Source organism: Stutzerimonas sp. C6.4V (assembly GCF_058536345.1).
In genome coordinates this window covers 2,986,009-3,042,168 of sequence record NZ_JBZUBM010000001.1, presented here as the reverse complement: position 1 = coordinate 3,042,168, position 56,160 = coordinate 2,986,009, and the positions used below count along the sequence as shown (strand labels likewise).

48 protein-coding genes and 9 pseudogenes (2 of these 57 cut by a window edge) are annotated in these 56,160 nt (G+C 59.5%); 34 read left to right on the top strand and 23 right to left on the bottom strand.

Annotated elements, in window-relative coordinates; translation table 11 throughout:
* The 3 genes in view from ubiU to ubiT are tightly spaced (at most 11 nt apart) and all read left to right on the top strand, a layout consistent with a single transcriptional unit that may run on beyond the window.
* Positions 1–814, top strand: partial view of a ubiquinone anaerobic biosynthesis protein UbiU gene (gene ubiU / locus AC4LFW_RS14310; RefSeq protein ID WP_491819741.1) — the 3' portion only. 182 nt of this gene lie to the left of the window's left edge; 814 of the gene's 996 nt are visible here — the last part of the coding sequence; its start codon lies off the left edge, out of view; the stop codon is at positions 812–814.
* 11 nt (positions 815–825) lie between these two features.
* On the top strand, positions 826–1,716 hold the full coding sequence (locus AC4LFW_RS14305; RefSeq protein WP_491819740.1) for a U32 family peptidase: 891 nt from the start codon (positions 826–828) through the stop codon (positions 1,714–1,716).
* Positions 1,710–2,204, top strand: a complete 495-nt coding sequence (gene ubiT, locus AC4LFW_RS14300; RefSeq protein ID WP_491819738.1) for a ubiquinone anaerobic biosynthesis accessory factor UbiT — start codon at positions 1,710–1,712, stop codon at positions 2,202–2,204. The genes AC4LFW_RS14305 and ubiT overlap by 7 nt, the downstream gene beginning before the upstream one ends.
* On the opposite strand, the gene AC4LFW_RS14295 is transcribed toward ubiT, so the two are convergent.
* Both AC4LFW_RS14295 and AC4LFW_RS14290 read right to left on the bottom strand, forming a co-directional pair.
* Positions 2,205–2,603: a putative zinc-binding protein gene (locus AC4LFW_RS14295; RefSeq protein ID WP_491819736.1), complete on the bottom strand. Its 399-nt coding sequence runs from the start codon at positions 2,601–2,603 to the stop codon at positions 2,205–2,207.
* Between the two features lie 51 nt (positions 2,604–2,654).
* Positions 2,655–3,332 carry a Crp/Fnr family transcriptional regulator gene (locus tag AC4LFW_RS14290; protein ID WP_491819735.1) on the bottom strand — a complete coding sequence of 226 codons (678 nt, stop codon included), beginning with the start codon at positions 3,330–3,332 and terminating at the stop codon, positions 2,655–2,657.
* A gap of 240 nt (positions 3,333–3,572) precedes the next feature.
* On the opposite strand from AC4LFW_RS14290, the gene AC4LFW_RS14285 reads away from it, so the two are divergent.
* From AC4LFW_RS14285 to AC4LFW_RS14275, 3 genes are read left to right on the top strand one after another with little or no spacing between them, the layout of a single operon-like run.
* Complete coding sequence (locus AC4LFW_RS14285) at positions 3,573–5,585, top strand: ribonucleoside triphosphate reductase (protein WP_491819734.1); 2,013 nt, start codon at positions 3,573–3,575, stop codon at positions 5,583–5,585.
* A gap of 40 nt (positions 5,586–5,625) precedes the next feature.
* On the top strand, positions 5,626–5,790 hold the full coding sequence (gene nrdD / locus AC4LFW_RS14280) for an anaerobic ribonucleoside-triphosphate reductase (RefSeq protein ID WP_491819733.1): 165 nt from the start codon (positions 5,626–5,628) through the stop codon (positions 5,788–5,790).
* A gap of 2 nt (positions 5,791–5,792) precedes the next feature.
* Positions 5,793–6,488, top strand: a complete 696-nt coding sequence (locus tag AC4LFW_RS14275; protein ID WP_491819732.1) for an anaerobic ribonucleoside-triphosphate reductase activating protein — start codon at positions 5,793–5,795, stop codon at positions 6,486–6,488.
* Positions 6,489–6,679: 191 nt separating this feature from the next.
* Here the strand turns inward: AC4LFW_RS14275 and AC4LFW_RS14270 are convergent, their stop codons facing one another.
* Genes AC4LFW_RS14270 through AC4LFW_RS14255 form a run of 4 tightly spaced genes read right to left on the bottom strand, consistent with a single transcriptional unit; the run spans position 6,680 to position 9,813 of the window.
* Positions 6,680–8,056: a 4Fe-4S binding protein gene (locus AC4LFW_RS14270; protein WP_491819731.1), complete on the bottom strand. Its 1,377-nt coding sequence runs from the start codon at positions 8,054–8,056 to the stop codon at positions 6,680–6,682.
* Positions 8,053–8,910, bottom strand: a complete 858-nt coding sequence (locus tag AC4LFW_RS14265) for an FTR1 family iron permease (RefSeq protein WP_491819729.1) — start codon at positions 8,908–8,910, stop codon at positions 8,053–8,055. Before AC4LFW_RS14265 ends, AC4LFW_RS14270 begins: the two co-directional genes overlap by 4 nt.
* A 23-nt stretch (positions 8,911–8,933) precedes the next feature.
* Positions 8,934–9,266, bottom strand: coding sequence for a cupredoxin domain-containing protein (locus tag AC4LFW_RS14260; RefSeq protein WP_491819728.1), 333 nt, complete (start codon positions 9,264–9,266; stop codon positions 8,934–8,936).
* 13 nt (positions 9,267–9,279) lie between these two features.
* Positions 9,280–9,813, bottom strand: coding sequence for an iron transporter (locus AC4LFW_RS14255; protein ID WP_491819727.1), 534 nt, complete (start codon positions 9,811–9,813; stop codon positions 9,280–9,282).
* A gap of 329 nt (positions 9,814–10,142) precedes the next feature.
* Here AC4LFW_RS14255 and mdtD point away from each other — a divergent pair, with 329 nt between their 5' ends.
* Entirely contained in the window at positions 10,143–11,552 is a 1,410-nt protein-coding gene (mdtD, locus tag AC4LFW_RS14250) for a multidrug transporter subunit MdtD (protein WP_491819726.1), read from the top strand.
* A 35-nt stretch (positions 11,553–11,587) separates the two neighbouring features.
* On the opposite strand, the gene AC4LFW_RS14245 is transcribed toward mdtD, so the two are convergent.
* Complete coding sequence (locus AC4LFW_RS14245) at positions 11,588–11,806, bottom strand: hypothetical protein (protein ID WP_491819725.1); 219 nt, start codon at positions 11,804–11,806, stop codon at positions 11,588–11,590.
* A 413-nt stretch (positions 11,807–12,219) separates the two neighbouring features.
* Between AC4LFW_RS14245 and AC4LFW_RS14240 the strand changes: the two genes are divergently transcribed.
* The 9 genes from AC4LFW_RS14240 (at position 12,220) to AC4LFW_RS14200 (ending at position 23,356) form a co-directional block, all read left to right on the top strand.
* Complete coding sequence (locus tag AC4LFW_RS14240) at positions 12,220–12,468, top strand: hypothetical protein (RefSeq protein WP_491819724.1); 249 nt, start codon at positions 12,220–12,222, stop codon at positions 12,466–12,468.
* A gap of 380 nt (positions 12,469–12,848) precedes the next feature.
* Positions 12,849–14,102 carry a serine hydroxymethyltransferase gene (gene glyA, locus AC4LFW_RS14235; RefSeq protein ID WP_491819723.1) on the top strand — a complete coding sequence of 418 codons (1,254 nt, stop codon included), beginning with the start codon at positions 12,849–12,851 and terminating at the stop codon, positions 14,100–14,102.
* 123 nt (positions 14,103–14,225) lie between these two features.
* Positions 14,226–15,476 (top strand): sarcosine oxidase subunit beta family protein, encoded by a 1,251-nt coding sequence (locus tag AC4LFW_RS14230; RefSeq protein ID WP_491819722.1) that lies wholly within the window; start codon positions 14,226–14,228, stop codon positions 15,474–15,476.
* A 55-nt stretch (positions 15,477–15,531) separates the two neighbouring features.
* Entirely contained in the window at positions 15,532–15,837 is a 306-nt protein-coding gene (locus AC4LFW_RS14225) for a sarcosine oxidase subunit delta (protein WP_491819721.1), read from the top strand.
* On the top strand, positions 15,834–18,866 hold the full coding sequence (locus tag AC4LFW_RS14220) for a sarcosine oxidase subunit alpha (RefSeq protein ID WP_491819720.1): 3,033 nt from the start codon (positions 15,834–15,836) through the stop codon (positions 18,864–18,866). Before AC4LFW_RS14225 ends, AC4LFW_RS14220 begins: the two co-directional genes overlap by 4 nt.
* A gap of 82 nt (positions 18,867–18,948) precedes the next feature.
* Positions 18,949–19,578, top strand: a complete 630-nt coding sequence (locus tag AC4LFW_RS14215) for a sarcosine oxidase subunit gamma (RefSeq protein ID WP_491819719.1) — start codon at positions 18,949–18,951, stop codon at positions 19,576–19,578.
* Between the two features lie 160 nt (positions 19,579–19,738).
* Positions 19,739–20,596 (top strand): formyltetrahydrofolate deformylase, encoded by an 858-nt coding sequence (purU, locus tag AC4LFW_RS14210; protein WP_491819718.1) that lies wholly within the window; start codon positions 19,739–19,741, stop codon positions 20,594–20,596.
* Between the two features lie 86 nt (positions 20,597–20,682).
* The gene (fdhA, locus tag AC4LFW_RS14205) at positions 20,683–21,882 is read left to right on the top strand and encodes a formaldehyde dehydrogenase, glutathione-independent (protein WP_491819717.1); all 1,200 of its coding nucleotides are present in this window, start codon (positions 20,683–20,685) and stop codon (positions 21,880–21,882) included.
* 385 nt (positions 21,883–22,267) lie between these two features.
* Complete coding sequence (locus tag AC4LFW_RS14200) at positions 22,268–23,356, top strand: GlxA family transcriptional regulator (RefSeq protein WP_491819715.1); 1,089 nt, start codon at positions 22,268–22,270, stop codon at positions 23,354–23,356.
* 225 nt (positions 23,357–23,581) lie between these two features.
* Here the strand turns inward: AC4LFW_RS14200 and AC4LFW_RS14195 are convergent.
* Positions 23,582–23,815: pseudogene (locus AC4LFW_RS14195) on the bottom strand (chemotaxis protein); the annotation flags it as partial.
* Positions 23,816–23,984: 169 nt separating this feature from the next.
* Positions 23,985–25,439: an MBL fold metallo-hydrolase RNA specificity domain-containing protein gene (locus AC4LFW_RS14190; protein ID WP_491819713.1), complete on the bottom strand. Its 1,455-nt coding sequence runs from the start codon at positions 25,437–25,439 to the stop codon at positions 23,985–23,987.
* 254 nt (positions 25,440–25,693) lie between these two features.
* Between AC4LFW_RS14190 and AC4LFW_RS14185 the strand changes: the two are divergent.
* Together AC4LFW_RS14185 and AC4LFW_RS14180 are read left to right on the top strand one after the other, a co-directional pair.
* A pseudogene (locus AC4LFW_RS14185) lies at positions 25,694–26,388 on the top strand (IS3 family transposase); the annotation flags it as partial.
* Between the two features lie 535 nt (positions 26,389–26,923).
* Entirely contained in the window at positions 26,924–27,478 is a 555-nt protein-coding gene (locus AC4LFW_RS14180; protein ID WP_491819711.1) for a hypothetical protein, read from the top strand.
* Between the two features lie 207 nt (positions 27,479–27,685).
* On the opposite strand, the gene AC4LFW_RS14175 is transcribed toward AC4LFW_RS14180, so the two are convergent.
* The 5 genes from AC4LFW_RS14175 to AC4LFW_RS14155 all read right to left on the bottom strand — a co-directional run bounded on the left by AC4LFW_RS14175 (position 27,686) and on the right by AC4LFW_RS14155 (position 31,277).
* The gene (locus tag AC4LFW_RS14175) at positions 27,686–28,111 is read right to left on the bottom strand and encodes a hypothetical protein (RefSeq protein ID WP_491819709.1); all 426 of its coding nucleotides are present in this window, start codon (positions 28,109–28,111) and stop codon (positions 27,686–27,688) included.
* A gap of 86 nt (positions 28,112–28,197) precedes the next feature.
* Positions 28,198–28,644 (bottom strand): hypothetical protein, encoded by a 447-nt coding sequence (locus tag AC4LFW_RS14170; protein WP_491820238.1) that lies wholly within the window; start codon positions 28,642–28,644, stop codon positions 28,198–28,200.
* Between the two features lie 123 nt (positions 28,645–28,767).
* Positions 28,768–29,805 (bottom strand): YqaJ viral recombinase family nuclease, encoded by a 1,038-nt coding sequence (locus AC4LFW_RS14165; protein WP_491819708.1) that lies wholly within the window; start codon positions 29,803–29,805, stop codon positions 28,768–28,770.
* Between the two features lie 75 nt (positions 29,806–29,880).
* Entirely contained in the window at positions 29,881–30,849 is a 969-nt protein-coding gene (locus AC4LFW_RS14160) for a DUF932 domain-containing protein (protein ID WP_491819707.1), read from the bottom strand.
* Positions 30,850–30,947: 98 nt separating this feature from the next.
* Complete coding sequence (locus AC4LFW_RS14155) at positions 30,948–31,277, bottom strand: hypothetical protein (RefSeq protein WP_491820236.1); 330 nt, start codon at positions 31,275–31,277, stop codon at positions 30,948–30,950.
* A 262-nt stretch (positions 31,278–31,539) separates the two neighbouring features.
* On the opposite strand from AC4LFW_RS14155, the gene AC4LFW_RS14150 reads away from it, so the two are divergent.
* From AC4LFW_RS14150 to AC4LFW_RS14140, 3 genes are read left to right on the top strand one after another with little or no spacing between them, the layout of a single operon-like run.
* The gene (locus AC4LFW_RS14150) at positions 31,540–31,719 is read left to right on the top strand and encodes a hypothetical protein (protein ID WP_491819706.1); all 180 of its coding nucleotides are present in this window, start codon (positions 31,540–31,542) and stop codon (positions 31,717–31,719) included.
* A complete protein-coding gene (locus AC4LFW_RS14145; protein ID WP_491819705.1) occupies positions 31,716–32,153 on the top strand; it encodes a hypothetical protein in 438 nt (145 codons plus the stop codon). Before AC4LFW_RS14150 ends, AC4LFW_RS14145 begins: the two co-directional genes overlap by 4 nt.
* Entirely contained in the window at positions 32,150–34,909 is a 2,760-nt protein-coding gene (locus AC4LFW_RS14140; RefSeq protein ID WP_491819704.1) for a ParA family protein, read from the top strand. The genes AC4LFW_RS14145 and AC4LFW_RS14140 overlap by 4 nt, the downstream gene beginning before the upstream one ends.
* A 291-nt stretch (positions 34,910–35,200) precedes the next feature.
* On the opposite strand, the pseudogene AC4LFW_RS14135 reads toward AC4LFW_RS14140, so the two are convergent.
* The 3 genes and pseudogenes from AC4LFW_RS14135 to AC4LFW_RS14125 form a co-directional block, all read right to left on the bottom strand.
* Positions 35,201–36,459 (bottom strand): annotated as a pseudogene (locus tag AC4LFW_RS14135) (integrase domain-containing protein).
* Between the two features lie 542 nt (positions 36,460–37,001).
* Positions 37,002–37,208 (bottom strand): hypothetical protein, encoded by a 207-nt coding sequence (locus AC4LFW_RS14130; RefSeq protein WP_197445814.1) that lies wholly within the window; start codon positions 37,206–37,208, stop codon positions 37,002–37,004.
* Between the two features lie 68 nt (positions 37,209–37,276).
* Positions 37,277–38,173, bottom strand: coding sequence for a LysR family transcriptional regulator (locus AC4LFW_RS14125; RefSeq protein ID WP_079329350.1), 897 nt, complete (start codon positions 38,171–38,173; stop codon positions 37,277–37,279).
* A gap of 140 nt (positions 38,174–38,313) precedes the next feature.
* Here AC4LFW_RS14125 and AC4LFW_RS14120 point away from each other — a divergent pair, with 140 nt between their 5' ends.
* From AC4LFW_RS14120 to AC4LFW_RS14100, 5 genes and pseudogenes are all read left to right on the top strand, one after another.
* On the top strand, positions 38,314–39,303 hold the full coding sequence (locus tag AC4LFW_RS14120) for a zinc-dependent alcohol dehydrogenase family protein (RefSeq protein ID WP_041756905.1): 990 nt from the start codon (positions 38,314–38,316) through the stop codon (positions 39,301–39,303).
* A 149-nt stretch (positions 39,304–39,452) separates the two neighbouring features.
* Positions 39,453–39,764 (top strand): annotated as a pseudogene (locus AC4LFW_RS14115) (transposase); the annotation flags it as partial.
* Positions 39,765–39,875: 111 nt separating this feature from the next.
* Positions 39,876–40,214 (top strand): inositol monophosphatase family protein, encoded by a 339-nt coding sequence (locus AC4LFW_RS14110; protein ID WP_313263016.1) that lies wholly within the window; start codon positions 39,876–39,878, stop codon positions 40,212–40,214.
* 101 nt (positions 40,215–40,315) lie between these two features.
* Positions 40,316–40,642: a type II toxin-antitoxin system PrlF family antitoxin gene (locus AC4LFW_RS14105; RefSeq protein WP_015275815.1), complete on the top strand. Its 327-nt coding sequence runs from the start codon at positions 40,316–40,318 to the stop codon at positions 40,640–40,642.
* Entirely contained in the window at positions 40,639–41,142 is a 504-nt protein-coding gene (locus AC4LFW_RS14100) for a type II toxin-antitoxin system YhaV family toxin (protein ID WP_079329351.1), read from the top strand. Before AC4LFW_RS14105 ends, AC4LFW_RS14100 begins: the two co-directional genes overlap by 4 nt.
* Positions 41,143–41,793: 651 nt before the next feature.
* Here the strand turns inward: AC4LFW_RS14100 and AC4LFW_RS14095 are convergent.
* A complete protein-coding gene (locus AC4LFW_RS14095) occupies positions 41,794–42,096 on the bottom strand; it encodes a putative quinol monooxygenase (protein WP_007182542.1) in 303 nt (100 codons plus the stop codon).
* 66 nt (positions 42,097–42,162) lie between these two features.
* Here AC4LFW_RS14095 and AC4LFW_RS14090 point away from each other — a divergent pair.
* Positions 42,163–42,747, top strand: a pseudogene (locus tag AC4LFW_RS14090) (DJ-1/PfpI family protein); the annotation flags it as partial.
* A gap of 120 nt (positions 42,748–42,867) precedes the next feature.
* Positions 42,868–43,176, top strand: a complete 309-nt coding sequence (locus tag AC4LFW_RS14085; RefSeq protein WP_371263644.1) for a helix-turn-helix domain-containing protein — start codon at positions 42,868–42,870, stop codon at positions 43,174–43,176.
* Positions 43,177–43,436: 260 nt separating this feature from the next.
* On the opposite strand, the gene AC4LFW_RS14080 is transcribed toward AC4LFW_RS14085, so the two are convergent.
* A protein-coding gene (locus tag AC4LFW_RS14080) for an IS5 family transposase (RefSeq protein WP_341456006.1) occupies positions 43,437–44,407 on the bottom strand; the annotation gives its coding sequence in 2 pieces (ribosomal slippage) (positions 43,437–44,218 and positions 44,218–44,407; 972 coding nt in all).
* Positions 44,408–44,602: 195 nt separating this feature from the next.
* On the bottom strand, positions 44,603–45,346 hold the full coding sequence (locus AC4LFW_RS14075; protein WP_031310677.1) for an SDR family oxidoreductase: 744 nt from the start codon (positions 45,344–45,346) through the stop codon (positions 44,603–44,605).
* A gap of 144 nt (positions 45,347–45,490) precedes the next feature.
* On the opposite strand from AC4LFW_RS14075, the gene AC4LFW_RS14070 reads away from it, so the two are divergent.
* Entirely contained in the window at positions 45,491–46,405 is a 915-nt protein-coding gene (locus tag AC4LFW_RS14070; RefSeq protein ID WP_044315388.1) for a LysR family transcriptional regulator, read from the top strand.
* Between the two features lie 191 nt (positions 46,406–46,596).
* Here AC4LFW_RS14070 and AC4LFW_RS14065 read toward each other — a convergent pair.
* Positions 46,597–47,644: pseudogene (locus tag AC4LFW_RS14065) on the bottom strand (transposase).
* A gap of 178 nt (positions 47,645–47,822) precedes the next feature.
* Positions 47,823–48,380, bottom strand: a complete 558-nt coding sequence (locus AC4LFW_RS14060; protein ID WP_044315387.1) for a type 1 glutamine amidotransferase domain-containing protein — start codon at positions 48,378–48,380, stop codon at positions 47,823–47,825.
* 775 nt (positions 48,381–49,155) lie between these two features.
* Here AC4LFW_RS14060 and AC4LFW_RS14055 point away from each other — a divergent pair.
* The 5 genes and pseudogenes from AC4LFW_RS14055 (at position 49,156) to AC4LFW_RS14035 (ending at position 55,835) form a co-directional block, all read left to right on the top strand.
* On the top strand, positions 49,156–50,295 hold the full coding sequence (locus AC4LFW_RS14055) for a glutathione-independent formaldehyde dehydrogenase (RefSeq protein ID WP_003291480.1): 1,140 nt from the start codon (positions 49,156–49,158) through the stop codon (positions 50,293–50,295).
* A 668-nt stretch (positions 50,296–50,963) separates the two neighbouring features.
* A pseudogene (locus AC4LFW_RS14050) lies at positions 50,964–51,169 on the top strand (VRR-NUC domain-containing protein); the annotation flags it as partial.
* A 129-nt stretch (positions 51,170–51,298) separates the two neighbouring features.
* The gene (locus AC4LFW_RS14045; RefSeq protein WP_491820232.1) at positions 51,299–52,600 is read left to right on the top strand and encodes a VRR-NUC domain-containing protein; all 1,302 of its coding nucleotides are present in this window, start codon (positions 51,299–51,301) and stop codon (positions 52,598–52,600) included.
* Positions 52,597–53,175 (top strand): annotated as a pseudogene (locus AC4LFW_RS14040) (ATP-dependent DNA helicase); the annotation flags it as partial. The gene AC4LFW_RS14045 and the pseudogene AC4LFW_RS14040, both read left to right, overlap by 4 nt.
* An 8-nt stretch (positions 53,176–53,183) precedes the next feature.
* The gene (locus AC4LFW_RS14035) at positions 53,184–55,835 is read left to right on the top strand and encodes an excinuclease ABC subunit UvrA (protein ID WP_049326339.1); all 2,652 of its coding nucleotides are present in this window, start codon (positions 53,184–53,186) and stop codon (positions 55,833–55,835) included.
* 79 nt (positions 55,836–55,914) lie between these two features.
* Here AC4LFW_RS14035 and AC4LFW_RS14030 read toward each other — a convergent pair.
* Positions 55,915–56,160: pseudogene (locus AC4LFW_RS14030) on the bottom strand (conjugal transfer nickase/helicase domain-containing protein) (its annotated part continues 150 nt past the right edge of the window); the annotation flags it as partial.

Below are 56,160 nucleotides of genomic sequence, written 5' to 3'. Positions count from 1 at the left end.
GTATATCGCCGTCAATACCTATGCCCAGCCTGACGGCTGGTCCCGCTGGCAGCGAGCCGTGGACCAGGCGGCGGATTTGAACGTGGACGCACTCATCGCGGCGGATCCCGGGGTGCTGGGCTATGCCGCCAAACGTCATCCGCAGCTCAATCTCCACCTCTCTGTGCAGGGCTCGGCGACCAATGCCGAGGCGTTGGCGTTCTATCAGCAGCGCTACAACATCAAGCGCGCCGTGCTACCCCGGGTGCTTTCGCTCAAACAGGTCAGACAGGTGGCCGCCAGCAGCCCGGTGCCGATCGAGGTGTTCGCCTTTGGCAGCCTGTGCATCATGGCCGAGGGGCGCTGCCACCTGTCTTCCTACCTCACGGGCGAGTCGCCGAATCTGTGTGGTGTCTGCTCGCCAGCCAAGGCGGTGCGCTGGAGCGAAGAGCCGGAGGGGCTGACTTCACGCTTGAACAACGTGCTGATCGATCGCTATGCCGAAGGCGAGTCGGCCGGCTATCCGACCCTTTGCAAGGGCCGCTTCATGGTCAACGGCGAGCGCTTTCATGCCCTGGAAGAACCCACCAGCCTGAACACCCTGGACCTGATTCCGGAGCTGGCGGCCATTGGCGTCACGGCCATGAAGATCGAGGGTCGACAGCGCAGCCCGGCCTATGTCGAACAGGTCACCCGGGTCTGGCGTGCGGCGCTGGATGCCTATCTGAACGCGCCGCAGCGCTATGCGGTGCAGCCAGACTGGCGCGCGGTACTCGATGGGCTTTCCGAGGGCTCGCAAACCACGCTGGGCGCCTACCACCGGGCATGGCAATGAAGGAGCGAACCATGAAACTCAGCCTCGGCCCCGTGCTGTTCTACTGGGATCGGCAGCAGACCCTGGATTTCTATGCAGACATGGCCGGCCAGCCGCTGGACGTCATCTACCTCGGCGAAACCGTCTGCTCAAAACGCCGCAGCATGGGCCTGGACGACTGGATCGGCCTGGCTCGCGAACTGGCGGGGGAGACGTCCGCGCAAATGGTGCTCTCCGGCCTGACGCTGGTGGAAGCCGCCTCGGAGCTGTCCGGCCTGCGCCGCCTCTGTGACAACGGCGAGCTGCTGGTGGAAGCCAATGACATGGGCGCGGTGCACTACCTGTCGCAGAAGAACCTGCCCTTTGTCGGCGGGCCGGCGCTCAACCTCTATAACGGCCACGCCCTGGCCGAGCTGGTCGAAAGTGGCATGTGCCGGTGGGTGCCACCGGTGGAAATGTCGGGTGCCATGATCCGCAGCGCCCGCGCCCAGTTGGAGCAGCTGGAGGTAGAACTGCCGGAAATCGAAATCTTCGCCTACGGTCATTTGCCGCTGGCCTATTCCGCACGTTGCTTTACCGCACGGGCGGAAAACCGCCCGAAGGACGATTGCCAGTTCTGCTGCCAGAACTATCCGGAAGGTATTCCCTTGTTGAGCCAGGAAGGCGAAGCGTTGTTCACCATCAACGGGATCCAGACCCTGTCTGCCTCGGTCAGCAATCTGCTGGCGGATTATCCGGCACTGGCGGCCAGCGGAGCAGAACTGCTGCGTCTGAGCCCACGGGCCGCTGGAATGTCCGACGTCATCAGGGCGTTCGATGCGGTGCGCAAGGGCGCGCTGCCGCCGCTCGCCGTCGAGGGTTGCAACGGTTACTGGCATGGCCAGCCCGGCATGCTGCGCGCAGAGGAGGCCGGCCTGTGCTGAAACCTCCTGCGCAGCTTCTGGCCCTTGGCGAACGACTGCTGCCCCTGGCGGCGCACACGCCATTTGCGTTGCAACGCCTGGCCCTTGAACGCAGCCTCAATCAGTTGTTCGCCGAACCCCTGGCAGACGACGCCTTCGAGGCGCTGGACGGGCACTGGATGCGTCTGGAGGTGGCAGACCTCAAGCTGGCCTGGTGCCTGACCTGCGAAGGGCAGCGCTTGCGTATCGCCGAGCAGGCACCGGTCGAGGTCACCATTCGCGGTAACTGGCGGGAGTTCTTGCTGCTCGCCAGCCGCCAGGAAGACCCGGACACCCTGTTCTTCCGTCGCCGTCTGGTCATCGAAGGGGATACCGAGCTGGGCCTGGCCATCAAGAATCTGATCGACAGCCTTGACCCGGACATGCTGCCGCCCTGGTTGTGGACGCTGTTGCAGCGTGCCGGTGAAGGGGTGGCGCAGGCGGGCCGGGCGCAACCGGCGCCCGTCTGATCAAACCGAGCGCAGCTGGTGTTTCGGCTGCATCCGGTCACTGGCGATGATCTCGCGCATGTCCTCGAACAAGGCGTTGGCTTCGGTCTCGCTGCAGTCCTCCCGGTAACGCTTGCGCAAGCCGTAGCTGCTAAGGGTGATGTGGACGTTGGCCGTTACGCCATGCTGCGCCAGGCAGGCACGGGCACAGTGCAGGGGGCAGCCATCGATGGCGAGGATCGCCCGGCCTGAATTGGCCTTGTTCACCAGTGAGCCGACCCGGCCGCCGACACCGGCGATGCAGGACATTTCCGCAAGGCCGGCGCGGTCCAGGCGTACAGCGAGGGTGTTCGCCAGCTGCGCCACGTTGGAGCAGCCTGAGCAGGAATAGACCAGCGGGAGGTGGGCGGTACGGGGCATTACGTTCTCCGGTCAGGCCGATGGGCTCGGCGTTGGTTGATATGCAGGAGATTACTCCTGGTAGGCCGCCAGCCCCTGGCTGTCGAGAATTTCGATGCGCCGACGCTGCACGCTGATCATCCCCGACTCGATCAGCCGGTGCAGGATGCGTGAAAAGGTTTCCGGCTGGATGCCCAGCTTGGAGGCGATCAGGCGTTTCGGTACGTCCAGGGTTACCACGCCGCTGTCGTCTTCCTGCGACTGGTAGAGGAAGCGCACCACCCGATGGCTGGCGTTGGCCAGTGTCAGGGTGTCGATCTCGTTCATCCGCTGATGCAGGCGAATGCTCAGAGTGGCAAGGATGTCCAGGCAGATGCTCGGATGTTCTTCGAGCATGCGCCGGTAGTGTGGCCCATGCAGGCTCGCCACCAGGCTGGCCTTGAGGGCCGTGGCACTGACCGGATAGTTTGGCGTTCCGGTGAACAGCAGGGCTTCAGCGAAGGATTCGCGAGGCCTAATGACCTCCACCAGCTTTTCCTGCCCATCGCATACCACGCGGTGCAGCTTCACCTGGCCACTGAACAGGAAGTAGAAACGTTCGGCCCGGTCGCCTTGATGAAACAGTGCCGCGCCGGCGGGCACGCGCTTGAGGTTGGCTGACGTGCACACCTCCTGCAGCGCCGACTCGGGCAGCCGGCTGAACAGGTGATGGCGGCGCAGCTCCGCGACAAGTGATGTTTCGGTGAGCATGTGTCCTCCCCCGGCGCCAGTCCGGGATGGTTCGAGGCTGCATCGTAAAAGCCGGCGCGCGGCAGTTTCCTTGATCGTGAACAAGATCCTGCCCGCCGGGCGTTGAGGTCAGGCAATTTCCAAAAACAGCCTGGGCAACTTGACGATGGTCAATTCGTAGAAGGACCGGTTTCCCTACATTGCACACCATCTTGTGTTTCGGTGTTTTTCCGTATCTACATATTGTGATTGGGGGTGGTAATGGAAGGGCTCGCCAAAAGGGCGCAACCGGTATCGCTGCGCAAGCGCGACGGCCGACTGCTGGCGTTTGAACTGGCAAAGATCGAGCGGGCAATCACGGCGGCAGGGGACGCCACCGGCGAGTTCGATGGCGCTACGGCAAAGGCTCTGGCCGAGCAGGTGCTGGCACGGTTGCCTCAGCGGATCGTGGAGGTCGAGCAGGCCCAGGACACCGTCGAGCGCGTCTTGATGGAGGCGGGCTACTACGACACGGCGCGCGCCTACATCGTCTACCGTGAACGCCACGGACGGCTGCGACGCGATCGCAAGTCGCTGGTCGATGTCGCCTCGTCGATGAACGAATACCTCTCGCGGGAGGACTGGCGGGTGCGTGCCAACGCCAACCAGGGCTATTCCCTGGGCGGGCTGATCCTCAACGTGTCGGGCAAGGTCACCGCCAACTACTGGCTGGACGAGGTCTACAGCCCGGAAATCGGCACGGCGCATCGAGAGGGCGATCTGCACATCCATGACCTGGACATGCTTGCCGGCTATTGCGCAGGCTGGTCGCTGCGCTCGCTGCTCAACGAAGGCTTCAACGGCATTCCCGGGCGGGTCGAGGCGGGGCCACCGAAGCACCTTTCGAGCGCGCTGGGTCAGATGGTCAACTTTCTCGGCACCTTGCAGAACGAATGGGCAGGTGCCCAGGCATTCAGCAGCTTCGATACCTATCTGGCGCCGTTCGTGCGCAAGGATCGGCTCGGCTACGACGAAGTGCGCCAGGCGATCCAGGAGTTCATCTACAACCTCAACGTGCCGTCGCGCTGGGGCACCCAGACACCGTTCACCAACCTGACCTTCGACTGGGTCTGCCCCGAGGACCTGCGCGAACAGATCCCCTATATCGCCGGCGAGGAGATGCCTTTCGCCTACGGCGAGCTGCAGGCCGAGATGGAGCTGATCAACCGTGCCTATATCGAAGTGATGCAGGCCGGCGACGGTCTGGGCCGGGTGTTCACCTTTCCGATCCCGACCTACAACATCACCCACGATTTCCCCTGGGACAGCGAGAATGCCGACCGCCTGTTCGAGATGACGGCACGCTACGGCCTGCCGTATTTCCAGAATTTCCTCAATTCGGACATGCAGCCCAACCAGGTGCGTTCGATGTGCTGCCGCCTGCAGCTCGACGTGCGCGAGTTGCTCAAGCGCGGCGGCGGGCTCTTCGGTTCGGCCGAGCAGACCGGCTCGCTGGGCGTGGTGACGGTCAACTGCGCACGATTGGGCTACCTGCATGCTGGCGACTGGACCGGGCTGGTCGAGCATCTGGATGCGCTGCTGGAGCTGGCGCGGCAGAGCCTCGAGGTCAAGCGCAAGGTCATCCAGCACCACATGGATGCCGGCCTTTACCCTTACACCAAGCGGTACCTGGGCACGTTGCGCAACCATTTCTCCACCATCGGCGTGAATGGCCTGCACGAGATGGTGCGCAATTTCACCGAGGATGCCGAGGGGTTGCACACCGAGGTCGGCCGGCGCATGGCAGTAGACCTGCTCGACCATGTGCGCGCGCGGCTGGTGCAGTTTCAGGAAGACACAGGTCATCTTTACAACCTCGAGGCGACACCCGCAGAAGGCACCACCTACCGCTTCGCCAAGGAAGATCGCAAACGTTTTCCGGACATCCTGCAAGCGGGTACGGCCGAGGCGCCGTACTACACCAATTCGTCCCAGCTGCCGGTGGGCTTCACCGACGACCCTTTCGAAGCCCTGATGCTGCAGGACGAGCTGCAGACCAAATACACCGGCGGCACCGTGCTGCACCTTTATATGGCCGAACAGATCTCCTCTGCCCAGGCCTGCAAGAACCTGGTGCGCACCTCGCTTGGGCGTTTCCGCCTGCCCTATCTGACCATCACCCCGACGTTCTCGATCTGCCCGGTCCACGGCTATCTGGCCGGTGAGCATGAATTCTGTCCGAAGTGCGACGAGGCGTTGCTGGCCAAACAGGCCGGTTGCGGCTGTCCGGCCTGATCCGCCCTCGTTCTGTTTTACCCAACCAAAGGAGCAACACATGAGCCAAGCCAACCAATTGCCCGAAAGCCAACGCCAGCGCTGTGAAGTCTGGACCCGGGTGATGGGCTATCACCGCCCGGTTGCGGCATTCAACCCGGGCAAGCAATCCGAGCATCGCGAGCGCACCCACTTCACCGAGCAAGCGGCCGGGCTGGCGCGGTAGCCATGGGCGCAGCGCTACGGGTCGGGGGCATGGTGCCCCTGACCACCCTCGACTTTCCCGATCACCTGGCCTGTGTGCTGTTCTGCCAGGGCTGTGGCTGGCGCTGTCGCTATTGCCACAACCCGCAGCTGATCCCGACCTGTGGAGCAGATGAGCGCGATTGGGAGGACATCCTCGGATTTCTTCAACAACGTGCCGGTCTGCTCGAAGCGGTGGTGTTCAGCGGTGGCGAACCGACCCTGCAACTGGCCTTGCCCGATGCTATCGCCCAGGTACGTGCGCTGGGATTCAAGGTCGGCCTGCACAGCGCTGGCATCAAGCCCAAGCTGTTCCGTCAGGTGCTGCCGCTGGTGGATTGGGTGGGCTTCGATGTCAAGGCGCTGCCCGAACATGGCCGACTGATCACGGGCGTCGAAGGCAGTGGCGAGGCGAACTGGAAAAGCCTCGAAGCGCTTGTTGCGTGCGGTGTGGACTATGAGTGCCGCACCACCGTGCACTGGCAGTTGTTCGACGCTGAACGCCTGTGGGACATGGCGCAGCGACTGCGCAAATTGGGAGTCGAACGGTTCGCAGTGCAATGCGTGCGTACCGCGCGGATGCTCGATGACTCGCTCGCCGACAGCCGCGCGCCCTACGATCAGCAAAAGCTATGGGATCGCATGGGGCAGCTTTTTCCTTCGTTCCAACTACGCGGCTGACGCCGCGCTCCGAAACGCTGCTCGTATAGGCGCGACCTGAAGCCATGCGTAGCAGCGGTCTCAAGCAGGGCTTGCTTGCTGCGATGCTTGCGCCGGTGCTGGAAGCGAGCCCTGCTGCTTTGTGTAGCGGTCGTGAATCCGCTGATCATGTGCCTTGGTTTGCGAGCAGGCTCAGCTCCAGGCGCTCTCGATCAGCTCCAGCCCCAGAATTGCAGATACCAGCCATAACCGACCACAGCTGTCGCCAGCCCCACGCAGCTGAACGCAGACAGGCGACGCAGGCCATTGGCACCATGTCGGCTGATTACGCGCCAGGCCAGATAAAGGCTCCAGCCAATCCCGCCGGCCAGCAGCAGCGCTCGCGTCGGCTGTGCCCAGGCGAGGACAAAGCCTTCATAACGCAACAGCTTGATCGTCGTGGCCGATAACCCCAGGAACAGCCCGGCGCCGCCCAGCGGCGTCAGTGTCAGGGCAAGGTGATGGAAGACATTGTCGTTGCGTTTCATCAACCGTACCGCGCCACGAAGGAGCAACCAGAGCGCGCCGCCCACCAACAGCGAGCAGGCACCGATGTAGCCAAGAATCGCCGCACCGTCGAGCCAGGTGAATGCATCGTTGTTCTGCGGATAATGCGTCAGCAGCCACCAGGGGGCGTTGGCCTCCAGCGGCCAGAAGATGTCGCGGTCCACCAGCCACTCGGCGGCGGTCTGCTTGAGGGTGATGAACCAGGGGCTGACCGTCCACTGGAAGGCGCCCATGGCCAGGCCGATCATGCCGAACAGCAGCAGGGTGCTGTCCCAATGACCCTGTTGCGGCTGGTTGCCGACGATGAGTATCTCCTCGTTCGGCGAACGGGCGGCAAGGGCGACGGCGCCACGCTGGCCGCTGCACCGACCGCAGGCATGGCATTCGCTGTTGCCCTGCATGCGGCGGATGTCGATCAGCGGGGCGCAGTTGGGGGTCGCCAGCTTCGGCCCCTGGTTGGCCTGCCAGCGCTCTTCGTCGACCTTGTAGTGCAGCGGCGCCAGGCGCGCGAGCAGGCTGAATACACCGCTGACGGGACACAGGTGCCGGCACCAGACGCGCTTACCGCGGCCATAGAGGAAGCCAACGATCATCGCGGCCACCGTCGAGCCGCCGAGGATCAGCGCGGCAGCACGGCCATAGTCATAGACGCTGATCAGCTGGCCATAGACCGTGGTGAGGATAAAGGCGATGGTCGGCCAGCCGCTCCAGCGGATCCACTGCGGTGTGCGCTTGTTCAGGCCGCGCCAGCTGATCCACTCGCTGAGCGAGCCTTCCGGACAGAGCACCCCGCACCAGAGCCGTCCGAACATCACCATCGACAGCAAGACGAACGGCCACCAGAGCCCCCAGAAGAGGAACTGAGCGAATACCGTGATGTTGTCCAGCATGCGTGCTTCGGACGGCGGCAGAGAAAGAAACGCAGGGACCAGCAGCAACACCAGGTAGAAACCCACCACCAGCCACTGAATCAGGCGGATGGCCTTGGCATGCTGGCGCAGCAGGTCGCCGATGCGCGCCAGCCAGGGAGTATTGGCGATCATGCGGCGCGAGCCTCCAGACGGGCCTCCGGCTTCGGTCGCAGCCAGGCCCAGACGGCCAGCCAGTAAAGTCCCATGAGGATCACAGCAGCCAGCGATGGCATGGCGCGATAACCGGTCAGCCCGGCGATGGTGCTGCCCAGGGTGCCGCCGTCATCGAGCAGGGCCGAAGTGTCCCAGATCGGGTCGCCGAAAACGGTGTAGAGCACTTCCGGCACGTCCATGCCCATCAGCTGGCCGCTGAAACGGTCGAGCCCGGCCATCAGCAGGGCGGCGCCGAGCAACAGCAGCAGGGCTTCGCTGAAAGTAAAAAAGCGCTTCCAGGAGAACAGTCGGCTTCCGGCCTGCAGCGCTGCGTAGCTGATCAATGCGAGGACGAAACCGAGCACGCCTCCGACCACGAAACCGGTGAGATCGGTGCCTTGTTGCTGATGGCCGACGCCATAGAGAAACACCACGGTTTCGCTGCCTTCGCGCGCCACGGCGAGCATCGCCAGTATCAAAAGCCCGATGCCGCTGCCCTGGCTGAGGCTGGCCGCCGCGCTGTCTACCAGGTTGCGCTTGAGGTCGCGGCCATGATGGTGCATCCAGCCGACCATCTGCAGGATCAGCAGAGCCGCGACCACCAGCATGGCGCACTGGAACCACTCGCCGGCCGGCCCGGCCAGCCAGTCGCCAGCACTGAGGATGCCCCAGGCCAGCAGCGAAGCCAGGCCCAGGCCCGCCACGACGCCGCCCCAGAGCATACGCAGCGCGTGACGGTTGTCCGGTTGCTGGCTCAGCCAGGCATGCAGAATGCCGATGACCAGCAGCGCCTCGACGCTTTCACGCCAGACGATGAACATTGATTGGCCCATGTCGCTTCTCCTTTGAAAAGGAACTACTTGGCGATGATTTCCCCTTCCGGGAGGTCCATGTGGAACTCATCGAAGAAGGGATAGCGGCCCGGTTTGAGCGGATGGATTACGACGAACGAGGTGACGCCCGGCGAAAGCACCTTTTCCACTCGCAGGGGCGTGCTCTCGAACTCGGTCGGGCCGCTGCCGGCATTGATCACGACGATCTTGAAGCGCTGGCGAGCCGGAACTTCGATGGTCGCTGGCTCGAAATGGCCGTCGCGGATGGTCAGCTCAAAGGTCGGTAACCCGGCCTGGGCGCCGCCGGCGAGACCGGCAGCGAGCAGGGCGAGAATGGGGATCAGGACGCGTCGCATGCTGACCTCCGGCTCAATAACCGCCTTTCTTGCCGATGCCGGCGTAGGTGAACTCGTAGTTCAGCGTGCACTGTTCGAACCAGGGCGCGACACCGGTTTCCTTGTCGACGTGGCGGCCGAACATGGCGTGCTCGCCGCCTGGCGGGGCAATGGTGAAGGTCAGCGAATATTTGCCCGGGCCCATCAGCTTGACGTTGTCGCCATAGTGCGGGCCGTCATTGGCAACCATCGGATGGAAGTCGCCCTCGATCTTTTCATCCGAGCCCTTCTTGCTCAGCGCATAGTGGATGTTCAGGTAGGAGACGAAACTGCCTTCCTGCCAGCCGTTGCGGTTGTCTTCGGTAGCGGCGATATCGGCTTCCAGGTGTACGTCGGATTTGGCCGCGTCGAGCATCATCCCGGCGGGCTCCATTTCGACCGGCTGCAGATAGACTGCTCCGACTTCCATGCCACCGCATTGCTGCGGTTCACCAATTGGGTATTCCTTGGCTTGGGCGAGGGGAGCGATCAGTAGCGAAGCGATGGCTAGGGTGGCGGGAATGCGCATGAGGCCTCCGAGAAGGAATGGGTTGGGATGCAGGTAAAGATTCTCACCTGTGAGGCTTAACGATAATGATTCGCGTCAATTTTGAATGAAATAATTTGTAACGTATACCCTCAGGCGCTCGAACCGCCGCGACCCTGATCGCTGCGGACGGCTACTGGCGCGGCCTGGAACCCTCCAGGTGCGTTGCGTTGTCACACCGGCGGACCGCCATTTCCCTCCCACCGACAGCGCACCGCGAAGTGCCGGGTCCAGGTGGTGGCCGGGTGTCGATTAGTGCTGCCAGCAGATCGATAGGGGCCTAACATAGGCGTTTTTGGAGCCAGATTCTTATGCCTCAAGCTGTACTGGACGCCAGAACCGCCCGTGTCCTGCCATGGTTGGTGGCCATCGCGTTCTTTATGCAGACCCTTGATGGCACCATCCTCAACACGGCGCTGCCGGCCATGGCTCGCGACCTGTCCGAAAACCCGCTGCGGATGCAGGGTGTGGTCATTGCCTACATGCTGACCGTGGCGCTGCTGATTCCCGCGTCCGGCTGGTTGGCTGATCGCTTCGGAACCCGGCGGATATTCTTTTCCGCGATCCTGCTGTTCACCCTCGGTTCGTTGCTCTGCGCGATGAGTGCAACCTTCAACCAGTTGGTCATGTCACGCGTGGTGCAGGCGGTCGGGGGCGCCCTGATGCTGCCGGTGGGGCGGCTGGTGGTGCTGCGGGCCTACCCTCGCAGTGAGTTCGTAAGGGTGATGACATTCATCGCGTTGCCCGGCATGGTCGGGCCACTGCTGGGCCCGACCCTCGGTGGCTGGCTGGTTCAGTACGCGTCCTGGCACTGGATCTTCCTGATCAACCTGCCGGTTGGCCTGGTTGGCTGTCTCGCTGCCCTGCGTTTCATGCCGGATCTGAAAAGCGCTGCGCGGATACGCTTCGATACCCTTGGTTTCATATTGTTTGGCGGCGCGATGGTGCTGATCACCATCGCGCTGGAAGGGCTCGGCGAGATGCAGATGCCGCATGCCCGCGTCCTGCTGTTGATGGTCATCGGCAGCGCCTGCCTGGCTGCCTACTGGCTGCGCGCCGGCCATGTGGAAACCCCGCTGTTCAGCCCGTCGTTGTTCCATACACGAAGCTTTGCCGTGGGTATTTTCGGCAATCTGTTCGCGCGCCTGGGCAGTGGCGCGTTGCCCTTCCTGTTGCCATTGCTGCTGCAGGTGGCGCTGGGCTTCTCGCCAGCAGAAGCCGGGATGAGCATGATCCCGCTGGCGGTCGGCGCGATGCTGATAAAGCCTCTGGCGAAACCGCTGATAGACCGGCTCGGCTATCGACGCATCCTGGTTGGCAACACCCTGCTGCTTGGCAGCTTGATCGCCAGCCTGGCGACGGTCGACGGCCAAACCCCAACCGCGGTGCTGCTGGTGCACCTGGGGCTGATCGGCATCGTGAACTCCATGCAATTCACCGCGATGAACACCGTCACCCTGGTGGGACTGAGCAATCAAAACGCCAGCGGCGGGAACAGCCTGCTATCGGTGGTCGTGCAGCTGTCCATGAGTCTTGGGGTGGCCTCGGCCGGTGCGCTGCTGGGAGGCTTCACCCTGCCGGGCGCCGATGGCGGGGCGGTGCTGCGGGCCTTCCACCTGACCTTCCTCTGCATCGGCGCGATGTCGATGCTGGCGGCGACGCTGTTCTTTCAGCTCGACAGCAAACAGACCATGGCCGCCCGGTTGATAGACGACGAGTAAAAACATGGTGCCGAGCCGCAGGCCAGGCCAGACGATCACTCGACGCAGAGTTCGGCGTCTTCGGCTTCTTCTTCGGGGATCTCGTCAGTGACGATCACCCGCGCATGGTGGGTGCTGTCCTCTTCCATGCGGAGGCCGAAGTATCGCGTGTCGTAGGCATCCCAGAACGCCTCGACCTGCGCCATGGTAGCGGCCTCGAGAAGAACCTCCAGGCTGTGTTCCAAGACGATCGTATAGAGTTTTTCGGCAGACATGATTAGCAGGCTCGCGCTCGATTCAGGACGGCGGCTGCGCCATTGCAGCCATGATGTCATTCTGACAGCTGCGCGCGTCGTCGAAGCGCCCGCTCATCGCCTTCCTGGTGTCTCCCGCTGAACGGTTGGTGCTGGCTGGGGTCTGCGGCTGCCCTTTGGATAGGGCAGGGATACCGGTTGGATATGTAAGCTTTGATGACAGGCGCTGATCCTTGCTTACTCTGTACACCCCAGTCTAGACCGCACAGCCTTCGCCCAGCCGCCTGATCAACGCCCTTTGCTGAGCGCCGGCGCCGCTCGAACCTGCTGCCTTTGTTTACCTGTGCAAGTAAACATTATCGACCTGTCATAAGTCGCGACATATCGTTCAGCTTCGGTTGTACATGAAAGCTGTCGAGCAGAAGGAGTTGAAGATGACTGCAATGAGTGTGGCGTGGGCTGTGATGGGGGTTTCGCTGACAGCGGTCTTGGTACTGACGATCCTGCTCTGGGTGCAGTGGCTGAATACCCAGCAACATAAGGCGGAGCTGAGCGTCTTGCGTAGCCTGCTCCAGAGTCTGGGGGAGATCATTCGACGGCTCGAATGCGAAAAGGCCGAACTGAGCGCCGGCCTGCGAGCGGAAAAGGGCCAGCTCGAACAACTCAAGCGGCTTCAGCGTTGACTTATTGCCGGCCTACGGCTGAGCCGCGCCGTTGCGCAATGATGCGCTGTCCAGATCATGCTCGGGTCCGTGAGTACTCCGCCATGCGCATCGATTGTCATCTGCTGTGCATGTCAGCCGGCCATACGCCGGTTTACCGCACCCTTTGCCAGGCCGGCGGCAGGCTCCGATACGCACGGGAACAGGTGGCTTGATCAAACGAAATATCCGGTTTACGCCAATTTGAGCATGAGCATGTCGCAAACAGGCAAATGCGCAGGCCGGTGTATTTGCAGAATCGGCTCCAACCGGCCTCGCCGGGCAAGGCCGCGGTTTTTGAGTTCCACAGAACCGACCCGGCTCCGAGATCACAGGCGCATTGATGCCGCAGGGAGACCACCATGTTCAGCAAGCAAGACCAGATCCAGGGCTACGATGACGAACTGCTGGCAGCAATGAATGCCGAAGAGTCGCGTCAGGAGCGGCATATCGAACTGATCGCTTCGGAAAATTACACCAGCAAGCGAGTGATGGAAGCTCAGGGCAGCGGGCTGACCAACAAGTACGCCGAAGGCTATCCGGGCAAGCGCTACTACGGTGGTTGCGAGCATGTCGACAAGGTCGAGCAGCTGGCTATCGACCGCGCCAAGGAGTTGTTCGGCGCCGATTACGCTAACGTCCAGCCGCATTCTGGCTCCTCCGCCAACAGCGCCGTCTACCTGGCGCTGCTGCAGCCGGGTGACACCCTCTTGGGCATGAGCCTGGCCCACGGCGGTCATCTTACCCACGGCGCCAAGGTCAGTTCGTCCGGCAAGCTGTACAACGCCGTACAGTACGGTATCGATACTGACACCGGCCTGATCGATTACGACGAGGTCGAGCGCCTGGCCGTCGAAAGCAAGCCGAAGATGATCGTCGCGGGCTTCTCGGCCTACTCGAAAACCCTTGATTTCGCCCGTTTCCGTGCCATCGCCGACAAGGTCGGTGCGCTGCTGTTCGTCGACATGGCTCACGTGGCCGGGCTCGTTGCTGCCGGTCTCTACCCCAACCCGATCCCGTTTGCCGATGTGGTCACCACCACCACACACAAGACCCTGCGCGGTCCACGCGGCGGGCTGATCCTGGCCAAAGCCAATCCGGACATCGAGAAGAAGCTCAACGCAGCGGTATTCCCCGGCGCCCAGGGAGGCCCGTTGATGCACGTGATCGCGGGCAAGGCGGTGTGCTTCAAGGAAGCCATGGAGCCGGATTTCAAGGACTACCAGGCCCAGGTCATCAAGAATGCCCAGGCGATGGCCAAGGTATTCGTCGATCGCGGTTTCGACGTGGTCTCTGGCGGCACCGACAACCATCTGTTCCTGGTCAGCCTGATCAAGCAGGGCCTGACCGGTAAGGACGCCGATGCCGCTTTGGGTCGCGCAGGCATCACCGTCAACAAGAACGCCGTACCCAACGACCCGCAGTCGCCCTTCGTGACGTCCGGTCTGCGTATCGGTACACCGGCCATTACTACGCGCGGGCTCAAGGAAGATCAGAGTGTCGAGCTCGCGGGCTGGATTTGCGACATCCTCGATCACCTCGGTGATGACGATGTCGAGGCACAGGTTGCCCGACAAGTCGCTGGGCTGTGCGCCGACTATCCGGTGTACCGCTGATTCGTAGGGTGGAAGGCGCTGTTGCCTTCCACCGCAACTCGGTGGGTCGATAACCGGCGATCCACGCTACGAATCGCATTGCATCACCGCTTCGAGGCGGTCGTTTTTCCAGGAGCATTCGACATGCAACGTTATTCCGGCTTCGGCCTGCTCAAGCATTCATTCAGCCATCACGAAAACTGGCAGCGCATGTGGCGCAACCCCAAGCCCAAGCCGGTCTATGACGTCATTATCGTCGGCGGTGGCGGCCATGGCCTGGCCACGGCCTACTACCTGGCAAAGGAATTCGGCGTCAAGAACGTCGCGGTGATCGAGAAGGGCTGGTTGGGCGGCGGTAATACCGCGCGCAACACCACCATCGTGCGTTCCAACTACCTGTGGGACGAATCGGCACGGCTCTACGAGCACGCCATGAAGCTCTGGGAGGGCCTGTCTCAGGACATCAACTACAACGTCATGTTCTCCCAGCGCGGCGTGTTCAACCTCGGCCACACCCTGCAGGACATGCGCGACATCGAGCGCCGTGTCAGCGCCAACCGCCTCAACGGCATTGATGGTGAAGTGGTGGACGCCAAGCAGGTGGCGGAAATGATCCCCTACCTGGACTGCTCTAAGAACACCCGCTATCCGATTCTCGGCGCGTCTCTACAGCGCCGCGGTGGGGTCGCCCGTCATGATGCGGTGGCCTGGGGCTATGCCCGCGCGGCCGACTCTTTAGGCGTCGACCTGATCCAGCAGACCGAAGTGATCGGTTTCCGTAAGGAAAACGGCGTATGCATCGGCGTGGAAACCACAAAGGGCTTCATCGGCGGCAAGCGCGTCGGAGTGGTCACCGCCGGCAATTCCGGGCATATGGCCAAGCTGGCCGGCTTTCGCCTGCCGCTCGAGTCTCATCCGTTGCAGGCGCTGGTGTCCGAGCCGATCAAGCCGATCATCGACACCGTGATCATGTCCAACGCCGTGCACGGCTACATCAGCCAGTCGGACAAGGGCGACCTTGTCATCGGTGCCGGCATCGACAGTTATGTCGGTTACGGCCAGCGTGGCTCCTACCCCACCATCGAACACACCCTGCAGGCGATCGTCGAGATGTTCCCGATCCTCTCGCGGGTGCGCATGAACCGCCAATGGGGCGGCATCGTCGATACCACACCGGATGCCTGTCCGATCATCGCCAAGACCCCGGTGAAGAACCTGTTCTTCAACTGCGGCTGGGGCACCGGCGGCTTCAAGGCCACGCCCGGTTCGGGGCATGTGTTCGCCGCCAGCCTGGCCAAGGGCGAGATGCACCCGCTGGCCAAGGCGTTCTCGATCGAGCGTTTCCACAACGGCGCGCTTATTGACGAACACGGGGCGGCCGGGGTCGCACACTGATTTTGGCCCCTTCCGCCTAAGGCGGAGGGAGGAAGGTTTTCTGGAGGTACCGACCATGCTGCATATCTTCTGCCCTCATTGTGGCGAATTGCGCTCCGAAGAAGAGTTCCACGCCGGTGGCCAGGCGCACATTCCGCGTCCGCTGGACCCGAACGCCTGCACGGACGAGGAGTGGGGCGATTACCTGTTCTTCCGCGACAACCCGCGCGGCATCCATCACGAATTATGGATACATGCGGCGGGATGCCGTCAGTACTTCAACGTCACCCGTCACACGGTGAGCTACGAAATCCTCGAAACCTACAAGATCGGCGAGCAGCCCAGCGTGACTAAGGCTGTCGACCAGGGAGCAACGGCATGAGCCAGGTCAATCGTCTTTCCCAGGGTGGCCGCATCGACCGCAGCCAGCCCCTGACCTTCACCTTCAACGGCGAGACCTATCAGGGCTTTGCCGGCGATACCCTGGCCGCCGCGCTGCTGGCCAACGGTGTCGATGTGATAGGCCGCAGCTTCAAGTATTCGCGTCCGCGCGGCATCGTCGCCGCCGGTGCCGAAGAGCCCAATGCCGTGTTGCAAATCGGTGGTACCGAGGCGTCACAGATCCCCAACGTACGTGCCACCCAGCAAGCTCTGTACGCAGGCCTGACCGCGAACAGCGTGAACGGATGGCCGAGCGTCAACACGGACCTGATGGGGATTCTTGGCAAGGTCGGCGGGGGCATGATGCCGCCCGGTTTCTATTACAAGACCTTCATGTACCCCCAGAACCTGTGGTTGACCTATGAGAAGTACATTCGCAAGGCTGCAGGCCTCGGCCGCGCGCCCAAGGCGAATGACCCGGACAACTACGATCACCTGAACCAGCACTGCGACGTACTGGTGGTCGGCGCAGGCCCTGCCGGGCTGGCCGCGGCTTTGGCCGCCGGTCGCAGCGGCGCCCGCGTTATCCTGGCCGACGAGCAGGAAGAGTTCGGCGGCAGCCTGCTCAGTACCCGCGAAACGCTAGATGGCAAGCCCGCTGCCGACTGGGCTGCCAGCGTTATCGCCGAACTGAAAAACATGCCGGAAGTGACCCTGCTGCCGCGCTCCACCGTGACCGGCTACCACGACCACAACTTCCTGACCATTCACGAGCGCCGGGCAGACCACCTCGGAGAACTGGCCCCCATGGGCACATTCGGACAGCGAATCGTACGCCAGCGCATGCATCGCGTGCGGGCCAAGCGAGTGGTTCTGGCCACTGGTGCCCACGAACGCCCGTTGGTCTATTCCAACAATGATGTGCCCGGCAACATGATCGCTGATGCGGTGTCCACCTACGTGCGCCGCTACGGCGTGGCACCTGGACGTCAGCTGGTGCTGTCGACCAACAACGATTATGCCTACCGTGCCGTGCTCGACTGGCTGGACGCAGGCCACCGGGTAGTCGCTGTGGCCGATGCACGCAGCAATCCACGCGGTGCCTGGGTCGAGGAAGCACGTCGCCGCGGAGTGCGGGTGCTCGCCGGCAGCGCCGTGGTCGAGGCGCGCGGCAGCAAGCGGGTCACCGGGGCACGCATCTGCGCCATCGATATCGCCAGTCACAAGGTCACCAGCCCGGGCGAGGTAGTCGACTGCGACCTGATTGCCAGCTCCGGCGGCTACAGCCCGGTGGTCCACCTGGCCTCGCACCTGGGCGGTCGTCCGGTCTGGCGCGAAGACATTCTCGCGTTCGTTCCCGGCGAAGGTTTCCAGCAGCGCACCTGCGCTGGTGCGGTGAATGGCGTCTTCGCCCTTGGCGACGCTCTTGCCGACGGCTTCGAAGCCGGTGCCAAGGCTAGCGCCGAGACCGGCTTCCAGGCGGTCACCGGCAACCTGCCGCAGGTTGAACAGCGCGCCGAGGAAGCGACCGTCGGGCTGTTCCTGGTTCCCCATGACAAGCCCACGGAGCGTGCCCCCAAGCAATTCGTCGATTTGCAGAACGACGTTACCGCGGCCGGCATCAAGCTGGCCACCCATGAAGGCTTCGAGTCGGTCGAGCACGTAAAGCGCTACACCGCGCTGGGCTTCGGTACCGACCAGGGCAAGCTCGGCAACATCAATGGCCTGGCGATCGCGGCCCACTCGATGGGCATCGGCATCGCCGAAATGGGCACCACGATGTTCCGCCCGAACTACACCCCGGTTACTTTCGGCGCCGTCGCCGGTCGTCATTGCGGCGAGCTGTTCGAGCCCAAGCGTTACACTGCGTTGCAGGCCTGGCACCTGGAGAATGGCGCCGAATTCGAGGACGTCGGCCAGTGGAAGCGCCCCTGGTATTTCCCCAAGAAGGGCGAGGACCTGCATGCCGCCGTGGCCCGCGAGTGCCTGGCAGTGCGCAATGCGGTCGGCATCCTCGATGCCTCGACCCTGGGCAAGATCGATATTCAGGGCCCGGATGCGCGCGAGTTTCTCAACCGCGTCTACACCAACGCCTGGACCAAGCTGGACGTAGGCAAGGCGCGCTACGGCCTGATGTGCAAGGAAGACGGCATGGTCTTCGACGACGGGGTGACTGCGTGCCTGGCCGACAACCATTTCCTGATGACCACCACCACCGGCGGCGCTGCACGGGTGATGGAATGGCTGGAGATCTACCACCAGACCGAGTGGCCGGAGCTGAAGGTGTACTTCACCTCGGTCACCGATCACTGGGCAACCATGACCCTGTCCGGCCCCAACAGCCGCAAGTTGCTGGCCGAGGTTACCGACATCGATCTGGACAAGGAGGCCTTCCCTTTCATGACCTGGAAGGAAGGCGAAGTCGGCGGTGTACCGGCGCGGGTGTTCCGAATCTCCTTCACCGGCGAGCTGAGTTATGAGGTCAACGTACAGGCCGACTACGCACTGGGCGTGTGGAAGCAGATCATCGAGGCGGGCAAGAAGCACGGCCTGACGCCTTACGGCACCGAGACCATGCACGTCCTGCGAGCAGAGAAGGGCTTCATCATCGTTGGCCAGGACACCGACGGATCCGTGACACCGGACGATCTGAACATGGGCTGGTGCGTTGGCCGCAACAAGCCATTCTCCTGGATAGGCTGGCGCGGTATGAACCGCGAGGATTGTCTCAAGGAAAACCGCAAGCAGCTGGTGGGCCTCAAGCCGCTGGACCCGAAAAAGGTCCTGCCTGAAGGTGCGCAGCTGGTATTCGACCCCAAGCAGCCGATTCCGATGACCATGGTGGGCCACGTGACCTCCAGCTACATGAGCGCGGCGATGGGTTATTCCTTCGCCATGGCGCTGGTCAAGGGCGGCCTCAAGCGCATCGGAGAGCGTGTGTATGCACCGCTGGTCGATGGCAGCGTGATAGAGGCCGAAATCGTCAGCTCGGTGTTCTATGACCCGAAAGGCGAACGGCAGAACGTGTGAGGTGAGCGTGAGGCGGGCACACCACCTCACTCTCGGTAGACCCAGAATTTATTGGCGCCCAGCGGCGCCAGGCAGGTAAACCATGACCGCAGTGAACGTCTACAAACAACGCCCGGACAACATCCAGGGACAGTCGCCGTTGCACCACGCAGGCCTCGCCGAGCTGGTCGGCAAAGGCCGTGCCGGCGCCGGTGTCACCCTGCGTGAAAAGAAGCTGCGCGGTCACCTGACCCTGCGCGGCGATGCCCACGACCCGGCCTTCGCCAGGGGCGTACAGGATGTGCTTGGCCTGTCATTGCCGGTCGCGCTGACGCTGACGGCTAACGGCGAGACATCCCTGCAATGGATGGGGCCGGACGAGTGGCTCCTGATCGTGCCGCAGGGCGAGGAGTTTGCCACCGAACAACGGTTGCGCGAGGCTCTGGCCGGACAGCACATCCAGATCGTCAATGTCAGCGGCGGGCAAACCCTGCTCGAGCTCTCTGGAGAAAAGGTTCGCGAGTTGCTGATGAAATCGACGCCCTACGACGTGCATCCAAGCAACTTCCCGGTGGGCAAGGCGGTGGGTACACATTTCGCCAAGAGCCAACTGATCATCCGTCACACTGCCGAAGATGTCTGGGAGCTGGTGGTACGCCGCAGCTTCGCCGACTACATCTGGCTCTGGCTGCAGGATGCCAGTGCCGAGTACGGCCTGGCGATAGAGGCCTGAGCGACACATGACGGTCTGTGTTCCCCGGAAGCAGGCTGTTCGTAGGCGCATGAACCGCTTCCATCCGTCCGGGGTGGTTGGAAGCGGCCGCGACCTGTCGATGGATTGAGCGGCGCACAGGCGCCAACCAACGCTGTTTGCGCAGCATTCGGAGAACACCATGAGCCGCACGCCTGATACCTGGATCCTCACTGCAAGCAGCCCGAGCGTGCTCGGTACCGTCGATGTGGTGACTCGCTATCTGTTCGAGCAGGGTTGCTACGTGACCGAGCACCACAGCTTCGACGACCGGCTGGTCAGCCGTTTCTTCATCCGCGTCGAGTTCCGTGCGCCGGATGGCTTTGACGAGACCAATTTCCGTGCAGGTCTGATTGACCGTGCGGCACCCTTCGAGATGCATACCGAGCTGACGCCGCCGGGCTACCGCGCAAAGGTAGTGATCATGGTGTCCAAATCGGATCACTGTCTGAACGACCTGCTCTACCGCCAACGCATTGGGCAGTTGCCCATGGACGTCGCTGCGGTGGTGTCCAATCACCCCGATCTTGAGCCGCTTGCCCGTTGGCATGCCATTCCCTACCACCACTTCCCGCTCGACCCTCAAGACAAGCCGGCGCAGGAGCGCAAGGTTTTGCAGGTAATCGAGGACAGTGGCGCGGAGCTCGTGATCCTGGCGCGCTATATGCAAGTGCTGTCGCCCGAGCTGTGCCGAACACTTGATGGCCGGGCGATCAACATTCACCACTCGCTGTTGCCCGGCTTCAAGGGCGCCAAGCCGTACCACCAGGCGTACCAGAAAGGCGTCAAGCTGGTCGGCGCGACCGCGCATTTCATCAACAACGATCTCGACGAGGGCCCGATCATTGCGCAGGGCGTCGAGCCGGTGGACCACACCCACTATCCTGAAGACCTGATCGCCAAAGGCCGCGACATCGAGTGCCTGACCCTGGCCAAGGCGGTCGGCTATTTCCTCGAACGCCGGGTATTCCTGCACGCCAACCGAACGGTGGTGTTGTAGGTCCCGGCCGCAATTCATAGCTCCCCTACAAGCCCGCGCGGCCTCCCGTCGCGCCTTGTATTCACAAAAACAAAGGAGAAAGGCAGATGGCTGACAATCGTGGCGTCGTTTACCTCGGCGCAGGCAAGGTCGAAGTCCAGAAAATCGACTATCCGAAGATGCAGGACCCTCGCGGGCGCAAGATCGAGCACGGTGTGATCCTGCGCGTCGTTTCCACCAACATCTGCGGCTCGGACCAGCACATGGTGCGCGGCCGCACCACCGCCCAGGTCGGCCTGGTGCTCGGTCACGAGATCACCGGGGAAGTCATCGAGAAGGGCAGCGATGTCGAGCACCTGCAGATAGGCGACCTGGTCTCTGTACCGTTCAACGTCGCTTGCGGCCGTTGCCGTTCCTGTAAGGAACAGCACACGGGTGTCTGCCTGACCGTCAACCCGGCGCGTGCCGGCGGTGCCTATGGCTACGTCGACATGGGCGACTGGACCGGTGGCCAGGCTGAATACGTGCTGGTGCCCTATGCCGATTTCAACCTGCTCAAGCTACCCAACCGCGACAAGGCGATGGAGAAGATCCGCGACCTCACCTGCCTGTCGGACATCCTGCCCACCGGCTACCACGGCGCGGTGACGGCCGGTGTCGGTCCGGGCAGCTCGGTTTACATCGCAGGCGCCGGTCCGGTCGGCCTTGCCGCCGCTGCCTCCGCACGCCTGCTCGGCGCCGCGGTGGTGATCATTGGTGACCTCAACCCGGCCCGTCTGGCCCACGCCAAGGCGCAGGGTTTCGAGATCGCCGACCTGTCGCTGGATACCCCGCTGCACGAGCAGATCGCTGCCCTGCTGGGCGAGCCGGAAGTCGATTGCGCGGTTGACTGCGTGGGCTTCGAGGCACGTGGCCATGGTCATGAAGGCGCCAAGCACGAGGCTCCGGCCACTGTGCTCAACTCGCTGATGGGCGTGGTTCGGGTCGCGGGTAAGATCGGTATTCCCGGTCTATACGTAACCGAAGACCCGGGTGCTGTGGACGCGGCGGCCAAAATGGGCAGCCTGAGCATTCGCTTTGGTCTGGGCTGGGCCAAATCCCATAGCTTCCACACCGGCCAGACGCCAGTGATGAAATACAACCGTGCCCTGATGCAGGCCATCATGTGGGATCGCATCAATATCGCTGAGGTGGTCGGCGTGCAGGTGATCAGCCTGGACCAGGCGCCCCAGGGCTACGGCGAGTTCGATGCTGGCGTGCCGAAGAAATTCGTCATCGATCCGCACAAGATGTTCAGCGCTGCGTGACGATTCACCTGGACCGCTAGATGGTCTTGTGAAACTCGGGGGCCCTGCTGGGTTCCCGGTTTCTGTGCGACACAAGACATAGAGGTCACTTGTCATTGGGCCTGTAGTAAACCCCCAACTTCCGTAACCCGGCTGGCGGCCACGCGCTAGGGTAAGCCGTGGCAGGCTACTGGAAGCGGGACTAACAGCTCTGTGATTGGCTGGACAGAGCTGACAGCTGTTCCGAGTCGCCGTGAGCAAATCGATGGCTGGGTGATTCAGGCGCGCCGCCGCGAAATAGCTAGACCAGGCGTCCGTGATGCCTGCCAGAGCGGGCGTCTCCCGTCAGTCGGTTTGACAGGTGAAGCGAGCGATCGAGCTCTGGCGGGCTGAGGGTGGTAACACGATGAAGACATCCTTCGAAAGTGTGCTCAAACGCAAAAACCTCGCGCATATGGAGCGAGCTCGTCGGGCCGGGCTGACCGTTTCTACCCGCCGTGTGTCGTTCATCCTGCGCGAGAACTTTTCGCTGATGGCCTTTACCGGCGCGGTCGATGCGCTTGTCACGGCGAACCTGATGAGCGCTGCGCCGTTGTTTGACGTTCAGGTAGTTGGCGGCACTGATGGGCTCGCTGTCAGCGATGTGGGGATTTCCATTTCGACCGACTGCTCCCTTGCGGATCTCCGGGAGCGAGAGCAAGACATCCTTGTGGTATGCGGTGGATTTCGAGTGCGGATGGAAAGTGATCCACTGCTCCGGTCGAAGTTGCGTTCAGCCGACACGGCAGGCGCGATGCTAGGGGGACTCTGGAACGGTATGTATTTTCTCGCCGATGCGGGATTGATGGATGGCTATGAGTGTGCATTCCACCCGGACGGCAGAGCGCTCATGGGTGAGCTATTTCCCAAGGTGAGAGTCAGTCGAAACGCGCATACATTGGATCGGGATCGCATAAGTTGCGCCGGCGCAAACAGCTCGCTCGACATGATGCTGGAGGTCGTCAGGACGATTGCTGGGGGCGAGCTTCTGAGCGCCGTGGACGAGGTGCTTAGCTGCGACAAGCGGAAGGATGTGGTGGATGTTTCTGTCGTGTCCATCGACTTCGATCCCACATTGCCGACTCCGTTGAAAGCTGCACTCGAACTGATGCACAACAACATCGAAGAGCCGATATCGATCGGAGACATCGCCGGATACGTGGGCATTTCTCGCCGACAACTGGAACGGCTGTTCTGCCGCTACGTAGATGCCACACCGCCCCGGTACTACATGGAGCTCAGACTCACCCATGCACGACAGCTGCTGCAATACACGAACAAGACCCTGACGGACATATCGGTGGCCAGCGGTTTTGTAACGCTGTCGCATTTCCACCACCGGTTCCGGGACGTGTTTGACATTGCGCCCAATACCTTCCGAGCACGGGCTCGAGCAGGGCATGTTCCGGCCGCCTCAGCATCAACGGACGCGACTCGACCAAGGGTGGATGCTTAGCAGAGGAGCGACGGCTCGCAGCCAGCATGGCTAAGCGTGGCACCTTCTAAAGCAATATACATGGATCTCCGGCCTGGCGATCGCACCCGGATGCAGGGGCGGCGGGGCAGCTGGGACTGGGTCGCGACACTCTTATGCTGAGCGGCGGCACCGGGGCTTTGGTTTGATCGGGCTCAATCGGATTGAGCGTGCCAACAAGCTGGAACCCAGGCACCTTTGCTCTGATCATGCCACCTTGAAACGGCCCACCAGTTGCTGCTGGCGGTCAGCCAGTCTCGCCAGTTCCAGGCTGGTAGTTGCCGTCTGCTCTGCACCAGCGCTGACCTTTATGGCCACATCGTTGATCTCGACGACGTTGCGGTTGATATCCTCCGCTACCGCGCTTTGTTCCTCCGCAGCTGTGGCTATCTGGACATTGCGATCGCTGATACCCGCGACCCCATCGGCGATCTGCGCAAGCCAGGGGAAATGTCCGACACAAGCGAGAACCGGTGAGTCCAGGAGCGCCGATGCATACCCCCGGCGGCCTGGGTGCAGGCTTTCGCTGTCATCCCTGGCGAGGTTCCGGTAGCTTGCTCGGTGGGCTCGGACGGAGTAGATGCGAGGATCAAACACAAGGAATGGCAGGCTAAGGGATCGTGACGCGCCCGCTTTTCCCCGCCTCTCGATACCGGGCCTCCAATACCTCGGCTAGGCGATGTTTGGCCTGGTCTTCGCCGTGGATCAGCCGGATTTCGACTGGCCACTCCTTCATCCGGGTGACGAAACCGACGAGATCAGCCTGGTCGGCGTGCGCTGAGTAGCCGCCAACGCTGTCGATGCCGGCCCGTATGTCGATGCGTTGGCCTTCCAGATCGACAAACCCCCCTTCCGGCCCGTGGGTCTGGATGTCGCGTCCCGGCGTGCCCTTGCCCTGGTAGCCCACAAACACGACATGGTGGCGAGGATCGCCAAGCATGGCCTTCAGATAGTTGACGATCCGCCCGCCTGAACACATGCCATTACCGGCGATGACAATAGCGGGCCTTGGCGTTTTGGCGAGGTGGTCGACGATTCGCATGTGCTCGTCGTGGCTGTCGACGGTGATGAGTTGCTTGAAGGACAGCGGCTTACGTCCTTCTTCCAGGCGGTGCCGGGCGTCTTCATCCCAGAAACCCTGCAATTCCTTGTAGGTCTTGGTAAACCGCTCGGCAAGGGGCGAGTCGAGAATGATCGGTATTTGTGGCCAGTCGATATCGGCAGCGCCGTTTTCGTTGCGGGCCGTAGGTTCTGGGGCAGTGCCAGATGCGCCGGCCGATTCGCTTTTCTCGTGAAGGATTTCTTCCAGTTCATAGAGCAGCTCTTGCGTTCGACCAATGCTGAACGACGGAATGAGCACAGCGCCCTGGTCAGTAAGCGCGCGTTCAATGACAGCCTGCAAACGCTCGCGTCGGTGCGCACGGTCCTCGTGACGACGGTCACCGTAGGTGCTTTCAAGAACAAGCAGGTCCGCCCGTTCCGGCGGAACGAGATCAGGCAAGATCGGGGAATGAGGCGCACCCAGATCGCCGCTGAATACGACGCGCTCGTTCCCTCCGTCGGGTGCGCTGAGGTCCAGCTCGACATAGGCCGAGCCCAGCACATGCCCAGCCGGTTGCAGCCGAACCTTCCAGTGGGCCGCATCGGTTTCCTGCAGGGTGAACCAGTTGCGATACGGCAAGGCGATGATGCGTTGCTCCACGATCTTCAGGTAGCGCTCCAGTTGCGACTGATCCCGGCTGATGGACAGGCGGAACGCATCTTCGAGCACAATCGGCAACAGTCGGGCTGAGGGCTCGCTGCAGAGGATCGGTCCCTCGAATCCTGCAGCCAGCAGGTTGGGAATACGTCCGACGTGGTCGATGTGTACATGGGTCACGATCAGCGCCTTGATGCCTTCGATCGAGAAATCGAGGTCGAGCTCGTCGTCGGCGTGCCCTTCGTCTCCTCCCTGGAACTGCCCACAGTCGATAAGGAGACTGTGAGTATCATCCATCCACAGTTGATGGCATGAACCTGTCACGCCCTCGCGAGCGCCGTGGTGTACGAGTCTGGGATGTTTCATCGGCTGTCCTTGATTGGCACGGTTGCGCTGGCATGTTCAATAGGGGGAGGGAACAGGGGCGCTCTCTTGTAAATTCAGGCAACGTGCAGAGCGGCATAGTTTCCAGCGGGTGCCTTTACGCGACGATTCGAGCTATAGCCATATCGAGGCCTGCCGTTCGCTGGGCATCGTGGATTCGGCATTGCGCCGCCGGGTGAACAGCTGCAAGAGGAGCGCCAGGGCGTTACGCCCAAGAGCAAGGCGTTGACACCAGGCGAGGCCCGGCTGGCGCAAGAAGCATGCTGGCATGCTGCGCGAGGGCGGCATGGAGGTTTGCCGTTTCCGTGTGCGTCGGTTGATGCGTGAGCTGGGCCTTGTCAGCAAGCAACCGGGGTCGCACTTACAAGCAGGCCACAGCTGAGCGCCCGGATATCCCGAATCGGTTTAACCACGAGTCGCAGTCCAGCGCCGGAACCAGGTCTGGTGCGGCGAAGTTGCCTACGTCTGGGCACGAGGTTGCTGGCTTCACCTGGCTGCGGTGCTGGATCTGTACACACTAGGGACGATTGGCTGGGCATTTCCCACGAAGCCGGGTGCCGAGCTAGTGATTAAGATTCTCGATATGGCTTACGAACAACGCGGCCGGCCGCAGCAGGTGCTAATCCATTCGGATCAGGGCAGCCGGTAGGCAAGTCGCCTCTTCCGGCAACGATTATGGCGCTATCGGATGCAGCAGAGCATGAGCCGCCGAGGGAATCGCAGGGACAACTCGCCGATGGAGCGTTTGTTCCGCAGTCTGAAGACTGAATGGATCCCGGCAACTGGTTATCTGACAGCTCTACAAGCCCAGCGGGACATCAGCCACTACCTGATGCACCGCTACAACTGGATCAGGCCCCCTCAATTCAATGACGGGCTCCCGCCTGCGGTAGCAGAAGAAAAACTAAGCCCACTGTCCGGGATGGGTTGACCACTACACAGGGAGGCGGGAATCACCGTGCGGAAGTAGAAGGTTCCGTGGCGGTTCCGGGTGAGGTAGTTAGGGGCGAGTTTCATCCTGGACACATGCTGATGCCCCACGCGGATGTGACTACTCGATGTCACACCTGCCGAAAACCGCAGGCCCAGACAGCACAAAGCCCCGGAATACGGGGCTCTGCGCTTGAAGTGTGGAGCCAGGGGAGTGGTCAACCGCAACTTCTTTCCCCTCCAAGGGCGCATAAAACCTGGCCCTTCAGGCTTACCACCAGCGCAGCAGTGTCACACCCGAGCGGGGCATGTTCATGGTCGAGACCGTAATTTATGTCGCAGCAGGCAAAAGGAGAAGCGGAAGGCTGTACTGCATCAATGATTTCGCTGGGTTAAGAATTGTGATGGCCTGTGGCTACCATCTATCATGGTTTCTCGCTCAAGGATGAGCAGGGGTTGCCCTGTCCGCCGAGCGCCCATCACACGGCCACGATAGCCGGCGTGCTTACCCCTCAGAGTATTCTTAAGGAAGTTTCATGCTCCGTTTTCTTGCTGTTTCGTTTTGTGCGGCTGTTCTTGTTGGCTGCGCCTCTCCGTCACAACCGGTCAATATGACTGTGTCCAGCGCGCAAGCTACGGCCAACGAATATGACGCCCAGCTTCAAAATAATGTTCAGCTTTCTGAAGTTAATGGTGGCGAGAAAACCAATCCGCTATGGACTTCAGAGATCGATGGCCCTGACTTCCGGATCGCACTTCAGCAGTCGCTTGAATATGCCAATTTACTTGGTGATGCCTCTGCGCCTTATTCCTTGCGTGCAAATCTACTGCGTGTTGATCAGCCGTTGTTTGGGCTGGACTTCCAAGTTACCAGTGAGGTTGAGTATACGTTGACCGAAACAGCAAGTGGTAAGGTGGTGCTCCGTGAAATGGTCCGCGCTCCTTATACGGCGGGAGTAAGCGATTCACTTGTCGCTATTAAACGACTGCGCTTAGCAAATGAGGGTTCGGCGCGGGAAAATATCAATGTGTTTCTTCAGCGTCTCGGTGATCTGAAGATAGACGCCAATCAGGTGTCGTTGCAGAAATAAGTCAATTGGAGCTGCTGGTAGGCATCGCTCTTCGGTGATGCCTCAGTTAAACGAGGCGGAGTTTTTTAATGAAAGCGTGCGGGAGCGAGCCGGCGCTAAGGTTAATCTTGTAGTCCTTTGACTCGACGCTCTGGTTTGAGCGGCGCTTGCCGTCGAAATGAAAAGCCCGCACGTAGGCGGGCTTACCATTTCGATAAAGGCGCTAACTCAAAAGGTGTACTTCTTATCGAGCTTGCGCTTCTCAAGAGTGTAGCGCGCTACGTCGATCTCGCCGGTTTGAAGGCGCTCGTCTAGAGCGTTCTGCTCTTTCTGTTGCAGACGGTTCACATGTGCCTTTGTGGCTGTGTAATTGATCGACTGTGCAGCCCCATGACCGCTAATCGGGTCCCAGAGGATCGACAGCGGCCAGAAAAGCAAATTGGCAACGCCAAGGCCGTACTCGCGGCCGTAGAAGGAACCTCCCCCAGGAAGCAGGCCAAGTACAGCGGCTGTTCCGGGGTTCTTCTCCTCGACAGCCAGCCCGTTCGCTTCGTAATGGCGAAGCTCAGCTTTCTGATGAGTATTTAAGCCACTGGCGCAGCCAGTACAAACAGCGACCAATCCAAGTGTCAACATCAAGCGATGCGCCTTCATGCGCTTACTCCCTTGTAATCCAAGCATGTTCATAGAGCCGCACAATGATAGCACTCGGCCATGAGGCAGTGGAGGTTTCGCTTCTTTTAGACATTCTTTCTATTCACTGCTGCGCTGCAAGCCCGTTCGGGCCGTTTTTGAGGTGCGGACTGTTGTTTTGGATGGTAGTAGTGACCTGTCATATATCGCGTCGCTGTGAGGCTTGCTCGCGCTTCAGTAGGGAAGGTTATTGCGCCTCGTACGAACCCAGGAAAAGTCTGGCCATCCGGCGTACAGATATGGGTTGCCTGAAACGAACCGCTGGATGGTTGAATATCTTTCCTGCCCGCCCCGCGTTGTCTCGTTTGTTGATCTGTGTGCACCACTGCCGGTCGTGGTGCCACGCATGCGCGAAGCTCTATCGAAGATCGAATCGAAGTGCACAGCATGCTGCCGAGCACGCTTTGTGCCAGCCTTTCGCTATCAGTTCGTAGCGACCGCCGAACCTCCCGCTTTCCGTTGACGGGCGGGCGCAGGGAGGCGGGTATCACCATGCGGAAGTAGAAGGTTCCGTGGCGGTTCCGGGTGAGGTAGTTAGGGGCGAGTTTGATCTTGGGCACCTGCTGATGCCGCGCGGATGTGTCTACACGATGTAACACCTGCCGAAAACGGCAGGCTCAGACAGCACAAAGCCCCGGAGTACGGGGCTTTGTGCTTGAAATGGTGGGCCGGGCACCGGGCTTAAGAAGCGAGTATTTGTCGCGCAGGTGAGGCCTGTCCTGGAGCAGGCGTGCCACGTCGAAGCCGACGCTGTCCTTGGCTTTGCGCCAACTGACATAGCCGTTGGTGAACTCGGCCCGCGTTGCCTCGCCCATCGCTTGTTGCTGCATCTGCTTGAGCTGAGCCTCGCGCGCATGCTTTTTATCGATGAACTGACGCAGGGCCTTGAGCTCGACGTAAGCAGCGGTCAGCCCCGGATTGTCCCTGAAGTCCACCGTCTGGCCGTCGTCTTCGGGATACAGGCAGCGCAGGGCAGTTTCAGCCGAGGCCGTCCCATCAGCGGGTGGTGGCGTGTCGGTTTCTACGTATGTCCAAAACGTGCGTTCCAGCTCGATAAGCCGAGCGATCATTTCCTCGTCGCGCTCGATGCGATGGATTTCCAAGTGCTGGCCACCGAGCACAACCGCGACATCCCCGGCTTGCTTGCCGGTGACAGCGAGCTGGTGCATCACCTGCAACTGCACATATTCGGGCACGCCTTCTTTCCAGAGGCGCGCCCCGTTTATGCCGGCTGTCTTGCATTCGAGGATCTGCACATCGTCGGCGCCGATCACCTCGCGGTCGATGTTGGCCAGCATCCAGGACATCTCCGGGTCGGGGTGCTGCAGCACGGCGTTCACACGGCGGACCTTGTTGCCAGTGCGCTTGCCGTAATGCCAGGCCACGATGGGTTCCAACACGTTGCCCCAGTACATCGGGCTTTCGTCATCGTCGGGGTCGGTTTTCGGCAATCCAGTGTCACGCCCGGTCTTCTCCAGCCACAGTTCCAGCTGCGACTTGTAGGGGTTGAGGCCAACGGCGGCTGCGGCATCCGAGCTACCGATGCCGCGTTTGCGCACCTCCAGCCACTCTTCGCGTGGCAGTTCCTTGGTACTGATCAGTCGCAGGGCTGAACGGGGTTTGCTGGCGTTTCGGTTCAAGGAGGTTGTGGTCATGTGGTCACCTTGCAGGCGTAAAAAAGCCCGATAAGCAGCGAAGCTGACTGGGCGATACGATTGAGGGGGAGGGGCTTAGGCGGCGAGCTGCAGGGCGGCGTCCAGAGCACGTTGCTTGATCTGCGCGCCCTGGCCGAACCATGCTGAGTCCAGCCGGTATTCGGTGCTGCGCGCACGTCGTTCGTGGTCGACATACTCGGTCACGGCATTGAGCAGGCCCCAGGCAGTGCCCCGAGCCGATTCCAACTGACTGCCTCGGCCACGGCCTTCGTACAGCTCCTGAACCTTGCGCAGGGCGCGCTCGTTGGGCAACTGTTCGGGTAGCTGGCCGGTTGGGCTCACTTCGCACATGACGTTCATGAAGAAGCCCATCGCTTCATGCCACTGCACCTTGCGCTCAGCCAGATGACGCATGCGGTACATGAAGTCATCCCATTGCGAGACAGCGATCCCGAGCTGCTTCTTCACCGCCTTGGGATCGAAGCGGGTGTTGTGCGGCACCTTGATGGCTCGGCTGGTGCCGTCCAGGGCGATGGTTAGGGTGTTGTTGCAGACCACGCGAACGGTGGTCGGCGTTGCGGTTGTCGCCAGCGTACCGTCGCACGAGGTGGCCAGCAGCAGGTAGCCGTTGACCTGGTCGTTCCCTTTGATCGCCGTGCCTTGCCCGGTACGTGCCAGTGCCCAGAACTTGCGACCGCCCTTCAGCACTCCTGCTGTTTCCAGCTCATAGCCGGAGACCTCGGTCAGGTCCCGGTAAAACTCCAGCACTTCGCGCGGCTGCACGGTGTGGTAGCGGTTGGAGACGACCGACAGAGGAGCTTTGGTATCGGAGCGGTACAGCACTTTCTGCTCGGGGTAGGAATGGATAGCGCCGAGGTGACCTACCGCATCGGATTTGAAATGAACCGGGCTTTCCAGGATCTGCCAGTCCATGCCGGCTTCACGTTGCCAGATTTCGATGGGTTGTTCGCGCGGCAGGTTGTTACCCAGTCCATGCCACGGGGTTGCGCCGACATAGGCCATTTGTTCGATGAGATGTGCCATGAGAACGATTCCTTGGGATGTAAGCCGGCATAAAGCGCCGCGCGGAGCGCAGCACCGGCGGTAGGGATAAAAGAAGGTGAGAAGAGGTAGCGGACGGATCAGGCCGGCAGGTTGAAGCGATGCCCGCAGAGCAGGCACAGGTTGTCAGCCAACAGGTGGCGGTCGAGTTTGTCGCCAAGCTGGGCGCCGAGCGCACAACCGCTAACGCCGCCAACCAACCCACCGATGATGGCGCCGGAAACTGAGCCAATCGTGATGCCGACAGGGCCAGCGATAGCGCCAATGGCCGCGCCAGCTTGACTGCCTGCTAACGCAGCACTGACGCCACGAGCAGCACCGCCCACGGTGCCTACTGCAGCGGTGATCTTCATGGCGTGATGGAAGGAGGCGACTTTGGGGGAATGACAGCGAGGACACTGCAATGACATGGTTTGAATCTCCATGGTGGTTTTGTCATGGCAGTTATGTGTGGTTGAGATTTTTTGGAATCGAATTAGCTGCCTTGACTGATGTATGGCCTGCTGGTTTGGCAAATAACGATCCCTTGCAGCCATCGGTTTCTTCGTCAGCAATGTTCACTTCGTAGCAATGGTTATCTGCGGTCGGCATCTTCTGTTAGGTCTGTCCATATGGCCATCTATCAACGTATCCTTCCGCTCAGAGAACAGCCCCACCTCATGGATGGAGTAAATGCAAATTCGATTGATTGAAGGAAAACTCAAGTCGATATCCTTCCGTAATTGGGGAGGCATTCCAAATTTTGCCCTGCCGATTTCAGGCTGCCATGTTCAGCCCAGCTGCGGTGAGGGTATGGCAAGAGGAATGGGGCAAAACGCGGTGCATCAGTTCATATCGGAACCCTTGCAATGAGCGCGGTCCCGTTCACTGATCGTGAGTTAACGCGTGCCTGGCGAGAGCTCTCCACCATCGCCAAGCCAGTGGCTGGCAGCTCACGGAAAAACCCACATCGCTTGTTGTTGTTCTACGCCGTGGAGTGTGGATTGAAGGCTGTGTTGCTCAAGCGACAGAACCGCAGCCTGTTCGATCGCGAAGACATCGACAAAACTGGCCACAATCTGCGGCAAGTGCTCAAAGAGCTGAAGGTGGGGGCTGAACTGTCCTTGCCTGAAAATTTGCAACTTAAGCCGGTGACGCAGAATAGTAATCAGCAGCCACGCAACGGCGACATAAGCATTCTGCACCAAGCCTGGCGCTATGGTGGGGAATGCACTGCGCCTACCGACAATGATTGCGAATACCAGTTGGAGCAGGTGTTGAACTGGATTCAAGGAGAACTCAAATGAGCATGCAAACGGATACAGCCGAGCGATTGCTGACTTGGCTGGACGTTGAACGTGTGCTTAAGCAGCGCTCGGCGCTATGGACTCAGTTGCCCGCAAGTGTGCTGAGCGTGGATTGTTTTGCAACCGGCATGGAGGTGCGTCATGTCGCAGATGATGGGGTGGTGGATGACTGGCTGAGCGAAATCTTTGGTCATGCATACCAGCGCGACCAGCATTTCATCCGTCTTCGTATTGGCGAGGCCTGCTATCCGGTGGAGCTGATACTAGACACCGAAAGTGCCATGCCCGCTGCGCCGCAAAATTATCCACTATGGCGCGATATCACCTACCTACCCACCGATGATCCCGACTCAGATGTCTCTAGCTTGCAGCCGTTGATGCGGCCCACGGTAAACATGCCGACGGCATGGGCGACGGGCCCGGACTTGGTTTCCTTCCATTCCTTTAAGGGCGGCGTCGGGCGCACCACCGCCCTTATGACCTACGTAGCTGCTTGCATGCAGGAGCCAGGCCCCGCTCCCAAGAAGGTTCTCGTTGTAGACGCTGACCTGGAAGCCCCGGGCGTCAGCTTCTGGTTGGATGAAGTCAACCGACCTAAAGTGTCCTTCGTACAGTTTCTAGAGGCCCTGCACTACCCGCCTGCTGGACTGGATGCCACGCTAAACTTCTTCGCGGATGAATTGCGCAAAACCTCGCTTAGCCTAGGTGGCTTACAGCGTGAGCTTTTTGTGTTGCCTGCGGCATTGAATTTGACGGAGATCCAGGACATGCCGGTGGCGCCGGAGCACCTAGCTCGCAACCCGGGAAACCCCTGGCGCTTGTCGGATCATCTGCATGCCCTAGGCCTGCGTCTGGGTGTAGATGCCGTATTCATCGACCTACGGGCAGGTTTGAGCGAACTGGCAAGTCCCATCCTGTTCGACCCCAGGGTTGATCATTTCTTTGTCAGTACTGTCGCACCGCAATCAGTTCAGGGAATGGCTGAGGTGCTGCGTCGCCTATATGCCTTCAATCGTCAGTTGCCGGTAGCGCAGCAAGAGGGTGCGCGCCCCACAGTAGTATTAAGCCTTCTTACCAAAGAGCTGCGAGACGCGGGGCATTACGAACTTGCTCTGAAGGTGCTTGGTGAGGCCTATCCTACTGAGGACACGCTAGCCCCTGGGGTGCAGTGGCTGGAGGCCGAGTTCCTAAGCACCCTTATGTCCATTGGATCGGTGCGAGAAGCATTGGATTTTTTACCGCAGTCCAGTCGTTTGTTTGCCAGTGCGAGCGAATGGGCCAAGGCGCTCTATACCACGCCCGTGCAGGAACTGCCGGTCACGTCTACTGGGGGCACCAGCCCTGCAACGTTGTCTAGGCACGAGCAGGCAAAGAAATTGTATGAGGTCTGTAGGGCAGCAGAGTTTGCTGACAGCAGCGCTACAAGTGCCATCCTAGCCACGGAGCCGCTACTCAGTCTTGGCAAGCACTATGCGAACGAGTTGCCCAACCTGCTGATGATCGGCGCTAAAGGCGCAGGCAAGACATTCACTTTCCGCCAGTTGGTAGGCGCGCGCGGGTGGAAGCGCTTCTTGGGCAAATTGGGTTTTGACCCGGCGAGCACGACCGATGCAGCAATCTTTCCGGCACTCTGGTCCGACAATATTGAGGACAAGCCGGATGGAGAAATCAAGTTATCGCAGGGTATGACGCTCGACCTAATTCAAGGTGACAAACAGTTTTTGCTCGGTGCGAGCACAGTTCGGCGGCTGATTGAGGACGCACTAAAGTCACCACCCTCTTACTGGGAGGATTTCTGGGACAACCTCATCGCTCGTCAGCTCGGTATCCCGCATGGTGGTCTTCAAGAAGTCAATCAATCCTTGGCCACCCATTCGGCGCGAGTCGTCTTCACATTTGATGGCATTGAAGATGCGTTCAAGGATGCGAATAACGGTTTTTTTGCAGAAGCTATTCACGCCTTGCTGCGTTTACCCAATCGCGTTAGCGAGCTGGGGAATCGGCACATGGGCGTCATCGTCTTTGTGCGAGCGGATTATGTGCAGGCCACCATCCGCCAGAATTTGGGGCAGTGGCTGCAACGGTTCCAGCCGTTTCGTCTCCAGTGGAACCCTGAGAGCTTTTTGCGCTTAGCCTTCATGCTGAGTTGCCAGGCCGGCATTCACCCTAACGATCCCAAGTCGGCTCAGTCACTGCGTATTGAAGAGCTGAAGTCCGAGCTGGAGCGTTTGTGGGGGAAAAAGCTCGGCAGCGAAAAGTCCAAAGAGGCTCATTCTGCGCGATGGGTGTATGCCGCGTTGTGCGATTTGAAGGGAAATGTGCAGGCGCGCGACTTGGTTCGCTTCCTGAAGATCGCTGCAGGAGTGGAATCAACGCGAACCGGACAAACATGGCCAGATCGCCTCCTAGCGCCCGAATCTATGCGGAAGGCTATTCCTCAGTGTAGCGTCGAGAAGGTAGCCGAAGCTAAGTCGGAAATTGCCCCTCTGAGACGGTGGATGGAGCTCATGGAGCAGAGGGGCGTTCGCAATCTCAAGGTGCCATTTAGCCTAGAACAGGCATGCCTTGACGCGGGTCTCCTAGGTTCGTTGCAAGAAATCGGCGTGATCTATGAAGATACTGATGGCAACTTAGGTGAAGAGCGGTTGTTCCTGCCTGAAATCTACCGATGTGGACTGGGCTTCGTTACCTCTGCGGCTGGACGCCCGCGCACGCAAGCCTTGCTGAAAAAGAATATCGGGACCATTCCACTCTGAAGTATGGATAGCATGGTTTCTGGATAGCGGGCTTTGGTCGAACAACGCACACGGATAGAGGCATGCTTTCTAGGTGATTTGAAAGGTTCGGTCGGCGGTACATAGGCAAGCGCGCACTGCATGATGCTGCTGCAAAGTTGATCCCTCGCGAAGATGCGTTATTGGCAGATTCTATTTAAAACATAGTTACGGTCTTGCCTTATTCGTAGGAGTCCAAAAACACCAGCTGAGGTGTTTATGCGAGTAGAAATTGCCGAGCGAGTTTCAACAGAACGGGCAACCGCCTCTTGATCACCGTATCGAGATGACTTTTTTATCCCGACTCTCTTTGATGGCCGATATCGAAAGGTTGCCGGTAGCTGCTTCCTGGATGTGTTCGCTCCACCAAGCCATCATTGGTCGTCTGCGTTCGATGTAGTCCGCCCGGTTATAGGCGCTTCGTACTTCGTCCCTGTCAACGTGGGCAAGTGCCACCTCGATCAACTCAGGATCCCAGCCGTGTTCGTTGAGTATGGTGCTGGCCATTGAGCGCATGCCGTGGCTTACCAAACGACCTTCGAAACCCATGCGCTTTAGTGCCATGTTAGCGGTCTGACTGTTGCAGTGAGTGCGAGGGTTTCGGTTTGCTGGGAACACGTATTCACGGTGGCCGCTGTAGGGCTTGATTGCTTCCAGTAACGCGAGAGCCTGATCCGTGAGCGGAACAATGTGCGTGCGACGTTTCTTCATTCGCTCCGCAGGAATCGTCCAAATACGCTTTTCGAAATCGATGTCTGCCCAGCGGGTGGTCGCTGCCTCCGCTGGCCTGGTCATTGTGTGGAGCTGCCACTCGATCAGGCAGCGGGTCGTTCTTTTTATGCTGGCATTGGCAATTGCCACCATGAGTCTCACTCAGCTCATCGGGAGACAGTGCCGCCATGTTTTTCTTTTTCGGTTTCTTGAAAACGGAGCGGATGCCACTGAGCGGGTTCGCGTGAATCAGGCCCGAGTTGACCCCGTAGGTCATGATTTCGTTGAGCCGCTGCGTCAGGCGTTTAACGGTCTCGAGGCTACCTTTGGTCTCAAGAGGCCTGAGCAGGTTTTATGACCTTCGGTGCAGTTATAGCGGAGATGGGAGTGGTGCCTAGGTCCGGGAAAACGTGAAGCGTGAGCGAGCGCCAGATATCTTCGGCATAGGCTGAAGTTACTGAGTCCTTTTTGAGCTCGAACCATGCGGCCGCTACGTTCTTGAATGTGTGCTCTGTTGCTGCTTTCTTCGCCAGTCGATCAGCATCGCGCATTTCCTTCGGATCTACCCCCTGCGCAACAAGCTCTCTAGCTTCTACGGTTCGTTTGCGCGCTTGCGCCAGGCTCACCTCGGGGAAAGTGCCAAGCCCCATGTTGATCCGTTTTTTCGTCACAGGATAGATGTAGTTGAAATTCCATAGTCGTGAGCCATTGATTCTCACTCGCAACTGTGGGCCGTTACCATCAGTCAGCGTGTAGTCTTTTTCCCTTGGTTTGGCTGCTTTGACTCTGGGGTCTGAAAGGCGCGTGGCTTGGGCACCCATGATGTATTCCATGTTGTTCGTGTATTCCAAAAAAATATCAGCGAAACGCTTGGAATACCACGTGGAATACAGGAAAACGTAGATGTCGCTGGACGCTATCGGATGGTGATGGTGCTTGAAACCGCGTATTTACTGTGTTTCAGGCATAAAAAAAGACGTCCGTGGACGTCTTTAGATGTGTGATTGGTGGAGCCGGGGGGATTTGAATCCCAAACTTCAATATCCCGGCCAAATCAAGGCTTCAGCGCATTATGCAAGAAACCTTGATTTGTTGGATTGCTCACAGTGAGCGCGAGTATATGAACCTTTCGAGCCTTGTCAAGCATCGCAGTCACCTATCTGTGAGAGTGGCTTTGCGTGCGTTGGCGAGTAGATCTGCCCGCAGTCGGTTGGGTTTAGGCTGCGTTGAAGCCAAACGCTCCTGAGTTTGAAGTTACCAATGATCTAGGGAGGCGTCTTGGGTTTCTAAGGTGTTCCCGTTGGCACCCGATCATAATCACCTCAACTCAATTTACGGTCTTATTTTGACTGCGGTTTGAGGTTCATGGAGCAGGATTGCCTGGTGTGATTCCAGGTTTCAATCGCGAGGTGCGAAAATGGATGGGGCGATTCACCCGCTCCTGGATCAGGCGGTCCAGCACCTTATGGACCTGCGGCCCCAGGCCAACGAACACGGCATCCTTCAGTTCTTCGACTTCCGCCGCGAAGTGCTCCAGCAGGTACTTCCTCAGCAAGGGGTGCTTGGTCATATCCGGTGAGCCACGGTAATCGTCGTCCTTTACGAATACCGGATAGCGCAGACATTGATTTTCGTGCGTTAGAGAGGGCCTCGCTGCCCAAAAGCCTCACGCGCAAACTCCAAGAAGCTGCGCAGCTTTGGAGTCATTCTTCGGTCAGGGGTATAGAGGATGTGCATTGCGGTATTCGGCACGGGGTACTGCGGCAACAGACGCACCAGTGTCCCATCGCGCAGTGCATCGCTAACCAACTCTATCGGCTGTAGAACCACACCTAGACCAGCTACAGCCGCTGCCAGCAGTGGATCACCTTGATTGATCGTTAATTTGCTTGTAATAGGAACATCTATACGCCCCTCCGGGCTGTCGAAGCTCCAGTGTGAGCGGCCATCAGAATAGGTAAACCCCAGACACTCCTGCTGCTGTAGATCCCACGGATTGATGATGGGAGGGCGACGTGCAAGATAGGACGGCGCAGCGCATAAAACCATCTGATAGGGCTCCAGTGGCACTGCCTTCAACCCACTGCTCACCAGCTCGCCGATGCGAAATACCACGTCGTAACCATCATCAACGATATCGACCAGTTCGTTCGATAACGTTAGGTCAACAGACACCTGAGGATACCGAACCATGTATTCCAGCAGGCGTGGCGAAAGCGTGCGAATTCCGAACGTGACCGGCGCGTTGATGCGAAGGCGGCCGCTTGGTGTGCCCCGAGTGAGGGCGGCCAGGTTCTCGGCAGACTGCATGTCTGCAAGGATCAGTTTTGCTCGCGGGTAGAACGCCCTGCCGAAGTCGGTGAGGCTTTGCCTGCGCGTAGTCCGGTGCAGCAGGGAAACACCCAGATGTTGTTCGAGCATTTTCACCTGTTTCCCTACCAATTGAGGGGACAGATTCAGGTCGTCCGCAGCGGCGCTGAATGAACCCAGCTCAACTGTTTTGACGAACGTGGCCATCTGGGTCAGGCGATCCATTATAAACACTCTGTTTCTAGTAATGCGCCATCGTAGGCCTTTATCTAGCGCCAACCAATGACTAAATTTTCGTCACCTTTCGAGTGCCCGGATACCTTCCGGATGTACGTCGAGGCCCATTGATAAACGAGATATCTATGATGGCACGCATTGTCAGAATTCATGAATACGGTGACGCCAGCGTTCTGAAGCTGGAAGATCTGGAAGTATCGGCACCAGCAGCAAACGAGGTGCAAATTAGTGTTAAAGCCATTGGCTTGAACCGAGCCGAAGTGATGTTCCGCAATCACGCATACCTACAAGAAGCGGAGTTCCCCAGCCGCTTAGGCTACGAGGCCGCAGGCATCGTAACGGCAGTTGGGAGCGACGTAACCGAGATCACGATTGGTGACTCGGTCGCTCTGATCCCACCTCTGGATATTGCTCGCTGGGGCACCTACGGCGAGTTGGCCAATGTACCGGCCCACCTGGTGGTAAAGAGCCCTGAGAACTTGTCCTTTGAAGAGGCTGCGGCGTCTTGGATGCAGTACGTCACCGCCTGGGGGGCATTGATTGAACAGGCGAAGCTACGGCAGGGCGATTTTGTCATCGTTACCGCCGCGTCAAGCAGTGTTGGCTTGGCCGCCTTCCAAATGGCTCGTATGGTCGGCGCCACATCGATTGCGATCACTCGAACTCACGCGAAGAAGCAAGCCCTACTTGATGCAGGCGCTGCGCATGTCATCGTCAGCGATGAAGAGGATATCGTCGAGCGTGTTATGACGATAACTGCCGGTCAAGGCGCTCGCGTTGTATTCGATCCTGTAGGCGGGCCGTCCTTTGAACCTCTCACGCAGAGCATGGCGCGGGGCGGAATTTTGCTGGAGTACGGCGCACTTAGCTCTGAACCGACACCATTCCCACTGTTTACCGTGCTGGGCAAAAGCCTGACTTTGAAGGGCTATATCTACGCAGAGATTGTGGCCGACCTTGAAGCCCTAGAGAGAGCAAAGGCTTTTATTCTGCAAGGGTTGAAGTCCGGTACGTTGCGCCCGATCATCGCAAAGACATTCGCACTTAGCGACATCCAGGATGCCCATCGTTTCCTTGAAGCCAATCAGCAGATCGGCAAGATCGTGGTAACTGTCTGACCAGCAATTATGGGGCTGAGAGCGTAATCCTTCGGCCCCGATTCAAGCCAGCCCTGATGACCGCTATTGGCCGATTCTGTTGAAAAAGTAGCTGCTCCCCCCATGCTGTTGGCAGAATTGCTCTGTCAGCTAGCGCGGGGGCGAACAGCATGATGGGACAGTTACCAGGAGGACAGCAGTGCCTGTTCTACTCGTTCAATCTGGAAGACCACGTTCCGCCCCAACACCTCTTACGCAGCATCGACCAGTGCCTGGATCTCAGCGATCTGCGTGCCTACCTGGCGGATTTCTATAGCCCCATCGGGCGCACCTCGATTGACCCGGAATTGATGGTGCGCATGCTGGTCGTCGGCTACTGCTATGGCATCCTTTCCAAACGGCGATCGTGAGAAGAGGTGCACTTAAACCTGGCCTATCGCTGGTTCTGCCGACTGGGCTTTGAGGATGAAGTACCCAATCACTGGTGATTCCGACTGCGTCGCATGGGCAAAAGGGGCACCGTGTGTGCTTCGCAATGGGAGCCCCATTAAAGCGACACTCGCCAAAAAGAATGGAATCAAGACAGCAGAGTTATGGTCAGCACTGCGGCAACGAACAAGCCCGAAATCAATTCTGAATTGTGCTCACCAGGTTGCTTTGTGGCGATGCCCAGCATCGCCTATCGGTTGGCACGAGTCTCAGCAGGTGATGGGGATGCAGGCGTATCGCTTGTGCCGGTTTCAGCACACGATGTGGCTGCAGGTCATGCGCTGCTAATTGGCGCAGGGGGTGTGCTGATTGACCAGGATGGGAACAGCATCACTTATATCACTGAAGCCGACATGCAGACAGTATCTCGGAGATGTTTTGGCGGCACCTCAGAAGCATGTAAGACGCTGGTTACCCGCAACTGGAGCATGGTATTCAGCTAGCCCATTGCTCGACTATCGCCCCAGCTCAGACAATGCAACCGCATTGACAAGGTAATGCATCCGCATTACCTTGAAGCAACTCACACGAGCCGGAGCAAGTCATGGCCAGAGCACTTGAAGTCGAATCCACCCTTACCGACCGCTATCAGACGACGGTACCAGAAACGGTTCGCCGCGCACTTCAGCTAAACAAGCGCGACAAAATCCATTACTCGATTCGCCCCAGCGGTGAGGTCGTGCTGAGCCGTGCTGAGCCCACTGAGGATGACCCGGCAATCGGCCAGTTTCTCAGCTTTCTTGCACATGACATCGCAGCGAACCCTCAGCACCTGCGAGCCATAGATTCAGATCTCGTGGCACGCATTCATTCGCTGGTCGATAGCAACGATATAGATCTGGATGCCCCGCTGTCGGCAGACGATGAATGAGCCAAGACCAAGGTAAGCCACTGGTTGCTCATGGCTGGACAGTATTTGCGCACCCCTTGTTTCTGGATCAGCTCGAAACCCTCATTCAGCAAGTTGAGCTCTCAAAACAAAAAGACCCCGTGGGTTATCGCAAGAATAATGCAGCCAAGCGGCTGGCAGCCATCACCAAGCTGGCTTTTGACGTTATCCCACAAGACCCGAGCAAGCCCGAATACCGCCAAGGTGGCACATTGGGCGAGGAACATAAGCACTGGTTCCGTGCCAAGTTTTTTCAGCAGTATCGGCTGTTCTTCCGGTACCACGGCCCAAGCAAGGTAATCATCTTGGCGTGGGTTAATGACGAAGACACCAAGCGTGCCTATGAGAGCAGCGATGACGCCTACAAGGTGTTTCGAAAAATGCTCGCAAGCGGACATCCACCTGACTCGTGGGATAAGCTGCTGAATGAAGCCACGCAGGAAAACGCACGATTAAATTCGGCCGCCAGCTCGGTCAACTGAGCCCCCAACAAGCTGCCGGTTCAAATCCCTATCGAGGATTTGAACCCAGAACATCCTTCCCGCACCGCGCGGCGCCTTTAAACTGGAAATCGTTTTGGTTGCGCTCTTGACGGAAGGCTCAAGGTTCCTATATTGCTTAACGGCTGAGTGAAATCCTACAAATCAGTTTTCAGAGACCAAGTGCCTGAAACGCTGATTTGAGCTGGGTATTTTTGTCTTTGGATTCAAATCCCCCCGGCTCCGAGCCCCCGCAGGAGTTCGAATCGTTACGTACGAACCCCCAGAAACCCTCACTAGCCCGCACGGCCCGATGCTAGGTCGTTGATTTTCAACAAACCGCTCTATCGGTCCGCGCTTGCGGACTGCGGACTTTCGATTGGCCGGAAATCTGGCTCGCCCAGACGGCTCTCGGTACCGACACGTTGCAAACAGTCGGTACTTCTCGATAACTACCCGACGAATCGGAACATCACAGCCAGCCCTGATGTTGCCCCTGCTTGCTGACGCAGCTTGGAAGTTCTGGCTGCAATATTGCCCCCCATCGCTGTGGAAAGTAGCTCCCTGGGCAAGTGCAATCGAGGGGGGGGATCGCTGCGTAGAGCTTGTGACCCCCATCCTGCAGCGTGACCTGATTGGGTCAAGGCCGGGTTGTCATGCAGGCAGTTTGGCTGCAAGCAGTTCGACCTTCTCGATATTGGGCGGAGAACTGAGCAAGGTCGCGGCGTTGGCCATCAAGGCCGCGGCGATCTGGCCGTTCAGATGTGCTTGGCGACCTGCCTCATCGGCAAAGGCATCGAACACACCGAACGTCGAAGGGCCAAACTTCAATGCGAACCAGGCAGTGGTGCCGGACTCTGCGTTGGCGAGTGGCAGTGCGCTGGCCAGGAAGTCGGCAAGCGCAGCCTCCTGGCCGGGTTTGGCTTCGAGGCGAACAAACAGGGCGAGCTTGGTCATGCTGTAATCCTTGGGGTAAATGGAAAAGTGGGTGAAGGGATCGACGAGACAGCAGCCTAAGTCTTCATGATAGACATCTCTATAGGCAATAATGACAACATTGATATCATTGTTGCCATGAAAATCCACATCCTTGTTTGTGATGGCGTGTTTGATCTGGGGCTTGCGGCCCTGACTGACACCCTTGGCTTGGCCAACGCAATGGCGGGCTCGCTGCCACAGGCTCCCGCGCCCATCGAGATCACGCTGGTGGCCGTGCGGCGTCGCATCCGGACTGCGCAAGGCTTGACGGTCCCCGTGGTCACTGCGCGTGGTGTGCCAGAACCAGACGTCGTGCTCGTGCCCGCGTTTGGTGACAAGATGCCTGACACGCTCTCGGCTCGGCTCACACGCCCCGACGTGCCCGATGCGGTCGCGGCGCTACAGCAGTGGTCCACCGCTGGCGCGCACCTTGGTGCCGCTTGCTCCGGTAGTTTCTTGCTTGCAGAGAGTGGCCTGCTTGATGGGCATCGTGCGACGACGTCATGGTGGCTGGGGCCGATGTTTCGGCAGCGCTATCCGAACGTCACGCTGGACGAGTCACGCATGATCGTGAACTCGACACGCTTCACTACCGCGGGTGCCGCTTTGGCCCACGTCGACTTGGCCTTGCGCATCATCCGGGAGCGCAGTCCGGCGCTGGCGGCCCTGGTGGCACGCTATCTGCTGGTCGAGGCACGCAGTTCGCAAGCCGAGTTCGTGATTCCCGACCTCCTTGCGCATGCCGACCCGATGGTGGAGCGCTTCGAATGCTGGGCCAGACGTCGGCTCGCGAAGGGGTTCTCGCTGGCCGAAGCGGCCTGCGCCGCGGGCACAAGCGAGCGCACCTTGGCGCGGCGGCTGCAAAGCGTTTTGGGCAAGACGCCGCTGTCGTATTTCCAGGACCTGCGCGTGGAGCATGCCGTCCATCTCTTGCGCACCGGAAACGCGAGCGTCGACCAGGTCGCCGCACAGGTCGGGTACTCGGATGGGGTGACCCTGCGGGCCCTGTTGCGCCGCAAGCTGGGCCGGGGTGTCAGGGAGTTGCGACGCGGTGGATGACCAGAGGCGTTTGGTGTATGTACGGCTGGAGACCACCGGGAAACTGACGCAGGCCAAACGGCGCATTTGGACCTGATAAAACTACTGCGCCACGTTATTTGAACTGGTTTGCTAGGGATGGTCTGAAGTAGCCCGGCATTGCCCGCCAACTTCAGTCTTCGCCGATTTTGAAAGGCCCCCTCGATCAGGATCGACCAGATTGCCCGCTCATTTCCTCGCTTTTGGCCGCCGCAAGCCTCTCACGGCGGCCATTACCCACATTACAGACGCACCTCTCCTGCGCTACTCAGTAAATGTCGGCGAGCCATCCACAGATTCGATAGCGCAAACAGCGTCACCATCTGAGCCGCATTCTTAACAAGGCCACGAAAGCGCACCTTGGTGTAACCGAACTGGCGCTTGAGTACCCGAAACGGATGCTCCACCTTTGATCGCGTCTGCGCCTTGGCCCGCTCGATACGGCGCAGTGCCTTGTACAGGACGCTACGCTTGCCATATTTCTCATACGTACTGCGTCGCGCCGCAATCTGCCAGATCACCTGACGGCCCTCATGCTCGCTGCGCTTCTCGACACCGGTATATCCCGCATCTGCAGCTACCATGTTTTCCTCGCCGTGCAGCAATTTGTCGACCTGGGTAACGTCGGCAACATTGGCCGCCGTGACGTGAACGTGATGCACTAGGCCTGACTCAACATCAACGCCGATATGCGCCTTGGCACCAAAGTAATACTGGTTACCTTTCTTGGTCTGGTGCATTTCTGGATCGCGTTTGCCTTCCTTATTCTTGGTCGAGCTCGGCGCATGGATCAGCGTGGCATCGACGATAGTGCCTTGGCGCAACGAAAGCCCGCGATCGCCCAAATAGCCGTTGATAACGCCAAGGCTGCCAGCAGCCAACTCGTGCTTCTCCAGCAGGCGGCGGAAGTTGAGGATAGTGGTTTCGTCCGGGATACGTTCCAAGCTCAAGCCTGCAAACTGGCGCAGGATGGTCGTTTCGGACAACGCTTCTTCCATCGCCGGATCGCTATAGCCGAACCAGTTTGCAGCAGATGCACGCGTAGCATCGCCAGCAACGGATAGGACGGGCGACCTCCTTCTCCCTTGGGGTAGTGAGGCTCGATCAGGGCAATCAAGCCCTTCCACGGCACTACCTGATCCATCTCGATCAGGAACAACTCGTTGCGAGTTTGCTTGCGCTTGCCGGCGTACTCGGCGTCGGCGAAGGTCATCTGCTTATTGGGATACTCAGCCAGCGGGATCAACGTATTTCACCAGAAGGAGGAGGTCTTTTTCAGAGTTTCCCTAGCTATCTAGGCGCAAGGCCTTCATCAGCCCACCACCCGACAGCGATTCAGTTACGTTGCTCACAGCTTTTTACTCCAGATAAGCGGAGCCTGACGCCGAAGAGACAGGCCCTCAACTCATTAGAACTCCTGCACGGTTGGGCGCAGAACGATCTCGTTAATATCCACGTCAGCAGGCTGCTCAATTGCGAAGGCGATAGCTCGAGCGACCGATTCGGCGGGAATTGCATGCTTGTAGAAGTCCACCACGAAATCGCGGCTCTGTTGGTGGGTGCTGCCGAATTTCAGTTCGGAGTCCACGGCGCCCGGTTCGATAGTCGTGGTGCGGATGCTGCCACCGACTTCGTGACGCAGTCCTTCGGAGATAGCCCGCACAGCAAACTTGGTGCCGCTGTACACGGTGCCACCTGGGCTGAACACCTTCAGGCCTGCAACCGATGCGATGTTGATGAAGTGACCACTGTTTTGTTTCTGGAAGACTGGCAATGCAGCCGCGACTCCGTACAGCAGACCCTTGATGTTGATATCGATCATGCGATCCCACTCGTCAGTGCGAGCATCGCTGAGCGGTGCAATCGCCATCAGTCCGGCATTGTTGACCAGTACATCAATGCGACCGTAGGTGTCCACGGCACCTTGAATGAGCGTTTTGACCTCTTCCTGAGAGGTAACATCGGTCTGATACGCGATTGCCTGACCACCTGCATTGGTCAGCTCAGCCACCAGTGCGTCGAGTTTATCTTTGCGACGTGCAGCCAGCACTACGCGAGCGCCAAGCGCAGCAAGGTGGCGCGCAGTAACCTCACCCAGGCCGCTACTGGCACCGGTGATAACGACAACTTTTCCAGAAATGTTATTGCTCATGCTGAGAACCTCATCGGCGGGTTTGTACTTCGCCATGGCTGGTTAACCTGGCAGTGCGCAAACTTTAGACCCATGATTGATCTCAATAAATGGAAATGATTAGATTATGCTATTCCTGAAAATGGAATAAATGAGAGGGGCAACATGCTTAACCGCATGGAGATGGTCAGGATTTTTTGCACAGCAGCAGAGGCAGGTAGCTTCCGCGAAGCGGCAACCCGATTAGGTATCTCCCCGCAAGGGGTTACCCGAGCCATTCAAGCCCTGGAAACGGAGCTTGGCGAATCGCTGTTTCACCGTAATACCCGCCAGGTGAGCATCACTGCTTTCGGTCAGGATTACGCCAAAGATGCCAGATCAGCTCTGGAGCATTTCGACACGCTATTCCGGTCGCACAGGATGGAACCTGAGCTGTCAGGGAGGGTGGGAATCACGGCTCCACATGCTATTGGCAGGCGCTTCCTGATACCGTTTCTTCAGCCCCTGGCCGCTGCACATCCTGACCTGCAATTCGATCTCCGCTTGGAAGATCAGATGACTGATGCTGTTGAGGCGCATATCGATATTGGTATCAGGGTGGGGGTTATTCGCGACCGGCGCTACGTTGCACGTGCCTTAGCTCCCGTGCCGTTTTACGTTGTCGCGTGCCCGTCTCTCATAGGCCAAAAGACACCACCTAAATCTTTGGATGCCTTAGCTAAGCTGCCACTTTCAGTCCTGATCGACCGGAAAAATGGCCGCCCTTGGCCTTGGCTATTTGCCGACGGGCAAACGTTCACGCCCAGGCAGCCAGCTCTTATCTGTGATGATCCAGATACGGAATTGGAAGCCACCCTGGCAGGCATGTGTTTTGGCCAAATTCCTGCCTATCTGGCTGAGCCTCATCTGCGGTCAGGAAAGCTGGTTGCTGTTTTGGCTGATCTCGCTCCAGCGCCATGGGATCTGTTCATATACCGCCCGCAGCAGGGTCCTGTATCGAAGCGGGTGCGATTGGTGTACGACCACCTTAAGCAGGCTTTCTCAAACCCCAAGCTATTTCCCCAGGGCCTGGGGACATAGCTTGAATACCTGCCAGCAATCGTCCGCTTTTGGCCCAGAGTGTGTAAAAACACTTTCACATCTTGTATGCCCCAGCCCACTGCGCCTGGGCGTAGTGATTTCCCGAGCATTTGCCACGATCAGCGCCGGTGGCGCGTCAGAGCGCTTATAAAGCACTGTGGTACCTCTTGGGACAGTAAAAACCGGGGCTTTTACGCCGTCATCGCCTTCAATAAGCCTTCGGTACCCATGATTTTCATCACCCGCTTCAAATTATAGGCAAGCACATTCAAGCTCATTTCTGCACTCACCCCGTTCAGCTTTCGGGTCAGGAAGTGCGTTGCGCCCATCCACTGCTTGAGCGTCCCGAAGGGATGCTCAACAGTCCGTTTTCGAACCTTCATCATCTCTGGTGCTTGGTTTAACCGGCGCTGCATTTCCTCCAGCACAGCCTCATTTTCCCAGCGCCTTACGCGACGATTTGTGCTTAGCGTGCACTGGGTTTTCAGCGCGCAACTCTGGCACTTTGAACTCCGCTGCCGCGCGTCATCATCGAACGGGCATCTGGGTCGGTCAGCGAAACCTGTTTGTCAGGGGAATCGTTGAGCTGAGTTTCGATCCCCTGAAGCTCTTTCATCTGCGCTTTGAGCTTGGCGATTTTGTCTTCCAGGCTGGCAGTGTCTGGCGCGGAGGCGCTAGGATTCTGTCGATCAGCCGCATCGAGCGATGCCAAGTAACGGCTGATGCTCGTCTCTATTTCTTCCATGCGCCGCTTCAGTTCGGCGCTGGTGAAATTCCGGTCGCGGTTGTTCACCGCCTTGAATTTACTGCCGTCGATGGCAACTAGGTTTTCGCTAAAAAGTCCCAGCTGCTGGCAGAGCAAAACGAACTGGCGGCAGGCGCCGCGAATGGCTTTGCTGTTGTCTTTTCGGAAGTTGGCGATGGTCTTGAAGTCGGGCATCAATCGCCCGGTTAACGACATGAGTTCGACGTTGCGCTGAGCTTCTCGCTCAAGACGCCGGCTCGATTGAATGCAGTTTAGATAGCCGTAGATATAGATCTTCAGCAGGATCGCAGGGTGGTAAGCCGGTCTTCCGGTTTCAGCTGGAATGACGCCATCAAAACCTAGCGTGCCTAGGTCGAGCTCGTCGACGAAGACATCGACCACACGTACCGGATGGTATCACTGACGTAGTCGTCGAGGCTTTCGGGAAGTAAGGTGCTTTGACCTCGGTGTTCACCCTGGATAAACCGTTTCATGGGCGTCCCTTGCGCTGAGATTCTCGGACATAGCAAGGCTTTGCCGGTGCGTTTTTACACACTCTGGGCCGAAAAAAGCCTCTGACGACTGACAGCATGTGCCAAATGCCTTGAGCCCAGGCTTCGGGCAGAACCCGGCCTGTGACTCGCGGCTGGAGTATGGCTTATCAGCGCCTCCCTACTTCAACGCCGCTACGATAGCGTCGTTGAACACGGGGATGTCGTTGGGGTTACGCGAAGTGATCAAAGTCCATCCATTGGCTTGGCATTGCTTTACTTCAACATCTATCCAACCAGCAGCACCGGCATTTTCCAGATCGAGCCTGACGCTGGGGTAAGACGTGAGGGTCTTGCCAGCTATGACCCCAGCGTTGATTAGCAACCACGGCCCATGGCAAATCGCAGCGATTACTTTGCCTGATTCGGCGAACTCCTTGGCCAGGCGCTGGGCATTTTCATCCAGTCGAAGCGTGTCGGCGTTGACCGTTCCGCCTGGAATCACAAGCGCATCAAAGTCCGAAGCGTCGAGCCCAGCCAGCGCAACCTGAGACTCGACAGTGCGATCTTTCTCAGTGTCCTGAACGAACGTCTGGGTAGTGCCGCCGTCACTTGAGCCATGGGCGACCAGGGCGCCATGCGCCTTAAGCGTTTCAAGCGGTTTCACCAGCTCATCGCGCTCGATACCCGTATTCGAGGTGATGAATAGTACTTTTTTGCCTGCCAGTTGATTACTCATGGTGGTCACTCAGTCCTCTCATCAAGGTAAAAAAGGAGGCGTGCGGGTGACACTTCATCCGACGCGTTGAAGATGGGAGGTCAGAGCGGTTTTGAAAGTTCATCCGCATTCGTCTTGAGCAGAATGCAATGGATGAAGCCAGGAACGTCGGGGGATTTCACATTCGAGCCTGCAAAAATTGAGCAGGTTATAAACATCATTTGCGTGACTCTGGGCCACGAGTAGTAGGGTTTTCTTCGCCCTGACCCTGGGACGGCACACGGTTCTCGGATTGCTGAAAGTGCGCGAGCAGGAGCGCAAATGAGTGACTTGGCAGTCGAGTATCCGGTGTGAGACGGGGCAATTGAACTATGGCTAGTTCTGGCTTTTGCCGCCCTTTGCAATGGGATGCCTGAATACCTTCACTGACCGCATAGGCCACTCTGTCGCGGGCATCTTACTCAGGGCTAATGGGTTCGGATTCACTGGTACAGAACAACGCCATCTTGTTGCCATCCGGATCTCGCAGTTTGCGAATGCTTGAATCTTAGCGGTCTCCATTGGGCATCTCGATTTGTCTGCAAAAACGGAAAGTTTAGTCCAGTGTCGAGCAACGGCGACGTGCGCTTCAATAGAGGAAAATGGTCGTTGTAGAGCTGTTGCATCAGCCTCGAACGCGGTACCGCCCGTCAGGCTTTGACCAGTTTTCCTGAACAACGAGCGTTGCATGGGAGACGAACCAAGGTAGGAGCGAAAGCGCAATCGGCGCTCCTTTGAACTGACTTGGAGAACCCAGATGAAAGCAATCGTCTACAACGGCCCGCGTGACGTCAGCGTCCAGAACGTCCCAGATGCGAAGATCGAGAGACCAACGGATGCTCTCGTTCGAGTCACATCCACGAATCTTTGTGGTTCCGATCTGCACATGTACGAAGGCAGAACCACCTTCGAGACGGGTCGAGTCTTCGGTCACGAGAACCTCGGTGAGGTGGTCGAGGTAGGTGCAGGAGTTGAGCGCGTTAAGGTTGGAGACATGGTCTGCTTGCCCTTCAACATCGGCTGTGGTTTTTGTGAAAACTGCGAGAAAGGACTTACCGGCTATTGCTTGACCGCCAATCCAGGCAGCGCTGGTGCCGCCTACGGCTTTGCAGAGATGGGCACTTATGACGGTGGCCAGGCCGAGCTGCTGCGAGTTCCCTTCGCGGACTTCAACTGTCTCGTGCTGCCTGAGGATGCGAAGGAGCGCGAGGACGACTACGTCATGCTCTCCGACATTTTCCCCACGGGATGGCACGCAACAAGGCTGGCGGGGCTGCAACCAGGCGAGTCCATTGCCATCTACGGCGCAGGCCCGGTCGGCTTGATGGCGGCGCACTCCGCGCTTATCCAAGGCGCTTCGCAGGTCTTCGTAATAGACGATCAACCAGACCGCTTGAAACTGGCTGCCCAGATGGGGGCCACGCCAATCAATTCCGTCGAGCAGAAGGCTGTCGATGAAATCCTGAATTACACCGATGGTAAAGGCACGGATCGTGGGTGCGAATGCGTGGGCTACCAGTGCTGCGACAAACATGGCCACGAGGTGAATCACCTGACCATGAACAACCTCGTCGCCTCGACCAAGGCAACCGGTGGTATCGGAGTAGTCGGGGTATTCGTTCCCCAAGATCCGGGTGCCAAGAACGAGTTAGCCAAAGAAGGGAAGATGGCTTTCGACTTCGGTTCCTTCTGGTTCAAAGGGCAGAAAATCGGCACCGGGCAAGCCAACGTCAAGGCGTACAACCGCCAGTTGGCTGAGCTAATTCATCACGGGCGTGCCGCACCCTCGCAGATCGTTTCCCATCGATTGAAGCTGGATGATGGCCCAAGTGCTTATAAGCACTTCGATGCACGAGACAAGGGGTGGACGAAGGTTGTGATGAAGCCTGCGGCTTAGTGTTTTGAGTAGCCGTCTCCTGCTCGGGGCGGCTACCCGGATGCTGTATCGTTCGAATCCATGCGAGCATCAATGATGCTCAGGCAGGATCCAAGTTTCGCCGGTCATGAAACGTCGTTCTGAGCGACTCATGGCGACTTTGGAAATCTGCCAATCGCCATGCTGTTCCTAAGCTTGAGTACCGACGGCTTGTGATCCTGATGAGAGAACGAATCGAATCTGCCAACCAGCAGCATCTTGTATTAGTCAGTTAGCAATGGATCTAAGGATTATTGCTGCGTGAGCTCCAGTCGCTGCCTTATGGTGAATCATCTCTATGGTATCGCGACTGACCGCTATTGGCCCAGAGTGTGTAAAAACGCTTCGTCAAAATTGAAGTACTCGCGTCTACGTGAAATCTGGAGTTTATCGGCACGTCAGCAAATGTGGATTTCTCCCAGATGCACGATTTCTAGCTTGTGTTTGAGTACCTGCCGCACTTGAAAACGTTTTTACACAGTCTCGGCCGGTACCTGCCTAACGCGACAGGCAGATACCGGCCGGGAGTCGCCAGTAGCATCGGGCTGGAGTTGGCCACTTTCACCTGCTGATACCGTCAGCTTCTGCGCCAGTTGATCCTCGGCACCGCAACACGGACAATCCTGTACAAGAATACAGTGATCGCTACCATGTCCGTCTCGTTAGCCCCTGAGCTTTACTACCTCAGCAATTTCCGTACGGCACTCGCCTGGGTGGCTGAGCGCTATGCAGATCTACTGGCGGATGAAGAACGTGCCTTTCTCGACACCTTCAATACCCTGCCCTGGCCATCCCAGGCCTTGCTGGTGCGCATGATTAGCGCAAGGGCTGTCATTTTCGTCTGAGCAAGCTCGTTTACCCCGAGATCGGCGACTGCCTGGCTGCTGCCGATCCACTGCTTGAACAGGGATGGATCACCGAGCAGGCGCTGCTCACAGCCGATGAGATTGCCGAGCTGCTGCGCAAGGATGAGGTGCTGACTCATATGCCGCTCACAGACCGCCGCGCGGCGCAGAAAAAGGCCGAGCTCGAACAACTGCGCGCAATGGAGCTACCTGCCCAGACCTTCACGGACTGGTGCCCTATGTTGGATGATCAGTTACTCAGCCTGATGGTGGGCGAGTTGTGTGATCGTTTGCGCCTGATGTTCTTTGGCAATCTGGCTCAGGACTGGTCCGAGTTCGTGCTGACGGATCTGGGCATCTACCGTTACGAATCGGTGGACATAGGCCCGGAGTCACGTGGTTTTCAGTGCCGCCAGGATCTTGAAGATTACCTGCACCTGCGCCAGTTACGCGTCAGCGTTGAGCAAGGCGCAGACCTGGCGGACATTGTGCCGCCGTTGCTGGCGTTCAGTTCAAGCAACCCATACCTTTGCAGTCGCCAATCGCGCCTGCTGTTTCAGATCGCCCAGCAACTGGAGAAGAGCGGTGAGCTGGAGCAGGCCCTGCTGCTTTATCAGCAAAGCGCGCATGGCGAAGCCCGCTGGCGACAGATTCGCGTACTGGAACAACTGGGGCGCGATGCCGAGGCCTATGATCAGGCCCTGGCCTTTAGCCAAACCCCAGGCAGCGATGAAGAAAGCCAGCGCCTGGAACGAGCCCTCACCCGCCTGCAGCGCAAGCTCGGCCTGCAGATGGTGAAAAAGCCCAAGGCTGCGAGCGAAACCCGCATCGACTTGGTATTGCCGGCGCCGACACATGGCAGTGTGGAGATAGCTGTGCGTGATCACCTGCAGCAGGATGATGCTCCGGTGCACTATGTGGAAAATACCCTGCTCTGCGGCCTGTTCGGCTTGCTGTGCTGGGAGGCGATCTTCGCACCGCTGCCGGGGTCATTTTTTCACCCGTTCCACAGTGGCCCGGTGGACCTGCACAGCCCGGACTTTTATGCGCGCCGCCAACACCTGTTCAAACGCTGTCTACTGCAACTTGAACAACCCGACTACAGGCAATTGGTCAAGGCCCGGTATCAGGAAAAGTTCGGCCTGCAATCACCCTTCGTCTTTTGGGGCATGCTCGATGAGGCGCGCCTGGAACTAGCCCTGCAGTGCATTCCCGCTGCACACCTGCACGCCTGTTTTACCCGCCTGCTGCGAGATCTGAAAGCCAACCGCGCCGGCATGCCCGATCTGATCCAGTTTTATCCGCAGGAACATCGCTACCGGATGATTGAGGTCAAAGGCCCCGGCGACCGCCTGCAGGACAACCAGAAACGCTGGCTCAGTTTCGCGGCTGAGCACGGTATCGCCGTTGTAGTTTGCTACGTGCGCTGGGCTGAGGCATGAGCTATCGGGTAGCGGTGCGGGCACTGTGCGAGTTCACCGCCAAGGAAGGTGACCTGGATCTGCGCTTCACCCCTTCCCCCACCGCTCAGGAAGGCATGGCTGGGCACCAGACAGTGGTTGATCGGCGGGGAGACGGCTATATCGCCGAGTTACCTCTAAGTGGCAGCTACCCCGGCCTGCTGGTCAGCGGCAGGGCCGACGGGTACGATCCGCAAGAGCGGCGCCTAGAAGAGATCAAAACCCACCGTGGCGATATCAGCCGCATTCCGGCCAACCACCGGCTGCTGCATTGGGCGCAGGTCAAGGTCTACGGCTGGCTGCTCTGCCAGCAGCTTGAGCTGGAAGAGTTGGAATTGGCTGTGATGTATTTCGACGTGATGAGTCACGCCGAGCATGCCTTCAGCGACCACTTCACAGCCGCTGAACTGGAAGACTTCTTCAATCAGCAGTGCCAATTGTTTCTGAGCTGGGCTGAACAGGAAGAAGCACACCGCATCAAGCGTGACGAGCATCTGCAGAGCATCAGTTTTCCCTACCACTCAGGAAGTCCCGTCCTGAGCGGGGCGAACTACAGGATAAGAACATGCCAAACAATTCTTTCGGTGAATCCTCTTGTACCGCTGCGGCCAGCGGCCTCGTGCAGGTGCGTGGCGCGCGCGAGAACAACCTCAAAGAGGTGGACGTCTCCATCCCGCGGAATGCGCTGGTGGTGTTCTCGGGTGTCTCCGGCTCCGGGAAGTCCTCGCTGGCCTTCGGCACCATCTATGCCGAGGCGCAGCGACGCTACTTTGAGTCGGTGGCCCCCTATGCACGGCGCCTGATCGACCAGGCGGGCGTGCCGGACGTAGATGCGATCGACGGCCTGCCACCAGCGGTGGCGCTGCAGCAGCAGCGGGGGTCCAGCAATGCGCGTTCCTCCGTGGGCAGTGTGACCACCCTGTCCAGCCTGGTGCGGATGATGTATTCGCGCGCCGGCGCCTATCCCGCCAACCAGCCGATGCTGTACGCCGAGGATTTTTCGCCGAACACGCCGCAGGGGGCGTGCCCGACCTGCCACGGCTTGGGTCATGTGTACGAGGTGTCCGAGGCGATCATGGTGCCCGACCCCTCCCTGAGCATCCGTGAGCGGGCGATTGCTTCCTGGCCACCCGCCTGGCAGGGCCAGAACCTGCGCGACATCCTGGTCAGCATGGGCTACGACGTTGACCGGCCGTGGAAGGACCTGCCGAAAAAGGATCGCGAGTGGATTCTGTTCACCGAGGAAACACCAACGGTGCCGGTGTACGCCGGTTTCACGCCTGCCGAAACCCGCACCGCGCTCAAACGCAAGATGGAGCCGAGCTACATGGGCACCTTCACCGGCGCCCGGCGGTATGTGTTGCACACCTTCGCCAATACCCAGAGCGCGCTGATGAGAAAGCGCGTATCCCGGTTCATGGAGGGCAAGCCGTGCCCCACCTGCCACGGCAAGAGGCTCAAGCCCGAAGCGCTGTCGGTCACCTTCGCTGGGGTGGACATCGGCGCGTTTATGCAGATGCCGCTGGACCACTTGGCGGCATTGCTCGAACCCATCGCACAGGGCGATTTCCGCGCCCATGCAGCGGGTGCGGCTACGGACAAGGAAGCGACCCGGCGCGAGCGTGCCGAACGCGCTGCCACCGGCCGTGCGGTCCATGCGGTATCGCCCGACGTGCGCCGTACCTCCGCGCTGTCGGAAGAAAAGCGCCTCGCCGCACAGCGCCTGGCTGGAGGCGTGATGGCGCGCCTGCGCCAACTGCGCGGGCTAGGCCTGGGCTACCTGACGCTGGACCGGGCCACGCCGACGCTTTCGGCCGGCGAGTTGCAACGCTTGCGGTTGGCCACGCAATTAAGTTCCCTGCTGTTCGGCGTCGTGTACGTACTCGACGAACCCTCGGTGGGCCTGCATCCCTCCGACAGCCAGGCCCTGTACGATGCACTCGACCGGCTGCGCGACGCGGGCAACTCGGTGTTTGTGGTGGAGCACGACCTGGACCTGATGCGCCGCGCGCAATGGCTCGTGGATGTCGGGCCGGATGCCGGGGAGCGTGGCGGCCGCGTGCTCTACAGCGGCGAGCCGGATGGCCTGCGCAAGATTGCCGAATCGCGTACTGCACGTTACCTGTTCGACGAAATTCCCGCACCCGGAAGCCGAGCACGCGAAGCGACCGGCTGGTTGGAGCTGCAGGGCATCCACCGCCATAACCTGCATGGCGTGGATGCGCGCATTCCGCTGGGCGTGCTGACAGCCGTTACCGGCATCTCTGGCTCCGGCAAATCCAGCCTCGTCGCGCAGGCCCTGCCGGAATTGGTGCTGCTGCACCTGGGCCACGAGCCTGAAGACGATGCCGCCGAAAGCGCCACCAGCGAAGGGCCGGCAGTGGTCGAAGCGACCGGCGGCCATCTGGCGGGCGACGTGGACGCCATACAGCGCCTGGTGCAGGTGGACCAGAAGCCGATCGGGCGCACGCCGCGGTCGAACCTGGCTACCTACACGGGTCTGTTCGACCATGTGCGCAAGCTGTTCGCCGCCACGCCCGATGCTCGACGCCGCCGCTATGATGCCGGACGGTTCTCGTTCAACGTCGCCAAGGGGCGCTGCGAGACTTGCGAGGGCGAGGGTTTCGTTAGCGTGGAACTGCTGTTCATGCCCAGCGTGTACGCGCCGTGCCCGACCTGCCATGGCGCGCGCTACAACGAGGCCACGCTGAAGGTGCAGTGGAACGGGCGCAACATCGCCGAGGTGCTGCAGATGACCGTGGACGATGCCAGCGAATTCTTCGCGGGTGAAGACGCGGTGGCAAGGCCCCTGCAACTGCTGCGCGACATCGGACTGGGCTATCTGCGCCTGGGGCAACCGGCCACTGAGCTTTCCGGTGGCGAGGCGCAGCGCATCAAGCTGGCGACCGAGCTTCAGCGCAGCCAGCGCGGCCGAAGCCTGTACGTGCTCGACGAGCCGACCACCGGGCTGCACGCGTCGGATGCCGACCGGCTGCTGGTGCAGTTGCAGCGCCTGGTCGATGCCGGTAATACCGTAGTGATGATCGAGCACGACATGCGTGCGGTGGCCCAAGCCGACTGGGTGATCGACGTAGGGCCAGGCGCGGGCGCTGCCGGCGGCAGCATCGTGGTGGCGGGTTCCCCTCAGCAGGTGGCCCGAAAGTCTGGCAGCCGAACCGCTCCGTTCCTTGCACGGGAGTTGGCGCGGGCCGAGTAGCTTAGTTCGCCAAATGTTGCCAGCTTCGCGGGGCATTGATCGTCGCCACACGGTGGTGACGGTCGCTGCCCGAGTCGCGTCATCCTTCCTGAGTCAGAGCAAGATAGGGATTGTTGGGCGGTATTTCGGCGAATACCAAGGACCCATTTTCGAGGAGGTAGCCATGCAGTCGGCGGGACTTCCTCGGGCCCGTGACTTCACAGGTCCAAATGTTCAGGCCATTTGGGTGCTTGCGGTATAGCTGCAGTTTCTAAAAGCGCTTTTGCACCCACTGCCAATCCGGTTGCTTGTCCTGCCTGACCAGCGCATCCACCTGGGGATGTTC

Bases quoted from the DNA above. Each gene is read 5' to 3' on its own strand.
- AC4LFW_RS14305 (WP_491819740.1), top strand. From the start codon at position 826: ATGAAACTCAGCCTCGGCCCCGTGCTGTTCTACTGGGATCGGCAGCAG.
- AC4LFW_RS14295 (WP_491819736.1), bottom strand. From the start codon at position 2,603: ATGCCCCGTACCGCCCACCTCCCGCTGGTCTATTCCTGCTCAGGCTGC.
- AC4LFW_RS14290 (WP_491819735.1), bottom strand. From the start codon at position 3,332: ATGCTCACCGAAACATCACTTGTCGCGGAGCTGCGCCGCCATCACCTG.
- AC4LFW_RS14285 (WP_491819734.1), top strand. From the start codon at position 3,573: ATGGAAGGGCTCGCCAAAAGGGCGCAACCGGTATCGCTGCGCAAGCGC.
- nrdD (WP_491819733.1), top strand. From the start codon at position 5,626: ATGAGCCAAGCCAACCAATTGCCCGAAAGCCAACGCCAGCGCTGTGAA.
- AC4LFW_RS14275 (WP_491819732.1), top strand. From the start codon at position 5,793: ATGGGCGCAGCGCTACGGGTCGGGGGCATGGTGCCCCTGACCACCCTC.
- AC4LFW_RS14270 (WP_491819731.1), bottom strand. From the start codon at position 8,056: ATGATCGCCAATACTCCCTGGCTGGCGCGCATCGGCGACCTGCTGCGC.
- AC4LFW_RS14265 (WP_491819729.1), bottom strand. From the start codon at position 8,910: ATGGGCCAATCAATGTTCATCGTCTGGCGTGAAAGCGTCGAGGCGCTG.
- AC4LFW_RS14260 (WP_491819728.1), bottom strand. From the start codon at position 9,266: ATGCGACGCGTCCTGATCCCCATTCTCGCCCTGCTCGCTGCCGGTCTC.
- AC4LFW_RS14255 (WP_491819727.1), bottom strand. From the start codon at position 9,813: ATGCGCATTCCCGCCACCCTAGCCATCGCTTCGCTACTGATCGCTCCC.
- mdtD (WP_491819726.1), top strand. From the start codon at position 10,143: ATGCCTCAAGCTGTACTGGACGCCAGAACCGCCCGTGTCCTGCCATGG.
- AC4LFW_RS14245 (WP_491819725.1), bottom strand. From the start codon at position 11,806: ATGTCTGCCGAAAAACTCTATACGATCGTCTTGGAACACAGCCTGGAG.
- AC4LFW_RS14240 (WP_491819724.1), top strand. From the start codon at position 12,220: ATGACTGCAATGAGTGTGGCGTGGGCTGTGATGGGGGTTTCGCTGACA.
- glyA (WP_491819723.1), top strand. From the start codon at position 12,849: ATGTTCAGCAAGCAAGACCAGATCCAGGGCTACGATGACGAACTGCTG.
- AC4LFW_RS14230 (WP_491819722.1), top strand. From the start codon at position 14,226: ATGCAACGTTATTCCGGCTTCGGCCTGCTCAAGCATTCATTCAGCCAT.
- AC4LFW_RS14225 (WP_491819721.1), top strand. From the start codon at position 15,532: ATGCTGCATATCTTCTGCCCTCATTGTGGCGAATTGCGCTCCGAAGAA.
- AC4LFW_RS14220 (WP_491819720.1), top strand. From the start codon at position 15,834: ATGAGCCAGGTCAATCGTCTTTCCCAGGGTGGCCGCATCGACCGCAGC.
- AC4LFW_RS14215 (WP_491819719.1), top strand. From the start codon at position 18,949: ATGACCGCAGTGAACGTCTACAAACAACGCCCGGACAACATCCAGGGA.
- purU (WP_491819718.1), top strand. From the start codon at position 19,739: ATGAGCCGCACGCCTGATACCTGGATCCTCACTGCAAGCAGCCCGAGC.
- fdhA (WP_491819717.1), top strand. From the start codon at position 20,683: ATGGCTGACAATCGTGGCGTCGTTTACCTCGGCGCAGGCAAGGTCGAA.
- AC4LFW_RS14200 (WP_491819715.1), top strand. From the start codon at position 22,268: ATGAAGACATCCTTCGAAAGTGTGCTCAAACGCAAAAACCTCGCGCAT.
- AC4LFW_RS14190 (WP_491819713.1), bottom strand. From the start codon at position 25,439: ATGAAACATCCCAGACTCGTACACCACGGCGCTCGCGAGGGCGTGACA.
- AC4LFW_RS14180 (WP_491819711.1), top strand. From the start codon at position 26,924: ATGCTCCGTTTTCTTGCTGTTTCGTTTTGTGCGGCTGTTCTTGTTGGC.
- AC4LFW_RS14175 (WP_491819709.1), bottom strand. From the start codon at position 28,111: ATGAAGGCGCATCGCTTGATGTTGACACTTGGATTGGTCGCTGTTTGT.
- AC4LFW_RS14170 (WP_491820238.1), bottom strand. From the start codon at position 28,644: ATGGTGATACCCGCCTCCCTGCGCCCGCCCGTCAACGGAAAGCGGGAG.
- AC4LFW_RS14165 (WP_491819708.1), bottom strand. From the start codon at position 29,805: ATGACCACAACCTCCTTGAACCGAAACGCCAGCAAACCCCGTTCAGCC.
- AC4LFW_RS14160 (WP_491819707.1), bottom strand. From the start codon at position 30,849: ATGGCACATCTCATCGAACAAATGGCCTATGTCGGCGCAACCCCGTGG.
- AC4LFW_RS14155 (WP_491820236.1), bottom strand. From the start codon at position 31,277: ATGTCATTGCAGTGTCCTCGCTGTCATTCCCCCAAAGTCGCCTCCTTC.
- AC4LFW_RS14150 (WP_491819706.1), top strand. From the start codon at position 31,540: ATGCAAATTCGATTGATTGAAGGAAAACTCAAGTCGATATCCTTCCGT.
- AC4LFW_RS14145 (WP_491819705.1), top strand. From the start codon at position 31,716: ATGAGCGCGGTCCCGTTCACTGATCGTGAGTTAACGCGTGCCTGGCGA.
- AC4LFW_RS14140 (WP_491819704.1), top strand. From the start codon at position 32,150: ATGAGCATGCAAACGGATACAGCCGAGCGATTGCTGACTTGGCTGGAC.
- AC4LFW_RS14130 (WP_197445814.1), bottom strand. From the start codon at position 37,208: ATGACCAAGCACCCCTTGCTGAGGAAGTACCTGCTGGAGCACTTCGCG.
- AC4LFW_RS14125 (WP_079329350.1), bottom strand. From the start codon at position 38,173: ATGGATCGCCTGACCCAGATGGCCACGTTCGTCAAAACAGTTGAGCTG.
- AC4LFW_RS14120 (WP_041756905.1), top strand. From the start codon at position 38,314: ATGGCACGCATTGTCAGAATTCATGAATACGGTGACGCCAGCGTTCTG.
- AC4LFW_RS14110 (WP_313263016.1), top strand. From the start codon at position 39,876: ATGGTCAGCACTGCGGCAACGAACAAGCCCGAAATCAATTCTGAATTG.
- AC4LFW_RS14105 (WP_015275815.1), top strand. From the start codon at position 40,316: ATGGCCAGAGCACTTGAAGTCGAATCCACCCTTACCGACCGCTATCAG.
- AC4LFW_RS14100 (WP_079329351.1), top strand. From the start codon at position 40,639: ATGAGCCAAGACCAAGGTAAGCCACTGGTTGCTCATGGCTGGACAGTA.
- AC4LFW_RS14095 (WP_007182542.1), bottom strand. From the start codon at position 42,096: ATGACCAAGCTCGCCCTGTTTGTTCGCCTCGAAGCCAAACCCGGCCAG.
- AC4LFW_RS14085 (WP_371263644.1), top strand. From the start codon at position 42,868: ATGGTGGAGCGCTTCGAATGCTGGGCCAGACGTCGGCTCGCGAAGGGG.
- AC4LFW_RS14075 (WP_031310677.1), bottom strand. From the start codon at position 45,346: ATGAGCAATAACATTTCTGGAAAAGTTGTCGTTATCACCGGTGCCAGT.
- AC4LFW_RS14070 (WP_044315388.1), top strand. From the start codon at position 45,491: ATGCTTAACCGCATGGAGATGGTCAGGATTTTTTGCACAGCAGCAGAG.
- AC4LFW_RS14060 (WP_044315387.1), bottom strand. From the start codon at position 48,380: ATGAGTAATCAACTGGCAGGCAAAAAAGTACTATTCATCACCTCGAAT.
- AC4LFW_RS14055 (WP_003291480.1), top strand. From the start codon at position 49,156: ATGAAAGCAATCGTCTACAACGGCCCGCGTGACGTCAGCGTCCAGAAC.
- AC4LFW_RS14045 (WP_491820232.1), top strand. From the start codon at position 51,299: ATGCCGCTCACAGACCGCCGCGCGGCGCAGAAAAAGGCCGAGCTCGAA.
- AC4LFW_RS14035 (WP_049326339.1), top strand. From the start codon at position 53,184: ATGCCAAACAATTCTTTCGGTGAATCCTCTTGTACCGCTGCGGCCAGC.